This window comes from Escherichia sp. E2661 (assembly GCF_004745185.1).
GTDB lineage: Bacteria > Pseudomonadota > Gammaproteobacteria > Enterobacterales > Enterobacteriaceae > Escherichia.
Genome location: NZ_PDIG01000017.1, coordinates 1 through 57671 on the forward strand (window position 1 = coordinate 1; position 57671 = coordinate 57671).

A 57671-nucleotide genomic window follows, 5' to 3' on the forward strand; every position below is an offset into this window, starting at 1 on the left:
GTATTAGCTACCGTTTCCAGTAGTTATCCCCTCCATTCACGGCAGTTTCCCAGACATTCACTCACCCGTCCGCCACTCGTCAGCAAAGAAGCAAGCTTCTTCCTGTTACCGTTCGACTTGCATGTGTTAGGCCTGCCGCCAGCGTTCAATCTGAGCCATGATCAAACTCTTCAATTTAAAAGTTTGATGCTCAAAGAATTAAACTTCGTAATGAATTACGTGTTCACTCTTGAGACTTGGTATTCATTTTTCGTCTTGCGACGTTAAGAATCCGTATCTTCGAGTGCCCACACAGATTGTCTGATAAATTGTTAAAGAGCAGTGCCGCTTCGCTTTTTCTCAGCGGCGCGGGGTGTGCATAATACGCTTTCCCGCTACAGAGTCAAGCATTTTTTTTGCTTTTCTCTGCCGGAATTCTCAGGAGAATCCCGCTGACCCGGCGGCGTGTTTGCCGTTGTTCCGTGTCAGTGGTGGCGCATTATAGGGAGTTATTCTGAGCTGACAAGAGGAAATTTAAAATAATTTTCCGAATGCGCAACATTCAACCAAATCAGCCTGAAACTGCCAGTTTTTCGAGCGTTTTGAAGCCGTAACGCTGTAAAACGGGTAATAACTGTTCAGCTTCTGGCGTCATGGCCATGCAAAAGGCAATGTTCGCATCGGCAGATTTTGCCTCAGGAGCTTCATGTTCCAGCAGCCAGGCCGTTCGGCGGGCAATCGCTGCGCCAGAATCCACCAGCCGGGTTCCCTCTGGCAGCACCTTTAACAGTTCTTCTTGAAGTAGAGGAAAATGGGTGCAACCCAGAACAACGGTATCTGGCGGCTCTTTCATTCTTAACCACGGGCGCAGGATACGTTTTAGCGCATCCAGAGAGATTTCTTCGCCATGCAGCTTCGCTTCAGCCAGCTCAACCATTTCTGCCGAGCCCAGCATCTCTATCTGACATTCATTAGCGAAACGCGCGATTAGCTCGTGGGTATAAGAACGTTTTACCGTACCACGAGTTGCCAGCAATCCGACAATGCCATTAGCTGTCAGGCGTGCCGCTGGCTTAATTGCCGGAACGACACCGACAACCGGGAACGCAAACTTTTCGCGTAATGCAGGAAGTGAGACGGTACTGGCGGTGTTGCAAGCGACCACAGCCAGCGCAAGGGGATAACGCTCTTGCACTGCGGTGACAATTTCCACCACACGCTCAACAATAAACTCTTCGCTTTTTTCGCCATACGGGAAAGCGACGTTATCGAAAGCATAAATGTAATGGAGATCCGGTAAGAGATGCCGGATCTCGTCATAGACCGACAACCCACCGACGCCGGAGTCAAACACCAGCACGGTGGGACGTGGTTCAGAAGGTGTAGCTGCCAGACAAGGTGTATTCCCGTCCTGCAGTTTGGTAGCCATAGACTGTCTCATAATCTTTGTCGAACAGGTTGGCTATTTTACCACGAACTGTCAGGTGAGAGGTGACCGGATATGCAACCGCAAGATCCCACAAGCTCACACCGCCCATTTTAACGGTTTGATAAGGATAAGATGAGTAATCCTTATCATAGCGAGAGCCTAAATACTGATAAGTAATACCCCAGTCGAAGTCATACAGCTGCCAGTCGAGCTGGTATTTCACCTGCTGTTTAGCACGGCGTAACAACGGTGTGTCGGTAATTGCGTTACGGGCATCAACATAATCGTAACTCACAGTATGCGTCAGCGGTCCGGTATCAAAATTGGCGGTCGCCTCGACACCTTTAATCCGCGCTTTCCCTTCGTTGTAATATTTCAGGATATGGTCGTCATAATCGATTAAGTCACTAACATCGTTACGATATCCGGAAATACGCCAGTTCACTCCTGCTGTTAATCCTTCAAACGCGCCTTCCCACTGTTTGCTTTTCTCAGGGTCCAGATCCGGATTACCGTAGAAGCCGTACAGTTGTCCAAGATTTGGTGCCTTATAAGATGTCCCATAGGAAGCGATAAAACGATAACCTTCGATGAACTCCCATCCGGCGCTGGTTTGCCAGGTTCCATGACGACCAAACTGTGAGTTATCGTCGCTGCGTGCTGCACCTTCAAAGGTAAAATCGCCGACTTGTTGCAGCCCGGTCAGATAGATGCCGGTATTACGTTGATCATATCCATCCTCAACATAACCTGTACCCGGCGTCGTAGTCTGTTTCTGCCAGTCGACACCCGCACCAATACTACCGTGACCAACGATGACATTGTTTGCCCACTGGACGGTGTATTGCTTCATCTCATCGAGCGTCGCCGACGAATCATAACGACCATAATGCGGATCGTAGTTGTAATCTTTGCTATGGCTATAGCCAGTAATGAGTTGTGATTTAATCAGTTCGCCGTTATAGCGCAGCCCGGCGTCCCAACTTTGACTATAGAGTTTACGGGTATCGACCAATGGTGAACCCGGAGAATAATACGCGTCATAATTGGTCCGATTATCATAGCCATAGCCACGTACAAAGCCGCTCCAGGCATCGGTAAAATTATGTTCCAGCGCACCATAAAGCGTTTTACTTAAGAAACCATCGTTATCAGGCTGCGCTTGCATTCCTGTATTGCCGTAAGCGACAACATCATAACCATGGGTATAAGCGTAATCGCCCAACAGAGTTACCCGTGTCTTATCCCCCAGTTGTTGCTGCGTAGAGACATCGTAGTTCTGATAACTATGGCTTCCCCACCCTGCTGAAATTTCCGTTCCGGGTTCATCGCGCGTCGTGATGATATTCACCACCCCACCTATTGCATCGGAACCATAAACGGCGGAGCGTGGCCCACGGATATATTCAACACGCTGGACAAGCGCAATAGGGAACTGGCTAAGGTCGGCAGAACCACTCACCCCCGCCAGATTCAGGCGTACGCCATCAATTAACACCAACACATGACTGGCATTTGTACCGCGAATAAAAATAGATGAGAGCTGACCTGAACCGCCGTTTTGGGTGATATCGACGCCCGGAAGACGGCGCAGCACATCATTAACCGAGGTCGACTGCCAGCGGTCGATATCCTGACGCGTCACAACGGTGGTTGGTGCAAGTACAGTGCTGCGCGGCTGTTCAAAACGGTTAGCAGTAACGACGAGAGTATCCGGGCTGGTATCCTGTGCCCAAGCGGAAAAGGCTGTGACAGAACACGCCGTCAGCAGCGAAGCTTTTTTAATCATTGTAAAGCATCCACAATAGAAGAAGGATGCCGCAGGTTTCATCAATATTACGCGATGATGAGAACCAGATGCGACGTTGGCCGGCAGGTCTTCGGGCTTGGAGGGGTATCTAAGATACTAAGAGATGATGACTTCCCACCGGATGGCAGTGTCCGCATAACGCAATCATCGCACCTTTCCTTACCGCTGCGCGTCAGCTCCAGATTCGCACTGGATTCCCTATTAACTCACAGGACCGGCAAGTGGATGCTACAGGTTGTAACAAGTTACTGTCCAGACGTAGCTCACAAATAGGAATTCATCAAGATCTGGACATCTGATGAGCAATCCCTACAATCGCCGCGTACTTTAATTTTTCAGGATACATCATGACCCCCGAACACCTTCCAACAGAACAGTATGAAGCGCAGTTAGCCGAAAAAAGTGGTACGTTTGCAAAGTATGATGGCACCGTTTTCTGACCTGGTTCCGGAAGTGTTTCGCTCGCCGGTCAGTCATTATCGGATGCGTGCGGAGTTCCGCATCTGGCACGATGGCGATGACCTGTACCACATCATTTTCGATCAACAAACCAAAAGTCGTATCCGTGTGGATAGCTTCCCCGCCGCCAGTGAACTTATCAACCAGTTGATGACGGCGATGATTGCGGGTGTGCGTAATAATCCCATTCTGCGCCACAAGTTGTTCCAGATTGATTACCTCACTACGCTGAGTAATCAGGCAGTGGTTTCCCTGCTGTACCATAAAAAGCTGGATGATGAGTGGCGTCAGCAGGCGGAAGCCCTGCGCGATGCGTTGCGCGCGCAGAATCTGAATGTGCATCTGATTGGTCGGGCAACGAAAACCAAAATCGCGCTGGATCAGGATTACATCGATGAACGTCTGCCGGTCGCCGGGAAAGAGATGATCTACCGTCAGGTAGAAAACAGCTTTACCCAGCCGAACGCGGCGATGAATATTCAGATGCTGGAATGGGCGCTGGACGTAACCAAAGGCTCAAAAGGCGATTTACTGGAGCTGTACTGCGGCAACGGTAACTTTTCATTAGCGCTGGCGCGCAATTTTGATCGGGTATTAGCTACCGAAATCGCCAAGCCGTCGGTTGCTGCTGCGCAATACAACATCGCAGCTAACCATATTGATAACGTACAAATTATTCGTATGGCGGCAGAAGAATTTACTCAGGCGATGAATGGTGTGCGCGAGTTTAACCGCCTGCAAGGGATCGACTTAAAGAGTTATCAGTGCGAAACCATTTTTGTCGACCCGCCGCGCAGCGGTCTGGACAGTGAAACCGAGAAAATGGTGCAGGCGTATCCGCGTATTCTGTATATCTCCTGCAATCCGGAAACATTATGCAAGAATCTGGAAACATTAAGCCAGACGCACAAGGTTGAACGTCTGGCTCTATTTGATCAGTTCCCCTACACGCACCATATGGAGTGCGGCGTATTACTGACCGCGAAGTAAACCCCATGCCGGATGCGCCAGCATCCGGCATGATTCCGATTACTCAGCAACTTCCTGCTTACGGTTACGCATCTTCGCGCCAATCCAGAACACCATAATGACGGACAACACAGCCGGGAAGAAGTTAGAACCGATATCCGGATATTCCGCACGAACCACAGTGCTATACAGCAGAACACCGAGAATAAAACAGGCAGCTGCCAGACCCGGCAAGCCGACCGGCATAGTGCGATTAAGATAACGTTGATGCAGGCAGTAAACCGTCAGCACCAGGGAAATAATCGGGAATACAGAAAATGGCACAATGGAGCTAAACAGCGCTGCGAAAGTACCATTAATCGATAAGCCAGCAACTAACGCCAGCAGCAGCGTACCTCTATCTTGATTTGCTTGTTTCATTACTCGTCCTTCACATTTCCCGGAATAATTGCGGTTTTCTCTTGTTCACGGCGATACCAGTAATAAGCCCCTTTCGAAATCATTCGTAGTTGCAGTACCAGTCGCTCTTCTAATTGCCGACGTTGTTCGACGCCGACGTCCAACGCCTCGGCACCCGCACTGAAGACAATCGTCACCATGGCTTCGGCTTGCGCTTCAGTAAACGCGCGAGGCATATGGTTTTCGAGTTCAAGATAGTCCGCAAGTTCCGCAATGAAGTGCTGAATTTCACGCGCAACGGCGGCACGAAACGCGGCGGAGGTGCCGGAGCGTTCCCGCAATAATAACCGGAAGGCGTTAGGATTATTACCGATGAACTCCATAAATGTGGATACCGAGGTACGGATCACACTCCCGCCTTTAGCGATACGCTGACGCGCCTGGCGCATAAGCTGACGCAGCATCAAACCACTCTCGTCAACCATGGTCAGGCCAAGTTCGTCTACGTCGCGGAAATGCCGATAAAAAGAGGTGGGAGCAATGCCCGCTTCACGCGCCACTTCACGTAAACTCAGGCTGGCGAAGCTGCGTTCAGCACTTAATTGGCTAAATGCGGCTTCTACCAGCGAACGTCGGGTTTTTTCTTTTTGCTGCGCTCTTACGCCCATCACGATGTCTGAATCCTTGCCAAAAGTACTGCTGGCACTATACCAGAGAATGAACATACTGGATTGCTCCAGTGTTGTGAATGAACGGTAGCGCAATAAAACACATTTACTGCAACTCTTTAGCCGGTTCTTTTACAAACAGCAACGCCAGCATAGACAGCAATGTGCCCCCGCCCAGATACCACGCCGGAGCCGTCAGGCTATCCAGTAACACGATGGATTGCGTGGCGAAATATTGCGCAAAACCGCCGAAGATTGCTACGCCAATGCTATAAACCAACGCGAAGCCTAATGCCCGAATCCGTTTCGGCAATAGTTCGGAAATCAGCAACATTACCGGTACCCCACCAAGCGTGGTAAAGCTGACCATCACGAAAACGACCGTCAGCAACATGCCGGGACTGGGGTAATTCACCAACAGCCAGAACGAAGGCCAGCTACAGATCAGCACCATCACACGAGAGATTAAAATCAGTTTTTTACGCCCGACCGAATCACATAGCATCCCCACCAACAGCGCGCCCACAAACGTAATTACCCCCGCCAGTAACATCGCTGCATGAGAATAGTGTTGAGGCATTGCCAGATACTTCGCCGCCCAGGTGCCATAGTAAAAGAGGGAAATATAGGTTGCTACCGTGCTACCAATAGCGAGTAGAACGCCGTTAATGATAGTCGCTTTATGTTGCAGGAGCAGAGAGAACGCGCTTTCGCTGGCAGCAGCTTTTTTATTGTGTACAGGTTCAGGTACGTCATTTTCCAGGCTCAGACGCAACCAGCAACCGATCGGTGCTAATAACACGCCAATAAAAAATGGCACACGCCAGCCCCATTCTGCCATTACGGTTTCTGAACCTGTGGCGAACGGTAGCCAAGTGCTCAGACCTAAAGCGACAACACCACCAAAGGTCGTTGCCAGCCCCTGGGTCGCCAGCGACCAACTGCTGTAAAAACCGCGACGATTTGCCGGAGCTGATTCAACCAGTAAAGACATTGAGGCGCCGACTTCACCACCTGCTGCAACACCCTGAATCAGACGCGCCAGTACCAGCGTCGCCGTTCCCCAATAGCCCGCCGTTGCATAGGTCGGCGCAATGCCAATCATCAGCGTACCGAGGCTCATCAGGGCAATGGTGAACACCATCGCGGGTTTGCGTCCGAAACGATCGGCCCAGGCCCCGACGATAATTCCACCAAGCGGGCGCATAAAAAAACTCACGCCAAACGTTGCAAATGCCAGTAACAGCGCGACATTGTGATCGGCACTGGGCGGGAAGAAAAGCGTACTGATATAGACCACAAAAAAGTTGTAAACGCCAAAATCAAAAAATTCGAGCGCATTGCCAAACGCCGAAGCAAAAATCACCCGCTTACCGCTGGGCTTTTTCTTCACAATCACGCTTCCATTTACGATCGCCGTCATTCCATGTTCCTTGCCAGAAAGTGTTGTTGTGTGTTGTTTTATTTATTGCAGCCAGGCTTCTACCAGTGCGCCCCAGTAGCTGCACGCCGGGACCAGACTTGCATCGTTGAAGTCGTAGCCCGGGTTATGCACCATGCAGGAACCTTCCCCGACATCGCCATTACCGAACAGCAAAAAAGCGCCTTTCGGCTGGGCTTCCAGCATGAAAGAGAAATCCTCACTGCCCATCAGGGGCTTGATGCCAAACTCGGCCCGATCTTCACCAAACGTTTTTACACGCCACCTGCCAGGCGAAGCGCGCCATCTCCTCGTCATTCACTAATACCGGCGTACCGTTAACATGCGTAACCTCAGCCGTAGCGCCAAAGCTGACAGCCTGGGCTTGCGCCAGAGCCGGAATACGGGTCAGAAGAAGTTGTCGGGTATCGCGGCTAAGAGAGCGGACGCTGATTTTCATCTCAGCACTGTCAGGAATGACGTTAGCGGCCTCACCCGCAACAATGCTGCCGACGGTAATTACCGCCGCTTCCAGCGGATCGACATTGCGCGACACAATGCTTTGTAATGCAGTGGTGATATGTGCCGCGACCAGCACCGGATCGATGGCTTTGTGAGGAATTGCACCATGCCCTCCACAGCCACGAACTGTGATGTGGAACTGATCCATTGACGCCATTAGCGCCCCTGGCTGGAAGAAAAACTTGCCAACCGGCAAGCCAGGCATGTTGTGCATCCCGAAAATCACATCGCAGGGGAAGTGGTCAAAAAGACCTTCTTTGACCATAATCTCGCCACCGTTAATCATCTCTTCTGCGGGCTGGAAGATAAGACGTAACGTGCCGTTAAAACGACGAGTTTCGGCAAGATAACGCGCAGCACCTAGTAATATCGTGGTATGGCCGTCATGACCGCATGCGTGCATTAAACCGGGATGTTTACTGGCCCAGGGCTTGCCGCTATTTTCATAAATTGGCAGCGCATCCATATCCGCCCGCAGGCCAATACTTTTCTCTCCGTCGCCCACTTTTAACGTGGCTACCACGCCGGTTGTCGCCAGCCCTTGCTCAACCTCATAGCCCCACTGGCGCAGCTTTTCCGCCACCAAAGCACTGGTTTTAAATTCTTGTAATCCCAGCTCCGGGTTTTCGTGGATCTGATGGCGGATCTCACGCAGTTCTTCCTCAAACCCTCGAATATAGTGTTCGATCATCGGCTATTCCTTTATTCACTTATAAACAGGCTAATTAACGGATTTTATTGATGGTATAAATACAAATAACTCATCAATATAAAATATTTATATGTTTGTTTTATAAGAAGATTTAATAAAGACAATAACAAAAAAGCACGCTTCGGCAAGATAAAACTATCAGCCATAAGAAAAAGCGATTAATAGTGAATAAATGGGTTAAGAAGGAGGCAGACAAAGCAAAGGCCGCTCACGCTATAGCCAGATTAATGACGGGGATCAATTGGCTTACCCGCGATAAAATGTTACCATTCTGTTGCTTTTATGTATAAGAACAGGTAAGCCCTACCATGCCACATTCCTACGATTACGATGCCATAGTAATAGGTTCCGGCCCCGGCGGCGAAGGCGCTGCAATGGGCCTGGTTAAGCAAGGTGCGCGCGTCGCAGTTATCGAGCGTTATCAAAATGTTGGCGGCGGTTGCACCCACTGGGGCACCATCCCGTCGAAAGCTCTCCGTCACGCTGTCAGCCGCATTATAGAATTCAATCAAAACCCACTTTACAGCGACCATTCCCGACTGCTCCGCTCTTCTTTTGCCGATATCCTTAACCATGCCGATAACGTGATTAATCAACAAACGCGCATGCGTCAGGGATTTTACGAACGTAATCACTGTGAAATATTGCAGGGGAACGCTCGCTTTGTTGACGAGCATACGTTGGCGCTGGACTGCCCGGACGGCACGGTCGAAACATTAACCGCAGAAAAATTTGTCATAGCCTGCGGCTCACGCCCTTATCATCCAGCAGACGTCGATTTCACCCATCCACGCATTTACGACAGCGACTCAATTCTTAGCATGCACCACGAACCGCGCCATGTACTTATTTACGGTGCTGGAGTGATCGGCTGTGAATATGCGTCGATCTTCCGCGGTATGGATGTAAAAGTAGATCTGATCAATACCCGCGATCGCCTGTTGGCGTTTCTCGATCAAGAGATGTCAGATTCGCTCTCCTATCACTTCTGGAACAGTGGCGTAGTGATTCGTCACAACGAAGAGTACGAGAAGATCGAAGGCTGTGACGACGGTGTGATCATGCATCTGAAGTCGGGCAAAAAACTGAAAGCCGACTGTCTGCTCTATGCCAACGGTCGCACCGGTAATACCGATTCGCTGGCGTTACAGAACATTGGGCTGGAAACTGACAGTCGCGGACAGCTGAAGGTCAACAGCATGTATCAGACCGCGCAGCCGCACGTTTACGCGGTGGGCGACGTGATTGGTTATCCAAGCCTGGCTTCAGCGGCCTATGACCAGGGGCGCATTGCCGCGCAGGCGCTGGTAAAAGGTGAAGCCACCGCGCACTTGATTGAAGATATCCCTACCGGTATTTACACCATCCCGGAAATCAGCTCCGTGGGCAAAACTGAACAGCAGCTGACCGCGATGAAAGTACCGTATGAAGTAGGCCGCGCCCAGTTTAAACATCTGGCGCGTGCACAAATCGTTGGCATGAACGTGGGTACGCTGAAAATTTTGTTCCATCGGGAAACAAAAGAGATTCTGGGGATCCATTGCTTTGGTGAGCGCGCTGCCGAAATTATTCATATCGGTCAGGCGATTATGGAACAGAAAGGTGGCGGCAACACCATTGAGTACTTCGTCAACACCACCTTTAACTACCCGACCATGGCGGAAGCCTATCGGGTAGCGGCATTAAACGGCTTAAACCGCCTGTTTTAACGCTTTATCGAAATGGCCATCCATTTTTGCGCGGATGGCCTCTGCCAGCTGCTCATAGCGGCTGCGCAGCGGTGAGCCAGGACGATAAACCAGGCCAATGGTACGGCGTGGTTCCGGCTTAATGCACGGCAGATAAACCACGCCATCGCGTTTGCGTTCTGGCGGTACAGCCAGCGCAGGCAATAAAGTGATCCCGCTACCTGCGGCTACCATGTTGCGCAGCGTCTCCAGACTGGTCGCGCGGAAGTGTGTATCTTCATCCGCTCCAGCTTCAAAGCAGAAGCCCATTGCCTGATCGCGCAGACAGTGACCATCTTCCAGCATCAGCAGTTTTTCCCCTGCCAGATCGGCCATCGGCACGCATTCGCGATTAGACCACGGGTGATCTTCATAGACTGCCAACAACATGGGTTCATCAAACAACGGTACTTCAATGAATGCTTCGCTCTCTTTCACCAGCGCGAGGATCACGCAGTCGAGTTTGCCACTGTCCAGTTGCGCCAGTAACTGATGGGTCTGCGCTTCATGCAGATACATTTCCAGCTTCGGAAAGGTCTGGTGCAGCATCGGGATAATATGCGGCAACAGGTAAGGCCCAACCGTGGGAATCAAACCAATATGCAGCGGCCCGGACATCGTCTCCCCCTGCTGGCTTGCCATCTCTTTAAGGACTTTCACCTCGCGCAGCACGGTACGCGCCTGATCCACCAGCAGCATTCCCGCCTGGGTGAACAACACTTTACGGCTGGTCCGCTCCAGCAACATCACGCCCAGCTCATCTTCCAGCTTACGAATTTGCCCGCTAAGCGTCGGCTGGCTAACGTGGCAGGAGTCTGCCGCACGCCGAAAATGGCGGTGTTCAGCCAATGCCACCAGGTACTCAAGATCACGAATATTCATTATCCATCCTCCATCGCCACGATAGTTCATGGCGATAGGTAGCATAGCAACGAACGATTATCCCTATCAAGCATTGTGACTGATAATTGCGCACAGAAACGGAGCGGCACCTCTTTTAACCCTTGAAGTCACTGCCCGTTTCGAGAGTTTCTCAACTCGAATAACTAAAGCCAACGTGAACTTTTGCGGATCTCCAGGATCCGCTTTTTTTTGCCATAAAAAAGCCCGGCGATAAGCCAGGCTCAAATTTGTACATATAAATGTTCTTACCCCAACCGCGCCCTTGCAAAAGCAATCGCTTGGGCCACCTGCTGCGGTGAGACGCCGCCTTTTGCCGCACGCTTGTCGAGACACGATTGCAGCGACAGAATCGGATAGACATCTTCGCCAATCACCGGGCTGAATTTCTGCAACTCACTGAGCGGCAGCTCTTCCAGCGGTTTGCCCTGACGAATGGCTTCCACCACCGCTTCACCAACAATATGGTGCGCCTCGCGGAACGGTACGCCTTTCGCCACCAGGTAATCCGCCAGTTCAGTGGCGTTCGCGTAACCCTGCTGAGCCGCTTCCTGGCAACGCGGGCGTTTCACCTGAATGCCGTCCAGCACCAGCGCCGCCATATGCAGGCAGTCCAGCCAGGTATCGAGCGCGTCGAACAGACCTTCTTTGTCTTCCTGCATATCTTTGTTGTAAGCCAGCGGCAAACCTTTCAGCGTCATCATCATGCCAGTTAACGCACCCTGCACCCGACCGCATTTACCGCGAATCAGCTCCAGCGCATCCGGGTTTTTCTTCTGCGGCATTAATGATGAACCTGAAGTCACGCGGTCAGAAAGCTCCACAAATCCCGCTTCGCCGGTGTTAAAGAAAATCAGATCTTCAGCAAAACGCGACAGATGCACCATGCCGATAGCGGCAGCAGAAAGCAGTTCCAGCACATGATCACGGTCAGAAACGCTGTCGAGACTGTTACGGGTCGCCGAAGCAAAGCCCAGCCAGCCTGCTAACTGTTCACGGTCGATTTCATAGGCCGTTCCCGCCAGTGCGCCACAGCCTAACGGGCTGACATCCAGACGCTTAAGCGCGTCCTGCAAACGGCTTTCATCACGCGCCAGCATCTCAACGTAGGCCAGGCACCAGTGCGCGAAAGTCACCGGTTGAGCGCGTTGCAGGTGAGTGTAACCTGGCATCACCGCGTCCTGATTGTTTTGTGCGGTTTCCACCAGCGCCGATTGCAGCTGACGGTTAGCCGTCAGCAACTCGCTAACGGTATCTTTGCACCACAGTTTCAGGTCTGTCGCTACCTGATCATTACGGCTACGCCCGGTATGCAATTTTTTTGCCTAACTGGCCCACTTTGTCGATCAGTTTGCCTTCCACCCAGCTATGGATATCTTCGGCATCGCTTTCAAGGATTTGTTGTGGCCTGGCGCGAACATCTTCCAGCAGCACGTTCAGCGCCTCTTCCAGTTGCGCCTGCTCTTCTGCGGTTAACACGCCGACCGTTACCAGGGCTTTGGACCAGGCCACAGAGCCAACAATATCCTGCTCCGCCAGACGGTAATCAAAGCGCAGTGAGTCGTTGAATTGTTTGAACCGTTGATCTGCTGCCAGGGTAAAACGCCCGCCCCAAAGTGCCATAACTCTGTTTCCTTATTTTGAAATTCAATGCCGGAAAGCTGCGCCTCCGGCCAACAAAACTTAAGCTAAAATCCGCGTACCCATCGGCATACCGTTAAACAGTGCCGGAAGCTGTTCCGCATGACGCCAGGAGGCGATATCTACCGGACGGCCCAGCGTGCGCGCAGCATCCAGCGCCGCGTTCACTTTCACTATCATGCCGTCGGTAATAATGCCCTGCTCAATCAGTTGTTCTGCTTTCGCGGCGGTCATTTCGGCAATGCGTTGCCCTTTACCGTCGAGAATGCCGCTGACGTCGGAGAGCAAAATCAGATCCGCGCCCAGCGTTGCCGCCAGCGCCGTCGCCGCCTGGTCGGCATTGACGTTCATCAGTTGCCCTTCGTCCGTTACGCCAATGGAGCTGACCACTGGCAGATAACCGTTTTCCAGCAACGTATTGATAAGCTTAGGCGAACCTGGCTGCGCCAGTCCAACATGGCCTAACTCTTCATCAAGCTGGGTCACTTTGACGCTGTCGCCGTCACCGAGAAACAAACCTACGGCCGCAATCTGATGTTTCTTCGCCCATGCCAGCAGGGTTTTATTTGCCGTTCCCGCCAGCGCTCCGGTGATAATGTCTATCTGATCCGCAGGCGTCACCCGCAGGCCGTTTTTCTTTTTCACCGGCAGATTCAGCCCTTTCATCAGCTCATCCACCACGCAGCCGCCGCCGTGGACAATCACTAGCGGACGCTGATGTGACTCACGATATTTCACCAGTGCGCTGAACAGCCGTTCCAGCGCCTCTTCGCTATCCAGCAGTACGCCGCCCAGCTTGATAATTAATGGATTCATCATTGCACCCTTAAATAAGAGACTGCGTTTCCGCATAGCCGAAACGAATATTGGCACACTGGATTGCCTGTGCCGCCGCGCCTTTCAGTAAGTTATCTTCGGTCGCCACAATAATCAGATGCTCGCCCTGAACGGCAAATCCGATATCGCAAAACGGCAGCCCGACGACATTTTTTAGTGCCGGAACGCCTTTGTCATACAACCGCACCAACGGTTTATGGGCATACGCCTGCAGTAACGCTTGCGCGACTTGCACCTGGTTCACGCCAGGCTTCAGGCGGCAAGTAATGGTTTCAAGAATGCCGCGCGGGAAATTGCCCAGATGCGGGGTGAAGATGACGTCAGCACCGAGATGTGTAGCGATCTCCGGCTGGTGGCGATGGGTAAAGATGCCATACGGTTGCAGGCTCACTTCACAAAAGCTGTTTGAAATCGCTGCCTTACGTCCTGCACCGCTCACGCCGCTGGTGGCGTTAATCACCGGCCACTGATTAAGGTCGAGAAGATTGGCATCAATCAACGGTTTCAGCGCCAGCTGTGCCGCCGTCGGATAACAGCCTGGCACCGCAATCAAGTTCGCTTCTTTTAATTTATTACCGCACCACTCCGCCAGACCGTAGGCTGCCTGTTCCAGCAGTTCCGGGTATTGATGGGTAAAGCCGTAATATTTTTCATAGAAGGTGACGTCGTTAACACGAAACGCGCCGGAAAGGTCGAACACCACACAGCCAGCTTCAAGAAACTGCGGCGCTAAATCGTGGCTAACTTCATGGGCGGTGGCGAGAAACACCACATCTACCCCTGGGCTAAACTCGCTGATATCCGACATCGGCTGCAACGGCAGGTCAACGATGCCTTTGAGCTGCGGATGCAAATCGGAGATTAACTTTCCCGCATCATTGCTTTGCGCTGAGACAGTCAAAGCGGTTATGTTCATATGCGGATGGCGATTTACATAGGTCACTAGCTCTGCGCCAGCGTAGCCGCTGGCACCCACAATCAGCGTATTCAACATCGGGGCTATTCACCTTCTTATGTCTGGTTGCCAGGTTAAACGTAAAACATTCACCTTACGGCTGGTGGGTTTTATTACGCTCAACGTTAGTGTATTTTTATTCATAAATACTGCATGAATATTGATACTATCATGACCAGAGGTGTGTCAACAATGAAAAACAAATTACCGCCATTTATCGAGATTTACCGTGCTCTGATTGCCACACCTTCAATAAGCGCCACGGAAGAGGCACTCGATCAAAGCAATGCAGATTTAATCACTCTGCTGGCGGACTGGTTTAAAGATTTAGGCTTCAATGTGGAAGTGCAGCCTGTTCCAGGAACTCGCAACAAATTTAATATGCTGGCCAGTTGCGGACAGGGGGCTGGCGGCTTGTTGCTGGCGGGGCATACCGATACGGTACCATTTGATGACGGTCGCTGGACGCGCGATCCGTTTACACTGACGGAGCATGACGGCAAGCTTTACGGCTTAGGCACTGCCGACATGAAAGGCTTTTTTGCGTTTATCCTTGATGCGCTACGCGATGTCGACGTCACGAAACTGAAAAAACCGCTCTACATTCTGGCGACTGCCGATGAAGAAACCAGCATGGCGGGAGCGCGTTATTTTGCCGAAACTACCGCCCTGCGCCCGGATTGCGCCATCATTGGCGAACCGACGTCGCTGCAACCAGTACGCGCGCATAAAGGCCACATCTCAAATGCCATTCGCATTATGGGTCAGTCGGGCCACTCCAGCGATCCGGCGCGCGGAGTTAACGCTATCGAACTGATGCACGACGCCATCGGCCATATTTTGCAGTTACGCGATAACCTGAAAGAACGTTATCACTACGAAGCGTTTACCGTGCCATACCCCACGCTCAACCTCGGGCATATTCACGGCGGCGACGCCTCTAACCGAATTTGCGCCTGCTGTGAGTTGCATATGGATATTCGCCCGCTACCGGGTATGACACTTAATGAACTTAATGGCCTACTCAACGACGCGCTGGCTCCGGTGAGCGAACGCTGGCCGGGTCGTCTGACGGTCGAAGAGTTGCACCCACCGATCCCAGGCTATGAATGTCCGCCAAATCATCAACTGGTTGAAGTGGTTGAGAAATTGCTCGGTGCAAAGACCGAAGTGGTTAACTACTGTACCGAAGCGCCGTTTATTCAAACGTTATGCCCGACGCTGGTGCTCGGTCCGGGTTCCATCAATCAAGCTCATCAGCCTGATGAATATCTGGAGACGCGGTTTATTAAACCCACCCGTGAGTTGATTACCCAGGTAATTCACCACTTTTGCTGGCATTAAAACGTAGACCGGATAAGGCGCTTGCGCCGCAATAATGTCGGATGCGATGCTTGCGCATCTTATCCGACCTACACCTTTGGTGTTATGCATGGCGATTTTTTAACATTCCCATAAGTTACGCTTATTTAAAACCTTGTGAATTTAATGGCGTAAATTCCTGCTATTTATTCGTTTGCTGAAGCGATTTCGCAGCATTTGACGTCACCGCTTTTACGTGGCTTTATAAAAGACGACGAAAAGCAAAGCCCGAGCATATTCGCGCCAATGCGACGTGAAGGATACAGGGCTATCAAACGATAAGATGGGTGTCTGGGGTCATATGAACGAACAATATTCCGCATTGCGTAGTAATGTCAGTATGCTCGGCAAAGTGCTGGGAGAAACCATCAAGGATGCGTTGGGAGAACACATTCTTGAACGCGTAGAAACTATCCGTAAGTTGTCCAAATCTTCACGCGCTGGCAATGATGCTAACCGCCAGGAGTTACTCACCACTTTACAAAATTTGTCGAACGACGAGCTGCTGCCCGTTGCGCGTGCGTTTAGTCAGTTCCTGAACCTGGCCAACACCGCCGAGCAATACCACAGCATTTCGCCGAAAGGCGAGGCTGCCAGCAATCCGGAAGTGATCGCCCGCACCCTGCGTAAACTGAAAAACCAGCCGGAACTGAGCGAAGACACCATCAAAAAAGCAGTGGAATCTCTGTCGCTGGAACTGGTCCTCACGGCTCATCCAACCGAAATTACCCGTCGTACACTGATCCACAAAATGGTGGAAGTGAACGCCTGCTTAAAGCAGCTCGATAACAAAGATATCGCCGACTACGAACACCACCAGCTGATGCGCCGCCTGCGCCAGTTGATTGCTCAGTCCTGGCATACTGATGAAATCCGTAAGCTGCGTCCAAGCCCGGTAGATGAAGCCAAATGGGGCTTTGCCGTAGTGGAAAACAGCCTGTGGCAAGGCGTACCAAATTACCTGCGCGAACTGAACGAACAACTGGAAGAGAATCTCGGCTACAAACTGCCCGTCGAATTTGTTCCGGTCCGTTTTACTTCGTGGATGGGCGGCGACCGCGACGGCAACCCGAACGTCACTGCCGATATCACCCGCCACGTCCTGCTGCTCAGCCGCTGGAAAGCCACCGATTTGTTCCTGAAAGATATTCAGGTTCTGGTTTCTGAACTGTCGATGGTTGAGGCCACCTCAGAACTGCTGGCGCTGGTCGGCGAAGAAGGCGCCGCAGAACCGTATCGCTATCTGATGAAAAACCTGCGTTCTCGCCTGATGGCGACACAGGCATGGCTGGAGGCGCGCCTGAAAGGCGAAGAACTGCCAAAACCAGAAGGCCTGCTGACGCAGAACGAAGAACTGTGGGAGCCGCTCTACGCTTGCTACCAGTCACTTCAGGCGTGTGGCATGGGTATTATCGCCAACGGCGATCTGCTCGACACCCTGCGCCGCGTGAAATGTTTCGGCGTACCGCTGGTGCGTATTGATATCCGTCAGGAGAGCACCCGCCATACCGAAGCGCTGGGCGAGCTGACCCGCTATCTCGGTATCGGCGATTATGAAAGCTGGTCAGAGGCCGACAAACAGGCATTCCTGATCCGCGAACTGAACTCCAAACGTCCGCTTCTGCCGCGCAACTGGCAACCAAGCGCCGAAACGCGTGAAGTGCTTGATACCTGTCAGGTGATTGCCGAAGCGCCGCAAGGCTCTATTGCCGCCTACGTGATCTCGATGGCGAAAACGCCGTCCGACGTACTGGCCGTCCACCTGCTGCTGAAAGAAGCGGGTATCGGGTTTGCGATGCCAGTCGCACCGCTGTTTGAAACTCTCGATGACCTGAACAACGCCAACGATGTCATGACCCAACTGCTGAATATCGACTGGTATCGCGGTCTGATTCAGGGCAAACAGATGGTGATGATTGGCTATTCCGACTCAGCAAAAGATGCGGGCGTGATGGCGGCCTCCTGGGCGCAATATCAGGCACAGGACGCGTTAATCAAAACCTGCGAAAAAGCAGGTATTGAACTGACGCTGTTCCACGGTCGCGGCGGTTCCATTGGTCGCGGCGGCGCACCTGCCCATGCGGCGCTGCTGTCACAACCGCCAGGAAGCCTGAAAGGCGGCCTGCGCGTGACCGAACAGGGCGAGATGATCCGCTTCAAATACGGTCTGCCAGAAATCACCGTCAGCAGCCTGTCGCTGTACACCGGAGCGATTCTGGAAGCCAACCTGCTGCCACCGCCTGAGCCGAAAGAGAGCTGGCGTCACATTATGGATGAACTGTCGGTCATCTCCTGCGATGTCTACCGCGGATACGTGCGTGAAAACAAAGACTTTGTCCCTTACTTCCGCTCCGCTACGCCGGAACAAGAGCTGGGCAAACTGCCGTTAGGTTCACGCCCGGCGAAACGTCGCCCAACCGGCGGCGTCGAGTCTCTGCGCGCCATTCCGTGGATTTTTGCCTGGACACAAAACCGCCTGATGCTCCCCGCCTGGCTGGGTGCAGGTACGGCGCTGCAAAAAGTGGTGGAAGATGGCAAACAGAGCGAACTGGAAGCCATGTGCCGCGACTGGCCGTTCTTCTCAACGCGTCTGGGTATGCTGGAAATGGTATTCGCCAAAGCAGATCTGTGGCTGGCGGAATACTATGACCAACGCCTGGTCGACAAAGCACTGTGGCCGTTAGGTAAAGAGTTACGCAATCTGCAAGAAGAAGACATCAAAGTGGTTCTGGCGATTGCCAACGACTCCCATCTGATGGCCGATCTACCGTGGATTGCCGAGTCTATTCAGCTACGAAATATATACACTGACCCGCTGAACGTATTGCAGGCCGAGTTGCTGCACCGCTCCCGCCAGGCAGAAAAAGAAGGCCAGGAACCGGATCCTCGCGTCGAACAAGCGTTGATGGTCACTATTGCCGGAATTGCAGCTGGTATGCGTAATACTGGCTAACCCCCTCCTCTATCAACCCTCGTGCAATAGCGCGAGGGTTTTCTGAAATACTTCTGTTCTAACACCTTCGTTTTCAATATATTTCTGTCTGCATTTCACCCAGATTCTGGATATCCCTTCAGATATCCTTAAGGTTTTGTCCTTACATTCGGCGCTATTATCCAAAACGGGTTCTTACTATGCATTCCACTGAAGTCCAGACTAAACCCATTTTTAGCTGGAAAGCCCTGGGTTGGGCACTGCTCTACTTTTGGTTTTTCTCTACCCTGTTACAGGCCATTATTTACATCAGCGGCTACAGCGGCACCAACGGCATTCGCGACTCGCTGCTGTTCAGTTCGCTGTGGTTGATCCCGGTATTCCTCTTTCCGAAGCGGATTAAGATTATCGCAGCGGTAATCGGCGTAATGCTGTGGGCGGCTTCTCTGGCAGCGTTGTGCTACTACGTCATCTACGGTCAGGAGTTCTCGCAGAGCGTTCTGTTTGTGATGTTTGAGACCAACACCAACGAAGCCAGCGAGTATTTAAGCCAGTATTTCAGCCTGAAGATTGTGCTTATCGCGCTGGCCTATACGGCGGTGGCAGTTTTGCTGTGGACGCGCCTGCGCCCGGTCTATATTCCAAAACCGTGGCGTTATGTTGTCTCTTTTGCCCTGCTTTATGGCTTGATTCTGCACCCGATCGCCATGAATACGTTTATCAAGAACAAGCCATTTGAGAAAACGTTGGATAATCTGGCATCTCGCATGGAACCTGCCGCACCGTGGCAATTTCTGACCGGTTATTATCAGTATCGTCAACAACTTAACTCACTGACGAAGCTGCTGAATGAAAATAACGCATTACCGCCACTGGCTAATTTCAAAGACGAATCGGGTAACGAACCGCGCACCTTAGTGCTGGTGATTGGCGAATCGACCCAACGTGGACGCATGAGCCTGTACGGCTATCCGCGTGAAACCACGCCGGAACTGGATGCGCTGCATAAAACCGATCCGAACCTGACGGTGTTCAATAACGTGGTCACATCGCGTCCGTACACCATTGAAATCCTGCAACAGGCGCTGACCTTTGCCAATGAAAAGAACCCGGATCTGTATCTGACGCAGCCGTCGCTGATGAACATGATGAAACAGGCAGGTTATAAAACCTTCTGGATAACCAACCAGCAGACGATGACTGCCCGCAACACCATGCTGACGGTATTTTCGCGCCAGACCGACAAGCAGTACTACATGAACCAGCAACGTACGCAGAGTGCGCGTGAATACGACACCAACGTGCTGAAGCCGTTCCAGGAAGTGCTGAAGGACCCTGCGCCGAAGAAACTGATCATCGTTCATCTGCTGGGTACGCATATCAAATACAAATACCGTTACCCGGAAAATCAGGGCAAGTTTGATGGCAATACCGATCATGTTCCGCCGGGATTAAGCGCAGAAGAGCTGGAGTCATATAACGACTATGACAACGCTAACCTGTACAACGATCATGTGGTTGCCAGCCTGATTAAAGACTTTAAAGCAGCAGATCCGAACGGATTCCTGGTTTACTTCTCTGACCACGGTGAAGAGGTTTACGACACGCCGCCACACAAAACTCAGGGGCGTAACGAAGATAACCCGACGCGCCATATGTACACCATTCCGTTCCTGCTGTGGACGTCGGAAAAATGGCAGGCGACTCATCCGCGTGATTTCTCGCAGGATGTTGATCGTAAATACAGCCTGGCGGAACTGATCCACACCTGGTCAGATTTGGCGGGCTTATCTTACGACGGTTACGATCCAACCCGTTCAGTGGTAAATCCGCAGTTCAAAGAAACCACTCGCTGGATTGGTAATCCGTATAAGAAAAATGCGCTGATCGATTACGACACTCTGCCGTATGGCGATCAGGTGGGTAATCAGTAATTATCAGCCAGATGCTATTTGCCGGATGCGACGCTTGACGCGTCTTATCCGGCCTACAGATCGCGGCGGTAGGCCAGATAAAGCGTTTACGCCGCATCCGGCAATACAACTGCCGCAATGTTTACATCGAACGCCCCTCAGGCCACACTTTTCAGGTGGCCTTTTTTCATAATGCCAGTTACTGTTTTCCCGTCTACATACCTAAGGGAATAACATGTATCACGACGTCAGCTATCTGCTCTCCCGCCTGATCAACGGCCCGCTGTCGCTGCGCCAGATTTACTTTGCCAGCAGCAACGGTCCGGCGCCCGATCTTGCGTATCAGGTGGATTTTCCACGGCTGGAAATAGTGCTGGAAGGTGAGTTTGTTGATACCGGCGCTGGAGCAACGTTAGTTCCCGGCGATGTGCTGTACGTTCCCGCTGGCGGCTGGAATTTCCCACAATGGCAAGCCCCCGCCACCACCTTTAGCGTGCTGTTTGGCAAACAGCAACTCGGCTTCAGCGTCGTGCAATGGGATGGCAAACAGTATCAAAATCTGGCGAAGCAACACGTCGCCCGACGCGGCCCGCGCATTGGTTCTTTTCTGCTACAAACGCTCAATGAAATGCAAATGCAGCCGCAGGAGCAGCAAACGGCAAGGCTTATCGTCGCCAGCCTGCTTAGCCACTGCCGCGATTTGCTTGGCAGCCAAATACAGACCGCCTCACGCAGCCAGGCTCTATTCGAAGCTATTCGTGATTATATCGACGAACGCTATGCCTCCGCGCTTACCCGCGAATCTGTCGCACAGGCGTTCTATATTTCACCAAACTATCTCTCGCACCTGTTTCAAAAAACGGGGGCCATTGGTTTTAACGAATACCTGAATCACACGCGACTGGAGCACGCTAAGACGTTATTGAAAGGCTATGACCTGAAGGTAAAAGAAGTGGCGCACGCCTGCGGCTTTGTCGACAGCAACTACTTCTGCCGTCTGTTTCGTAAAAACACCGAACGCTCGCCGTCGGAATATCGTCGGCAGTACCACAGCCAACTGACAGAAAAACCGACTACTCCAGAATAAGATGGGTTTGCTGCGGCGCAGAAAGCACTTTACGCACCGCGCTCATCACCCGCTGCGGCTCACGCAGGAACGCGTAGATACTGCATTGCACGTAGCGACAATGTTCAAATCGCTCGGCACCAGCAAGCTCGATATCCGTAATCAACAGCGCAACATCCGCCCGGCGGATATCCTCGTCCGCTAAACGATTCTCCGTTCCCAGCGCGCCCTGGGTTTCAATGCTGACGCCCCATTTCTCTATCTGGCACAACTTTTCCAGCCGTTCCGCCGCCATATAAGTATGCGCCACGCCGCTCACGCAGGCGGTTACTGCCACCAGGTATGCCATTTTAACCTCCCACGGTAACCTGAAATCCGGCCCGTTCTGCCATTTCGCGCATTGTTGCCACATCGGCTGACGACGGCGCTGAAACCTCTTTCATCGACCATGTTTTCCCCAGCAAGCGGTATTTCGGCTCGCCGTACTGATGAAACGGTAACAGATGGATCTGCCTGATATTCAGCGGGATCAGCACGTCCAGCGCCTGCTGCATATTCTCCCGGCTGAGTGTGAAACCGGGGATCAGCGGCAAACGCGGGATCACGTTGACACCTTCACTCACCAGCAAACGCAAGTTCTCCAGCACGCGTGGCAGATTCATCTTCACCACATCCCGCGCCTGAGTCGCGTCCATAATTTTTAAATCGAACAACACTTCATCGCACAATTTCGCCAGCGGCAACAGTTTGCTGGCTGGCGCGTCTCCGGCAGTTTCGATAGCGCATGACACACCCCACAACCGCAGTCGCTGTAAAAAACGGGTAGCAAACTCCGCCTGCATTAATACTTCTCCGCCAGAAAGCGTGACGCCGCCGCCGGACGTGCGAAAGAAAACGTCATCTTTCATCACTTCCCGCTCCAGCGCGTCAAGGCTGATATCGCGACCAATCCGTTCAAACGCACCGGAGGGGCATTCATCCGCATCGCGCAAACATTTCGCGCAGTGCAGACATTTCGCCTCTCTGCGCACCGTCTGGATTTTGCCGGAGATCGACTCCGGGTTAGCACACCACGGGCAAAGATGCGGACAGCCTTTAAAAAAAGACCACCGTACGAATGCCCTCGCCGTCATTCAGCGAATAACGCTGAATGTTGAAAATGCGCGCCACATCATCGCGGCGCGTTTCCACAACGTTACAGCTGATGCGCTGTCCGGCGGATGATGTCATCCTGGATCTCCTTCGACAGTTCGACAAAGAAGGCGCTGTATCCGGCAACGCGTACCACCAGCCCCGCATAGTCCTGCGGGCGTAATTGGGCTTCACGTAACGTGTCGGCGTTCACCACGTTAAATTGAACATGCTGCAACTTAAGCTGGGTAAATGCCCGTAAGAAGTCGGCCAGTTTGCGTAATCCCGCTTCACCTTCCAGGGTTGCCGGAGTGAATTTCACGTTCAGCAACGTCCCGTTAGAAAGCAGCGTGTTATCGAGCTTACTGACTGACTTCAGTACCGCCGTTGGCCCTTGCCCGTCCTGACCCAGCATGGGTGACAAGCCGCCGTCTGCCAGCTGTTCCCCGGCAAAACGACCGTCTGGCGTCGCACCAACTACCGATCCCAACGGGACGTGAGCAGAAACGGTATACGATCCCGGCGTGAAGTAGCCGCCGCGCGGGTTCTGGTATTTTTCCACTTCTTTGCAGTAATGGCGTAACAGTTCGGCGCTAATGTTATCCACCTCGTCGATATCGTTACCGTATTTCTCGAAGCGGTTAATTAAGCGAGCGCGAACTTTTTTCGCCTTCTGGCGTTGCGAAGTTAGCTTTTAATACCGACAGCAATTCGTCAAAACTTAAACGCTGCTGATCAAAAATCATCCCTTTCAACGCATGGAGAGAATCGCTCAGGTTGGCGATACCGATCCCCTGTACGCCGGAGAAGTTATAACGCGCGCCGCCGTCGGTAATATCGCGGCCTTTCTCCAGACAATCACTGATAAACGATGAGAGCAGCGGTACAGGTGCCCAGTCACGGTGACCGATATCGCAAATATTGCTGCCTTCAACCATCAGGGTGATGTAGTGGCTGATCTTGGCGCGGATCTGTTCCAGTAAACCTTCATAACTCAGCGCAGCATTGCCTTCATTTTCATGCAGGCAGATTTCCATCACTTTCAGCAGGTTAAACATCGCGATGTCATGCAAGCCGTAGGTTCTGCCGGGAATAGATAATTCCACACAGCCCACCACTGAATAATCGCGCGCATCTTCCAGCGAAACGCCACGGTTGAGGAACGCTGGCACCACCACTTCATCGTTGAAGATTTGCGGAATACCCGTGCCGAGGCGAATGGTTTCTGCGGTTTTCATCAGGAACGGCGTGTCGATCAAGGCGTTAGTGCGCACACCGAGGTTCGGTTGCGGTAATTGCACGCTTTGATAGGCGTCGAGACAGAGGAACGAAAGCACGTTCACCGCGCTACGTCCATTCTCGGTTAACCCGCCGAGCAGTGCGGTATAGCCGGTCGGGAAACCTGCGAAATAACGCGCACTGCTGGTGGAACGCAACAGCACGATGTCGTTGCATTTCACCCATAAAGATTCGAGCAGTTCTTTCAGGAACGCCGGATCTTCGCCCTGGGTTAATGATGCCTGATAGAACGGCAACATATACTGGTCGAAGCGCCCTAAAGACAGCGAACTGGCGTTGGATTCGTATTGCAGAATGATGTTCATGTACCAGAATAACTGGCACGCCTGCCAGAACGTCTGCGGCTTATGTTCGGCGTTATGGCGGGAGATCTCCGCAATAGTCAGCAGTTCTTCGCGACGCTGGGCATCCGGGCAGTTTGCCGCCATCGTTTCCGCCAGTTCGGCGTAACGCAAAATGTGTTTCTGCGAGGCTTCGAGCAGTAACAATGCTGCCTGATAAAAGTGATTCTCCGGCTGTTGCTGGCAATGTTGCTGCATCTGCGCCACCAGCTCACCCAGCCCGTGATTCAGCAGGCGCGGGTAATCAATAATAATGTGTCCCTGGCCTTTATCCGTCTGGTTGATGCTGAAAATCTGCGTGCTGGTCGCGGCTTTTACTTCATCCGTCATCTGCCCGTTGATGAAATCTTTCATCGAACGTTTTTCCCAGTACGGGAACAGCTCTTCACGGTAGATACGTTTGTCTTCTTCGCTAATGGCGAAACGGTCTTGCGGGCGCGTCGGGAATTGATCCAGCTCTTTCAGCAACCAGTAAGGGTCCATTTCCGGCGACATAATCCCGGCGCGCGGTTTTACGGTGCGGTTACCGGCAATCAGTTCTTCATCACGAATCGAAATTTCAACATGTTCAAGGATATACGCTGTTGCTTTCGCCCGGCGCAATATCACCGGTTCGCCTTCGGTTTGCCGATGGCTGGCGGTATAAAGCAGCGCCCGCTCCAGCGAGATTTCACGGGTATTGGCAAACAGTGCAGTTTTGAGGCGAGAGATACGATTCGTCATGAGGAACTCCTGTGGGAAAGCGAACCCGCCCTTACGGGCGGGATAAGAACTTAAGCGGTTTGTGTCAGATGAGCTTCAATTTTGCTCATAATGGCGTCAGCGCGTTTAACCGCGTCGCTGATATTGACGCGCACGATGGTCTTGCCTGCAAAACGCTCTTCAAATTTGATGCCGATATCTTTGGTCAGAATCACCATATCGGCGCTCGCCACGTCTTCCGCAGTCAGTTCATTTTCCAGACCAATCGAACCCTGAGTTTCTACTTTTACTTCCCAGCCTTTCGCTTTCGCGGCACTTTCCAGCGCCTCTGCCGCCATATAGGTATGGGCAACACCTGAAGGACATGCGGTTACTGCAATAATTTTCGTCATGGCTCGTTCCTCAATTAATTAATTTCAAAATCCAGATCCAGGTCGTCTTCCTTCTCAGCAGTCGAAGACCCATTTTTACGCGCCAGACTTTTCAGCACGTTAACGCAGATAGCCGTTGCTACAGCCCCAACAGCCACTGCCGCGATGTAACCCAACTTGCCTTCAACCACCGGCAGCACAATCAGACCACCCCAGCCTGCATAGCACTGCGCACCTACCATTGCTGCGGTCACCGTGCCACAGACAGTCCCCACCATAATGGAAGGAATGACACGCAACGGATCGGCGGCAGCGAAAGGAATCGCCCCTTCAGTGACGCCAACACAGCCCATTACCAGCGCCGCTTTACCGGTTTCGCGCTCTTCTGCGGAGAAATTTTTACGACCAATCAGCGTTGCCAGCCCCATGCCCAGCGGCGGAACACAGATCCCCACGGCAGCAATGGCCACCACGGTATAAACACCCTGAGCAACGCAAATCAGCATGAACGCATAGGCCACTTTGTTAACCGGGCCGCCCATATCGAACGCCAGCATCAGCCCCATGATCACCGCCAGCATCACCACGCTGCCTTGCTGCATCCCCTGAAGCCACTGAGTCAGGCTGTTGGTTAACGCACCTACAGGTTCCCCCAGCCCCCACATCATGACGCCAGCGGTAATTAAGGTGCCGGCAATGGGAATAATGAAGATGGGCATCACCGAGCGCAGAACTTTATGCACCGGAATTTTCTTCAGGTAATGCACCACGATGCCGCCGATAATCCCGGCGATCAGCGCACCAAAGAAGCCTGCACCAAAGCTGTTGCCAACCCAGGCACCGATAGCGCACGGAGCCAGCGCAGAGCGTTCTGCAATGGAATAACCGATGTAAGCGGCGAGGAAAGGCACCATCAGCGTTAAACCTGCAACACCGATATCAAACAGTTTTTTCAGATTCGGATCGGCTACGGCATCCGGCACTGCGCCTTTGCCATACAACATGACGGAAACCGCCAGCAAAATACCGCCCGATACCACGAAGGGAATCATGTGTGAAACGCCCGTCATTAAGTGCTGACGAGTGTTTTTCAGGATCTGTACCAACTCATTCATAAGTCGCTCCCAGGCTTACCCAAGCCTATGTCCATATTTTTTGATGGGAGAAACAATAGGCAATCGCAAGCAGGTCAAACAGTGGATAAAAAGGCCATTTACTGGACTTTTGTAATGTCAGTACAAAAATGCGATCCGCCTCATAACTTGCGTTAACTCGGAATCATGCCGGAATGGCGCGTCTTGTGAGACGCGTCGCAAATTGGCGGTTACATTACATTTGTCCAGCTTTTGGCAGATTTGTCACATGGCAGGTCGTTGCCATGCGCTCTTATCCTGTAAACAGAAAACCGTACCGGGAGAGAGGCAATGGCCCTGATTGTGGAATTTATTTGTGAGCTGCCTAACGGCGTACATGCGCGTCCGGCAAGCCACGTTGAAACGCTGTGTAATACTTTTTCATCTCAAATTGAGTGGCATAACCTGCGTACTGACCGTAAAGGCAACGCCAAAAGCGCCCTGGCGCTGATTGGCACCGATACACTGGTGGGCGATAACTGCCAGTTACTGATTTCCGGGGCTGACGAACAAGCAGCACACCAGCGCTTGAGCCAGTGGTTACGTGATGAATTCCCCCACTGCGACGCGCCGCTGGCAGAAGTTAAATCTGACGAGCTGGAGCCGCTGCCGGTTTCACTCACTAATTTGAATCCGCACATTATTCGCGCCCGCACCGTATGTAGCGGTAGCGCAGGCGGCACGCTGACGCCAATTTCATCGTTAGATCTCAACGCACTGGGTAATCTTCCCGCCGCCAAAGGTGTGGACGCTGAGCAATCCGCGCTGGAAAACGGCCTGACGCTGGTGATGAAAAACATTGAGTTTCGTCTGCTGGATAGCGACGGTGCCACCAGCGCGATTCTGGAAGCGCACCGATCACTGGCTGGCGATACTTCCCTGCGCGAACATTTACTGGCAGGCGTCAGTGCCGGATTAAGCTGCGCCGAAGCGATTGTCGCCAGTGCGAATCACTTTTGCGAAGAGTTCGCCCGTTCCAGCAGTAGCTACCTGCAAGAACGTGCGCTGGACGTACGCGACGTCTGCTTCCAGCTGCTTCAGCAAATCTACGGTGAACAACGCTTCCCGGCACCGGGCAAGCTGACGCAGTCATCTATTTGTATGGCGGATGAGCTGACCCCCAGCCAGTTTCTCGAACTGGATAAAAATCACCTCAAAGGTCTGTTACTGAAAAGCGGCGGCACTACGTCACATACGGTAATTCTTGCTCGTTCGTTCAACATTCCGACGCTGGTTGGTGTGGATATCGATGCCCTTACCCCGTGGCAGCAACAAACGATTTATATCGACGGCAACGCCGGGGCAATTGTGGTTGAGCCAGGGGAAGCCGTGGCCCGTTATTATCAGCAAGAAGCCCGCGTACAGGACGCTCTGCGTGAGCAACAGCGTGTCTGGCTGACCCAGCAAGCGCGTACCGCTGACGGTATTCGTATCGAAGTCGCGGCGAACATCGCCCACTCAGTGGAAGCGCAGGCCGCATTTGGCAATGGCGCGGAAGGCGTTGGTTTGTTCCGTACTGAAATGCTCTATATGGATCGCACCAGCGCACCGGGCGAAAGCGAGCTGTACAACATTTTTTGTCAGGCGCTGGAGTCCGCCAACGGGCGCAGCATTATTGTGCGCACTATGGATATTGGCGGTGACAAACCCGTTGATTATCTGAACATTCCGGCAGAAGCTAACCCGTTCCTCGGTTATCGCGCGGTGCGTATTTATGAAGAATACGCCTCGCTGTTCACCACACAACTACGCTCGATCCTGCGCGCCTCTGCTCACGGCAGCCTGAAAATCATGATCCCGATGATCTCCTCAATGGAAGAGATCTTATGGGTGAAAGAAAAACTGGCAGAAGCCAAACAGCAACTACGTAACGAACACATTCCGTTTGATGAGAAGATCCAGCTCGGCATTATGCTGGAAGTGCCGTCGGTGATGTTCATCATCGATCAATGCTGCGAAGAGATTGATTTCTTTAGTATCGGCAGTAATGACCTGACGCAATATCTGCTGGCGGTGGATCGCGATAACGCTAAGGTTACTCGTCACTACAACAGCCTGAATCCGGCATTCTTGCGGGCGCTCGATTACGCCGTGCAGGCGGTGCATCGCCAGGGAAAATGGATTGGTCTGTGCGGTGAACTGGGGGCGAAAGGTTCCGTGCTGCCGTTGCTGATCGGTTTAGGGCTGGATGAGCTGAGCATGAGCGCACCGTCAATTCCGGCGGCGAAAGCGCGGATGGCGCAACTTGATAGCGTGAGTGTCGCCAGTTGCTCAACCAGGCAATGGCCTGCCGGACTTCGCTGGAAGTGGAACATCTGCTGGCGCAATTCCGCATGACCCAACAGGACGCACCGCTGGTCACTGCCGAGTGCATCACGCTGGAAAGCGACTGGCGCAGCAAAGAAGAAGTGCTCAAAGGCATGACCGATAACCTGCTGCTGGCTGGCCGCTGCCGCTATCCGCGTAAACTGGAAGCCGACTTGTGGGCGCGCGAGGCCGTTTTCTCTACCGGTCTGGGCTTTAGTTTTGCCATTCCACACAGCAAATCAGAACACATTGAGCAATCCACCATCAGCGTGGCGCGTCTGCAAGCACCGGTGCGCTGGGGCGATGATGAAGCGCAATTCATCATTATGTTAACCCTGAACAAACACGCTGCGGGCGATCAGCATATGCGCATTTTCTCGCGCCTCGCTCGTCGCATCATGCACGAAGAATTCCGTAACGCGCTGGTTAACGCCGCCTCTGCCGACGCTATCGCCAGCCTGCTGCAACATGAACTGGAACTGTAAAAGGAAACATCATGGAACTGTATCTGGACACCGCTAACGTCGCAGAAGTCGAACGTCTGGCACGCATATTCCCGATTGCTGGGGTAACAACTAACCCGAGCATTATCGCTGCCAGCAAGGAGTCCATCTGGGAAGTGCTGCCGCGTCTGCAAAAAGCGATTGGTGATGAAGGCATTCTGTTTGCTCAGACCATGAGCCGCGACGCGCAGGGGATGGTGGAGGAAGCGAAGCGCCTGCGCGACGCCATTCCGGGCATTGTGGTGAAAATCCCGGTGACTTCCGAAGGTCTGGCCGCCATTAAGATGCTGAAAAAAGAGGGTATTACTACACTTGGCACCGCTGTATATAGCGCCGCACAAGGGTTACTGGCCGCACTGGCAGGGGCAAAATACGTTGCTCCGTATGTTAACCGCGTAGACGCCCAGGGCGGAGACGGCATTCGTACCGTACAGGAGCTGCAAGCGTTACTGGAAATGCACGCGCCAGAAAGCATGGTGCTGGCAGCCAGCTTTAAAACGCCGCGTCAGGCGCTGGACTGTTTACTGGCAGGATGTGAATCCATCACACTGCCCTTAGATGTAGCGCAACAAATGCTCAACACCCCTGCGGTAGAGTCAGCTATAGAGAAGTTCGAACACGACTGGAATGCCGCATTTGGCACTACTCATCTCTAAAGGAGCAATTATGGACCGCATTATTCAATCACCGGGTAAATACATCCAGGGCGCTGATGTCATTAATCGCCTGGGCGAATACCTGAAGCCGCTGGCAGAACGTTGGTTGGTTGTTGGCGATAAATTTGTATTAGGTTTTGCTCAGGCAACCGTCGAGCAAAGCTTTAAAGATGCCGGGCTGGTAGTAGAAATTGCGCCGTTTGGCGGTGAATGTTCGCAAAATGAGATCGACCGTCTGCGTGGCATCGCGGAGACTGCGCAGTGTGGCGCAATTCTCGGTATCGGTGGCGGAAAAACCCTCGATACTGCCAAAGCGCTGGCACATTTCATGGGTGTTCCGGTAGCGATCGCACCGACTATCGCCTCTACCGACGCACCGTGCAGCGCATTGTCTGTTATCTACACCGATGATGGTGAGTTTGACCGCTATCTGCTGCTGCCAAATAACCCGAATATGGTCATTGTCGATACTAAAATCGTCGCGGGCGCACCTGCGCGTCTGTTAGCAGCGGGTATCGGTGATGCGCTGGCGACCTGGTTTGAAGCGCGTGCCTGCTCTCGTAGCGGCGCAACCACGATGGCGGGCGGTAAGTGTACTCAGGCGGCGCTGGCGCTGGCTGAACTGTGCTACAACACCCTGCTGGAAGAAAGCGAAAAAGCGATGCTTGCCGCCGAACAGCATGTAGTGACTCCGGCGCTGGAGCGCGTGATTGAAGCGAACACCTATTTGAGCGGCGTTGGTTTTGAAAGCGGTGGTCTGGCGGCGGCTCATGCGGTGCATAACGGCCTGACCGCTATCCCGGATGCGCATCACTATTATCACGGTGAAAAAGTGGCATTCGGTACGCTGACGCAGCTGGTTCTGGAAAACGCGCCGGTTGAGGAAATCGAAACCGTAGCTGCACTTAGCCATGCGGTAGGTTTGCCAATAACTCTCGCTCAACTGGATATTAAAGAAGATGTCCCGGCGAAAATGCGAATTGTGGCAGAAGCGGCATGTGCAGAAGGTGAAACCATTCACAACATGCCTGGCGGCGCGACGCCAGATCAGGTTTACGCCGCACTGCTGGTAGCCGACCAGTACGGTCAGCGTTTCCTGCAAGAGTGGGAATAACCTACTCCAAACTCCCGGCTTGTCCGGGAGTTTGAACGCAAAATTGCCTGATGCGCTACGCTTATCAGGCCTACGTAATCTCTACAATATATTGAATTTGCGTGCTTTTGTAGGCCGAATAAGGCGTTCACGCCGCATCCGGCACTCTGTGCCAGTAAACTAAAACTCCCACGTTGATTGGGAGTTTTTTTATCCGCTTCTGGACATTTTCTCCACAGAACAATCGTTAGCCCGGAAGGTCGAATCTGTGACTCTTATTTTCACGGATGAAACAGATGAAAGCTTCACTGGCGCTGGTCAGCCTGCTAACAGCATTTACCAGCCACTCCTTAAAATCTCCCGCCGTTCCACCAACCGTGGTACAAATCCAGGCCAACACCAACCTTGCCATCGCAGACAGTGCCAGACAGCAAATCGGCAGCACGCTATTTTACGATCCGGCGTATGTGCAGCTTACCTATCCTGGCGGTGATGTCCCGCAAGAACGCGGCGTATGTTCCGATGTGGTGATCCGCGCCTTGCGCAGCCAGAAGGTCGATTTGCAGAAACTGGTGCACGAAGATATGGCGAAGAATTTTGCCGAGTACCCACAAAATGGAAGTTAAAGCGCCCGGACAGCAACATCGATCACCGTCGGGTGCCTAATCTGGAAACCTGGTTTACCCGCCACGATAAAACACGCCCCACCAGCAAAAACGCCGGTGACTATCAAGCGGGTGATATTGTCTCCTGGCAACTGGACAACGGGCTGGCACATATTGGGGTGGTGTCAGATGGCTTCGCCCGCGACAGTACGCCGCTGGTGATACATAACATTGGCGCAGGCGCGCAGGAAGAAGATGTACTGTTTAGCTGGCGGATGGTGGGGCATTATCGGTATTTTGTTAAATAAGCGATCGCCCCACATGAAGAAAAAATTCAGATCCTTTTTACACTGACGGCTTCTTTTTTCTTACGGCTCACCAGCGCCAGTGCCAGTACAATCAGCACAATACCGCTACCTTCAACCGCACCAGGATTTTCACCGAGCAGCCACCAGGAAAAGAGTACGCCGCAAACGGGAACGGCCAGTGTGCTTAAGCTGGCAATACTGGCAGGCAAGTTTTTCAATACAAACAACCATAAGCTCCACGCCAGCGCCGTCGCCAGAATCGCACTGTAGGCCAGCGCCCAGAACACGGTGGGCTGCAAGTCAATTTCACGTTGCGGTACCAGTAAAGCGACCACACTCATCACCAGCGCCGCATACAGCATCTGCCAGGATGTTAACGACAATAAATCCACGCGCGGATGACGGGCATACAGACGTTTAGCAACAATGGCGCTCGCCCCCCAACTGACGCCGGAGAGGATCGCCAGCATGGCGCTTTTCATCGAAGAGAAATCGAGTTGCCACGGCTGCAACACCAAAAATAAACCGAAAGCGGCAATCAGAATCGCGAAATATTGCCCACGTCGCAGGCGTTCACCGAGAAACAACGCGGCGAAAATCACCACCCAGAACGGCATGGTATAGCTCAGGATCGCCACTTTCCCCGCTCCGCCGCTGACCAGCGCCCACTGTGCCAGGCCAACCATCCCGCAGGTTTGTAACAGGGCAATGGCTAAGGTGTATTTAAACGGCGTCGGGCGCATTCCGCGACCACGTAACAAAAGAACGATGAATAAAACGAGAGCGCCGAAAATGCAGCGTAAGGCGGTGAAGTCGAAGGCACCGATGTAGCTGGTGACTTGCTTCATGAAAATCCAGCTATAACTCCAGATAAGTGTGAGCACAACCAGGCCACTGATTGCCAGTGGGTTGCTCTTTCCTGCGGCAGACATGAGAGATCCAGTGTGTAGTTTTCCTGTGGACACTATACGCCGGTAAAGAAACTTCAGCGACTGCCTGAAAGGCAGTCGCTGAAGAAGGTCAGATTACAGCAGGTCGAAACGGTCGAGGTTCATCACTTTCACCCATGCCGCCACGAAGTCTTTTACAAATTTCTCGTGGGCATCGCTGCTGGCGTAAACTTCTGCCAGCGCACGCAGGACGGAGTTAGAACCAAATACCAGATCCGCACGGCTGGCAGTGTATTTCACTTCACCCGTTTCACGGTCACGGCCTTCGAACAGTTCTTTCGATTCGTCGGTCGCTTTCCACTCGTAACGCATATCCAGCAAGTTCACGAAGAAGTCATTGCTCAATACGCCCACACGGTCAGTGAAGACACCGTTTTTGCTGCCATCGAAGTTGGCGCCCAGCACACGCATCCCGCCCACCAGCACAGTCATTTCTGGTGCAGTCAGCGTCAGTTGCTGCGCTTTATCGATCAGCAGTGATTCAGTGGTAGCCTCGCCCGACGCAGCGCGATAGTTACGGAAACCATCAGCAACAGGTTTGAGCAGCTCGAACATCTCGATATCCGTCTGATCCTGACGTGCATCTACGCGGCCTGGTGTGAACGGAACACTGATGCTGATACCCGCAGCACTCGCCGCTTTTTCGACACCAACAACACCGGCGAGAACAATAATGTCAGCGAGTGAAGCCGTGTGTGAGGATTTATAGATCCCCTCCAGCACCGGCAATGCGCGTGCTGCTGCGGCATTAACCTCCCAGTCGCGCTGCGGAGCTAATGCCAGACGCGCACCGTTGGCACCGCCACGTTTATCCCCACCGCGGAAGGTGGAGGCAGAAGCCCAGGCAACAGAAACCAGCTCGCTCACAGAGAGACCAGACTCAGCAATCGCCGTCTTCAGGTTAAGGATATCTTCCTCGCTCGGGTTGAAGAACGCATGTGGCAGCGGATCTTGCCAGATCAGATCTTCTTTCGGCACTTCCGGTCCGATGTAACGAGATTTCGGCCCCATATCCCTGTGCGTCAGTTTGAACCACGCACGGGCAAAGGCTTCGTTGAACGCTTGCGGATCGTCAAGGAAGCGACGTGAAATCTTCTCAAACTCTGGATCAAAACGCAGCGTCAGGTCAGTGACCAGCATCGTCGGCTTACGTTTCTTCGACGGATCGAACGGATCCGGGATAATTTCCGGTGCATCTACGGCTTCAAACTGGATGGCGCCTGCCGGGCTACGAGTCTGTACCCACTCATACTTGAACAGGTTTTCGAAGAAATAGTTGCTCCACTGGGTCGGCGTCTGGGTCCAGACCACTTCCAGACCTGACGTAATGGCATCGGCACCGACACCGGAACCAAAATCACTTTTCCAGCCTAAGCCCTGGTTTTCGATCGGGGCCGCTTCTGGATCAGGACCTACGTGCGTTGCCGGGCCTGCGCCGTGAGTTTTACCTAACGTATGACCACCCGCGATCAGCGCAACGGTTTCTTCGTCGTTCATCCCCATATTGCCAAATGTCGCGCGAATAGCTGCAGCCGCAGAAAGCGGTTCGCCGCTGGCATTTGGTCCTTCCGGGTTAACGTAAATCAGCCCCATTTCGGTTGCTGCTAATGGGCGTTTTGCCAGTTCTTCCGGGTTACGGTGGGCAAGCCAGGTTTTTTCATCACCCCAGTTTACGTCGAGATCCGGTTCCCAGACGTCTTCACGACCGGCACCAAAACCGAAGGTACGGAAACCGGAGTTTTCCAGCGCCACGTTACCCGCGAGGATAAACAGGTCGGCCCAGGAGATTTTCTGACCATATTTTTGTTTGATTGGCCACAACAGACGACGCGCTTTATCCAGGCTGACGTTATCCGGCCAGGAGTTGAGCGGTGCAAAACGTTGCTGACCACGACCCGCGCCGCCGCGACCATCGATTGAACGGTAAGTCCCCGCGCCGTGCCAGGCCATACGAATAAACAGACCAGCGTAGCTGCCCCAGTCTGCTGGCCACCACGGTTGAGACTCTGTCAGCAGATCTTTCAGATCTTTTTTCAGGCCGTAGTAATCTAGCTTGCTAAATTCTTTGCGGTAGTCGAAGTCCTCACCCAGTGGGTTAGAACGGTTAGAATGTTGGTTTAACAGGTCAACACGGAGTTGTTTTGGCCACCAGTCATGAGTGGTTGTTCCCGCACCGGCGCTCTGGTCATGACCGCCATGATGGAACGGGCATTTTCCGGCTGCTGTTGTGTTATGGATATCGTCTGACGTGCTCATCAATATACTCCCTCTACAGTGTTACCCTTACGATACACAGCGTTAGAGAGAAGTTATAATTGAATTAATCCACGGATGCGATAGTTGGGATCTTACATATCATTAGTTAAAGAGATGTAGATCAAATTGATCTTAAATAAGCCTTTTTGATTATGTCCGATTACGGACAAATACCTTATAAAAAAGGGTTTTATCCCTGTTTTCTCTCTGTTCTTTTAAGGAATGAAGGAGAAAAAGCGAGTCAATAGTTTTACTTGTCTGCCCCCTCGCTTCGAGGAGGCATTTTGTGCTTTGTTTTAATTTTGTGATCACCGTGTGATTTTTACAGAAACCAAAGCACTTATAAACCAGGTCGAACACCCAGCGTATGGCAAATCGCGTAACTCATTTCAGCGCGGTTAAGCGTATAGAAGTGGAAATCTTTCACCCCTTCACGGCTTAAAATCTTCACCATATCCATCGCAATATTCGCACCCACCAGCTTGCGGGTTTCGGCGTCATCATCCAGACCATCAAACATTTGCGCCATCCACGCCGGAATACGCACGTTGGTCATGTCAGCAAATTTCTTCGCCTGTTTAAAGTTAGAGACGGGCAAAATGCCCGGAATGATTTCCACATCAATACCCGCCGAAACACAACGATCGCGAAAACGCAGGTAGCTTTCGACATCGAAGAAGAACTGAGTAATCGCGCGATTGGCTCCGGCGTCCACTTTGCGTTTCAGGTTAAGCAAATCCGCCTGGGCGCTTTTCGCTTCCGGATGCACTTCCGGATACGCCGCCACGGAGATATCGAAATCCGCGACCTCTTTTAACAGCGTCACCAGGTCAGAGGCATACATTTCCGGCTTACCGCTTCCCGGCGGCAGGTCGCCACGCAGCGCCACGATATGGCGAATACCGTTATTCCAGTAGTCGCGGGCGATGGTCCGCAGCTCGGCAGGCGTCGCATCAATGCAGGTAAGATGCGGCGCCGCTTCCAGACCGGTGCGATCTTTAATGCCTTTAATAATGCTGTGCGTGCGGTCGCGCTCACCGGAGTTTGCGCCATAGGTCACCGATACAAACTTCGGTTTCAGACTGCTGAGGCGATCGATGGAGTTCCACAGGGTCTGCTCCATTTCACTGGTACGCGGCGGGAAAAATTCGAACGAAACATTAATCTGCCCCTGGACTTCGGCCAGGCTCTGATTCAGGGCATCCCGCTGGCTGGCGTGAAAAAAGCTCATACCTTACCTCATCAATCGCTTGTAGTTATATGTTGTGTTGTGAATATCTATCCATTTAGACGTCCAGATGTAAAGATGAAGGAAAAGCCGAGGGGCGTCAACCGAAAAATGCCCCATGATGGTGAGGAATAATCAGTGAAGATGAATTTTCTTCATTTGAATGTGGGAGTAAATGGGTTCTCTCGCATTATCGCGCGCGAAGTAATGAATAAACGGATAAGCCATCGGCTTCAAATTTATTTAAATAAGAGTTAATTAATATGCTCGTCAGTGTTAGCTGGACACTTATTTAAATAAAACAAATAGATACCATAATTTGCATTCAATACTGCATGTTTATTATTTGAACTACTTCAAACTATTAACAATTCCTCCAAAATTATGTTGCAGAGCAATTATGCATCCCCCACGATAAGTAGAACGTTCTACTAGAACGTTCTACTTATACAAAAAAAGACTAATTCGCGCAGATTTATGCGCTATTCGGGGGAAATCAGCATGAATCTGATGTCGAGTTTCGTGAAGTCACTTTCTAAATTGTCGATGATTGGTCGCGCCCTAATGCTGCCAATTTCGCTTCTGCCTGCCGCTGGGTTGTTACTGGCGTTCGGCGATAAATTCCATTTGCCGTTGATGATGAATGCAGGCGGCATTATTTTTGATAACTTGCCGATGCTTTTTGCTATCGGTTCCGCCGTAGGGCTGGCTTCTGAATCAGGAATTGCGGCGTTATCCGCAGCCGTTTCCGTTTTTGTCACCAATATCACCATCAGCACCGTACTTAGCATCACGCCAGAAATGGCCGGGCAAGGCGGCAAATACGCGATGGTGGTGGGGATCCCCACACTGCAAATGGGCGTTTTTTGGCGGCCTGATATGCGGGATTCTGGCAGCGTGGTGTTACAACCGTTTTCATACCATGCAATTGCCAGAATTCCTTGGTTTTTTCTCCGGAAAACGCTTTGTCGCTATCGCGACGGCTTTTCTTTCCTTCATCCTTGGCTTGTTACTGCCCTATGTCTGGCAACATATTCAGTCGGGAATCGATGCACTATCAGTTATCGTCAATGGTGATAACCAAGCGGCATCGACCTTTATTTTTGGTGTGACAGAACGTGCGCTCATTCCGCTTGGGCTGCACCACATCTGGTATCCGTCGTTCTGGTACTCTTTTGGTGATTACACCACCCAGGCAGGGCAAACAATCCACGGTGACCAAACAATTTGGTTCAAAATGCTGGAAGAAGGTGTGAAATCGTTCAGTAGCGACAGCTACCATAACGCAGGTAAGTTTTTACAGGGCGAGTTCCCGCTCATGCTGTTCGCGCTGCCTGCGGCGTGTCTGGCGATGTACCATGAAGCACACACCAAAAATAAGAAAATTGCCGCCGGAATTCTGTTCTCTGCCGCATTAACCTGTTTCCTGACAGGTATTACAGAACCCGTTGAATTTACCTTTATTTTCGTGGCACCGGTACTGTACGTATTCAACGCGATAATGGCTGGCCTCTCCTATATGGCGATGTATCTGCTCCATGCCCACATTGCAAAATCCTTCTCGGCAGGGCTTATCGATTATATTTCGTTTGGCATCCTGCCATCATTTAACGGCTACGAAACCAACTTCCTGAGCGCCATTATCGTCGGCGTGCCAATGGCGGTGATCTACTACTTCACCTTCCGCTTTGTTATTCGTCGTTTTGATGTAAAAACGCCTGGTCGTACCGAAACTACGGTTAGCGCTAATGATAAAACCGATGACGAGCTGGCAACAGAAATCATTACGCTGCTTGGCGGTCAACAAAACATTAAATCGGTAGGCTCCTGCATCACGCGTTTACGTCTGGAAGTCTCTGATAAAGAAGCGGTGGATCAGGATGGTCTGAATAATATTGGTGCCCGTGGCGTGGTTTTTGTCGGCAATAACGGCATTCAGGTCATTTTTGGCGCGCGAGCGCAATTTATCGCGCAAACCATGTCGACGATGATCGGTAAATAGCCTTAAGATTACTCGATGTCAGAGGTTCTGGTCCCTGACCAGAACCCTCTTGCTATTTAAAAAATCAACGTTGTTCAGGGAGTGAGTTTGAAGAAAGTCAGCATAATTGATGTTGCCAAAAGAGCCGGAGTTTCCGTCTCTACTGTGTCGCTAGTGTTGCGCCAGAAAGGGAAAATCTCGGAGGCGACCATCGGGAAAGTTCATGCTGCTATTGACGAACTGGGCTACGTGCATAATGTTGCCGCCGCCAATTTACGTTCCCACACTTCAAATCTTATCGGACTGATTTTACGTGATTTTAGCGATAGCTTTTCCATCAAAGTGATGGCCAGCATTGTTCAGGAACTGGAAGCCAGGGGCTATATGGTATTCCTTGGGCAACCACAGAACGAACATGAACATCTTGAACGTTGTTTACTTTCCTTCAAGCAACAAGGTGTTGCCGGAGTGATTTATCTGGCTTCCGATGCGCATCGTGAAACCCTCCCCACACTAATCCGCCAGTGTTCGCTTCCCCTTGTTGTCGCGTCACAAACGCCTATCAAAGATGAGTGCAACCTGGTGTTGCGTGACAACCAGCAGGCAGCAAGTCTTGCCACACGTTATTTAATTGAGCGCGGCCATCGTTACATTGCCTATCTCGGTGGCAGAGAAAGTGATCTTATTCGTCAGCAGCGACTGGTTGGTTTTCGCCAGACCCTGGCAAAATTTGGCATTGCTGGTCGTGACGAGTTCACGCCAGCCTGTGACGGTGACACCTGGGCTGCCAGCATGGCAACGCGCCAGCTGCTGGAAAATAACAACGCCATTACCGCCCTGCTCTGCCATTCGCCCGACGCTATGATTGGCGGCATCAACGGCATACATCAGGTGGGGCGCACCGTCGGGAAAGACGTCTTTCTGACCCAGCAGGTAGCGCTAATTGGTTTTGAAGATATGCTGCATATCAACCTGACCTCTCCTGTTTTCACCTATGTATCTTCCGCCAGTGAAGAAACCGGACGCCAGGCAGCGACCCTGATGATTCGCAAATTAAAAGACCCGGATTTGCAAACCCAAAGAATTGCGCTTTCCGGGCAACTGGTGGTGCGGGAATCGGCGTAATACAAATGCCGAATGAGATATACGTCGATATCATCATCCGGCAATAAGGTGTAAACCAACTCAATGCGTATGTTTACTTGATATCTTTCACACGCATACCATTGAGCTGTTCATCCGTGATGGTGTTACCCGCTTTGAAGTAATCAACCACGGCGTGATAAACGTAATAACCGCCCGTTGTGTTACGCGCTTTCCCTTCGGTAAAGGCGGTGAAACCATCCCCACCATCAGCAAGGAAACTTTGAGTAGCAATAGGGTAAACCGTCGCATCTTCAATAGGTTTGCCATTCAGAGTCAGTGAGATAACCCGCTGACCAACCGGCTTACTGCTGTCGTACTTCATTTCCAGGCCTTTCGATACCTGTAAAACGCCATTACTTAAACTTGCGCCGTGTTCCATCAAACTGCGTAATTGTTTACCCGTGAGATCCATCGTCACCAGTTCGTTGGGGAACGGGAAGGTACTGATGACGCCGCCCATCGTAATCGCCCCTGCGGGGATCTCATTGCGGATACCACCAGAGTTGGTTAAAGCCAATTGGGTGTTTTTACCCGCCGCTACCAGTAAAGCGTCAGCCGCCAGGTTCCCGAGGGATGCCGATTCACCATAGGCACGTTTTAATTCAACCGGCGATTGCGCCACCGTTTGTTGCACCACTTCATCAAGCTTTTTATTCCAGCCGTCAATCACCTGTTTCGTTTGTGGATCGGGCTTCCACTCGTCGGCGTAAATGGTTTTAAGCTCGAAGCTTTTCACCGTAAATTTATGCGGCTTCTCTTTGTAGTCCAGCACCAGTTTACCCACATCAATCCCGCCGCTGTCCGTCGAGAGGATGAGCGTATTGCCGACTTTAATCGGTTCCGGTGTACCCACATGCGCATGTCCGGTGATCAAAATATCCAGCCCTTTCACCTGACTTGCCGTCTGAATATCTTTATCCAACGCGCGACGCACATCCGTGCCTCCCATACTGGACTGGCGGGCCGGAACACCTTCGTGGATCAGGGCGACGGTCAAATCAACCTTGCCTTTGAGTTCATCGATATAACGTTGTAGCCATTTAATTTCATCGCGCGCCTCAATACCCACTCGCGTGGCAGCGGATACCGTGTCATTAAAGGCAAATACTCCGTGCAAACCTATAACGCCAATTTTCACGCCGTCTTTTTCGATGATGGTATAGGGCTTATCCCAGAAGGATTTACTGCTGTTCTGATAAAAAATATTGCCCTGCACAATAGGGAATTTTGCCTGACTCAACTGTAATAATGTGTTGTCCCAGCCGTGGTCAAATTCATGGTTGCCTATTGTGGCGACATCAAACGGCATGGTATTCATAATATCGATAATAGCTTTGCCTTTGGTCAGGCTGCTGATATAGGGCCCGGTAAAATAGTCACCCGCATCAAAAAACCATGTCGCTTTATTTTTTGCTTTTTCTTGTTTAACCAGCGTAGTGATATTTGCCCAGCCGCCAATATCTCGTTTACCGTCAGCAATCCACGGCACTTTATAAGGCTCTACATGTGCATGGAGATCGTTGGTATAAATGATAGTGACATCTTTGGCGCAAGCCCAGAACGGCAGTGTTAATGCGATACCCGCAGCAAGTATTTTAATTTTCATAAATAGTCCCTTTCAGTGATTTAAAGGATTGCTACATTACGTTCTGAAAGAGTTATTTATGTGAGAGTAATCACATCCACAAGGGAGCGTTGCCGGACAAAATCAACGACCTTGTGAAATCGTTGGTGATATATGTCGACTCTGTTTACGATTAATGCCTGCAAGTCGTTTGGTTGCCGTAATTTAGGACGGTCAACATCGACAGATTACAGCTGGCCTGACTATCGACTGGGTTATGCAGCATTGCACTGCCGGGCATGTGGAAGCTACCCACCGTTGTTTGACGAACAACAATTTCGTGACTGGTTGTCAGTTCACTTATCTACGTGGGCCTCTGAAAAGGGCCATTTCTGCCCGGTATGTTATGGCACAGAGACGATTTGTTATGGTCACAATCCACAGGGTTCGCAACGCATTCAATGCCGTAACTGCAAAAAGGTCTGGACGCCCAAACAATATCAGAAAGAAATAACGCCTCCCGAAATAATCGAAACGGTTGCTCTTCTGGTGCCATTTCAGGGAGCCAGCGGCGGGCAGAAACTGTATGTTTTAATGAGTTTCGATGCTATTCACGGAAATATTCTTCATCTCTCTACTAATTACACGCAGCATCAAGCGGGAGAAAGCCTGCATTACCGATTTAAAGGAAAAGCAGAATCAGAGCTATACGATAGCAATATCGTACACCGCGTTGATATGCGCGAAGCACAATTTCTACGCCGCAGTCAGTTTGATGAAATTCAGTATGGCAGCGCAGCGCTCAAGCGCAATGCCAAAGGCGTTATTCTGCGTCCGGTTATCACTGCACACGGGCATTTCAGAGTACTGAATATTTTATTCCCGACAGTTAAAACTCATGTTATTTCACACGAGTGTTTTTTAAGAGGCGCAATTATTACGGTCTGGGCTGATCTGTTTCGCCAACAGCAAGGTGAAATTTGGTTCATTGAAGAGGAAATAACTGACTGTACCGATAATACGTCCTGGAGTTTTCAGGGAACAACTTATCACGGCTGGTGGAAAAATCAGTGGCAACTCTGGGAGCAGGGAAAAAATCGTAAAATGGTATGTGCATTAACGGGCGGAAAGAGTAGCAAAGCTGAAATGCTCTCTTTGGCAACCAGCAGACATTTTATCCACTGGCTACATAAACAGGCAGAATTTACTCACAGCGCCCCGCTTTCCGCAGGGCGCGTTACGCAAATACTGCTTTCTCTGGCTCAGGATTACAACAACTGCGCCAGACGGTTGATATCCGACTGAATCGCCCCGGCGGTGACATCACGCCCTGCGCCTGGCCCGCGGATCACCAGCGGATTATCGCGATACCAGCGGCTTTCGATGGCAAAGACGTTATCGCACGGCAGCAGTGATGCCAGCGGATGATCTTCACGCACCGCTTCCACGCCCACACGCGCTTTGCCATTGGCATCGAAACGCGCCACGTAGCGCAGCACCAGCCCCATTTCGCGGGCCGCTTCCAGCCGTTGCACCATCTGCTCGTTAAGTTCATCGCCATTTTCAAAGAAATGGTCGATGCTGCCGCCTTCGCAATGGGCAGGCACCAGCGACTCCACGCGTACCTGGTCCGGTTCAATGTTGTAACCCGCTTCACGCGCCAGAATCACCAGCTTGCGCATCACGTCTTTGCCAGAGAGATCGTCACGCGGGTCAGGTTCGGTTAAGCCCTGCTGCCAGGCCTGATCCACCAGCTCGGTAAACGGCACGCTACCGTCGAATTGCAGGAACAGCCAGGAGAGCGTGCCGGAGAAGATCCCGCTGATCGACAAAATGGTATCGCCGCTGTCGATCAGATCGCGCACGGTATGGTTGATCGGCAAGCCCGCACCAACGGTGGCGTTGTATAGCCAGTGACGCCCGGTTTTTTCGAAGGCGTCGTGGATCTGGCGATATTTGTTGCTATCGCTTGCTCCCGCCAGTTTGTTGGCACTGATGACGTGGAAACCGTGGCTGGCGAAATCGAGATACTGATCAGCAAGCTGCTGGCTGGCGGTAACGTCCAGCACCACTAAATCATCATACGGATGGGCGCGCATCCACAGGAACAGCGACTCTTCATCCTGCTCGACGGCTTCGTCGTTGAAGAAGGCTAACGCGCGGCTGGCGTCCAGGCCTTCGTAGCTCAACAGGCTGCGGCGGCTGTCCACCACACCTGCCAGCACAAATTCAAAGCCGGTGCGTGCCGAGAGCGTACTCTGCTCACGGGCGAACAGTTCCAGCCAGCGGGAACCGATATTGCCCTTACCGAACAAGACCAGGCCGATGCGTTTTTCTGCGCGGAAGACGGACTGATGCAGGCCCTGAATCAGGCTTTCGGTCGGTCCGGTGCGCAGTACTGCCACCAGGCTGATGCCGTCATCAGACTGCCAGGTAAATTCGACCGGCTGGCCTTTCAGTTGCTGCCAGAAGCGGTGGCAATGCAGCGGGTTACGGGTGACGCCTGCCCCGACCATCGCCACCAGCGCCAGCCCCTGACGCAGGCGCAGTTCACCAGGTAATCCCGCTTCGTCGAGGATTTTCAGCGCACTGTCAGCGACTTCTGAGGTGTAGCAAAATTGCAGCAACTGGCGATCGTTATGCACGCCAACCGCCAGTGGACGCACTTGCGCGCGTTTCAGGATTTGGTCGATCTCTTTATGCGCCAGTTTGAAATCCTGACTGGTAGGCACCTGAAACTCAATTAAACAGACATCATCGTGGCTGGTGACAATACGCGCACCAGTACCGGAGGCCAGCACGCGTTCAATGCGCGTGGAGCCTTGATCCGGCGTGTAGCTACAGCGCAGTTGCAGGTCGATTTCGCTGCCAGAAACTGGCTGTAAAGTACGGGCATGAAGAACGGGAGCCGCCAGACGCGCCAGTTCGCTGGCTTCATCCAGACGCAGCAACGGCAGCAGGCAGGCATCTTTCACTTTACGCGGGTCGGCACTGTATACCCCGGCGACGTCGCTCCAGATGGTTACGCGAGAAACACCCGCCAGCGCACCGATTTGTGTCGCGGAATAGTCGGAACCGTTACGCCCCAGCAGCACCGTTTCACCGGCGTTGTTACGGCTGATAAACCCGGTCACTACCAGGCGTTTGCCCGGATGTTGCACCAGCAGTTGTTGCAGCAGCGGGTAAGAAAGTCCTTCATCAACCTGCGGTTGCGCAGCGCGTTCAGCGCGTAAAAACTCGCGGGCATCAAGCCAGGCTGCTGGCAATCCTTGTTGATTAAGTACCGCAGACATCAGGCGCGCCGACCACACTTCACCGTGGCCCACCACTTCCGCATACACCGCATCGGTGATACCGCTGTCGAGCAACGCCGCCAGGCGCTCAAGATCGCTGACAAAAGCGCTAATGAGGCTATCGGCTTCTTCGGCGGGTAACAAGCCGCTAATCAGATCGCACTGATAGCGACGCAGCGTTTGTTGAACCTGATGCGCAGAGAGACGATCGGTCTGGCTTAGTTTCAACCAGTTAATCAACTGGTTAGTGGTGCTACCGGCGGCGGAAACCACCATCATATCGTCAGGCTGAGAGTACTCCGCCATAATGCCCGCGACACGCAAATAACACTTCACATCAGCCAGACTACTGCCACCAAATTTATGCAGTTGACGACCTTTCGCCCCTGCCTGCGCAATCACACTCATTTTTACCCCTTGTTTGCAGCCCGGAAGCCATTTTCCAGGTCGGCAATTAAATCTTCGCCATCTTCAATACCAGTGGAGATACGCAGCAGCGTCTCGGAGATCCCGGCGGCAGCACGCGCTTCTGGCGCCATGCCTGCATGTGTCATGGTTGCGGCGTGAGAGATTAAACTTTCCACTCCCCCTAATGATTCCGCCAGCGTAAACAACGACAGCCCGCCCAGGAAACGACGCAGCGTCTGCTCATCGCCATCCAGTTCAAAACTCAACATTGCGCCAAAGCCTTTTTGCTGGCGCGCGGCAATTTCATGCCCCTGATTTTCCGGCAGCGACGGGTGATACAGTTTTTTCACCAATGGCTGGGTTTGCAGATATTTCACAATCGCCTGCGCGTTGCGCTGGGCCAGCTCCATACGCGGCACCAGAGTACGCAAACCGCGCAGCAGCAGATAGCTGTCAAACGCGCCGCCCGTCACGCCAATATTGTTTGCCCACCAGGCAAGTTCGGTGACAACGTCCGGGTCTTTAGCAATCACCACGCCGGCCACCACGTCTGAGTGACCGTTCAGATATTTCGTACATGAATGCAACACCAGATCGGCACCCAATGCCAGCGGATTTTGCAATGCCGGGCTTAAGAAGGTGTTATCCACCACGCTCACCGCCCCGACTTCCCTTGCCAGATGGCAGATTTTCGCAATATCCACGACGCGTAACAATGGATTACTTGGGCTTTCTACCAGCACCAGTTTAGGTTTTTCTGCCAGTGCCGCCTGCAATGCCTGCTCATCACCTTGATCAACAAACAACACGCGATAGCAACCGCGTTTCGCCAGGCTGTCGAACAGGCGATAGCTGCCGCCGTAGCAGTCGTGCGGCGCAACCAGCAGATCGCCGGGTTTCAAAAAGACGGTAGTCACCAGGTGGATCGCGGACATGCCGGTATTAGTAAGCACTGCACCAGCACCACCTTCCAGTTCTGCCAGTGCCCGCTGAACCACATCGCGCGTTGGGTTGCCGCGACGCGAGTAATCATGCGCGCGCGGCTCGTTAAATCCGGTAAAGTTATAGGTGCTGGAAAGATGGATCGGAGGGACAACGCAACCATACTGTTCGTCGTCATTTAACCCGCTACGCACTGCGATGGTGGCCTGTTTACGCGTCATGTGATGAAGTTCCCTGGGCTTTGTCGGTGAAAAGTCAGGCACCAGAGTAAACATTGTGTTAATGGACGTCAATACATCTGGACATCTAAACTTCTTTGCGTATAGATTGAGCAATTCCCCAATAACCGTTAAAATTACATGCATTATCACGCCGACAGGTGCATTACACGATGTCACGGTAGCGCCTGTACGGTAAACTATGCGGGTTTATGGCCATTACCCACATTAATTGTGTGGTCTGGTTTCAATTTATTGACGAAGAGGATTAAGTATCTCATGGCTGAATGGAGCGGCGAATATATCAGCCCATACGCTGAGCACGGCAAGAAGAGTGAACAAGTCAAAAAGATTACGGTTTCCATTCCTCTTAAGGTGTTAAAAATCCTCACCGATGAACGCACGCGTCGTCAGGTGAACAACCTGCGTCACGCTACCAACAGCGAACTGCTGTGCGAAGCGTTTCTGCATGCCTTTACCGGGCAACCTCTGCCGGATGATGCCGACCTGCGTAAAGAGCGCAGCGACGAAATTCCGGAAGCGGCAAAAGAGATCATGCGTGAGATGGGGATTAACCCGGAGACGTGGGAATACTAATGCGGAAAAGAGCGGCGCGGAGTGGAATCGCCTGATGCGCTACGCTTATCAGGCCTACGTCATATTGCAATTTATTGAATTTGCACGAACTTGTAGGCCGGATAAGGCGTTCACGCCGCATCCGGCATAAACAACGAGCACGTTGTCTGCGACCCACCGCTTTTTATACATGGACGTTTAACTATGAAAAACAGGCTGCTGATCCTCAGCCTGCTGGTTTCTGTACCTGCCTTTGCCTGGCAGCCACAAACCGGCGACATCATCTTTCAGATCTCTCGCTCATCGCAAAGTAAAGCGATCCAACTGGCAACTCATTCCGATTACAGCCACACCGGTATGCTGGTGATACGCAACAAAAAGCCCTACGTTTTTGAAGCGGTCGGCCCGGTGAAATACACCCCACTCAAACAATGGATAGCCCACGGTGAAGATGGCAAATACATTGTTCGCCGCGTTGAAGGCGGACTGAATACCGAACAACAGCAAAAACTGGTGCAAACGGCAAAACGTTATCTCGGCAAACCGTATGACTTTAGTTTCTCGTGGAGCGATGATCGTCAGTACTGCTCGGAAGTCGTTTGGAAGGTTTATCAGAACGCGCTGGGAATGCGCATGGGTGAACAGCAAAAGCTGAAAGAATTCGATCTTAGCAACCCGCTGGTCCAGGGAAAGCTTAAAGAACGGTACGGTAAAAATATCCCGCTTGAGGAAACGGTGGTTTCGCCACAAGCCCTTTTCGATGCGCCACAACTCACTACCGTCGCCAAAGAGTGGCCGCTGTTTTCATGGTAATGGATTACTTGTCGTTCCCGCCGCAAACGTTAATCGCGTTTTGCCATAACTCGAAATGCGCTTTACGCAACCAAACTGGTACAAAATCGGTGATGAAAGTAAGCGAGTAGGCCAATCACATCGTGACTGGCCCTAAAACCTAGCTTTTTTGGGTCTGAAGCTCTGGTTGATACGTCTCAGCATCATTTTGACGTTGTTTTTCCATAGCGATCGCACCAAAGTGCGTTAACGTACAGAAAATGATGCAACAGATAACACCAGCAAGCAGAAGATAAAAACCACCATCCCAACCAACCTCATCGACCATAATACCAAACAGGCTTGTACCAAGCGTCGCGCCAAGAATATAGCTCATGAAACCACGCAAACCGACAGCGGAGCCCACGGCAAAACTGGGAACAATTTCCATGGTCTGAACAGAGGCCAGGAACTGCGGAACATAGATAAGGCAGCCCACGCAAGCAGCGAAAATAGTAATAGAGAGTAGAGAATCGCTTTTCCAGTAGCCCAACAGGCAGAAGAAAATCAATACCATACTGATAATCGCTGGCGGCATACGGCGACCATGAAATAATTTATCACTCAACCAGCCAGCAAATAATGTCGTTGGAATAGCCGCCCATTCGAAGATTAAAAATGCCGTACTCATTTCGGTCTTCGTAAAATGCTTCACGCTTAACAGATAAATAGGTAACCAGCTGATAATTCCGAAACGCACCATATAGACAAAAACATCAACGAAAGAGACAAACCAGGCATTCTTATTTTTAAGCACATAGGTACAAAAAAATTTGCCAGGCAGTCATATCTTCCGGCGCACGATCATCTTTTGCTTTAATGCTGACGTCGTCCGGAACGATTTCGTTTAATGGCGGCAAACCTTCACTTACCGGTGAACCTTTACCTGACATCAGTACCACGATAGCAATGACAACAGAGACAATCGCTGGAATAACATATGTTGCTATTTTCCAGTGTTCAGTCCCCAGCACAGCAAATGCACCGCCAACAATCGGAGCAACAATACCGCCACCCACGTTGTGCGAAATATTCCAGACCGCACCGACGATGCCCCGTTCTTTACGAGGAAACCAGTTGGCGATCGTAATAAATGACGGGCCAACACCCATTCCCTGAAAGAAACCATTCAGAATGACAAGTCCTGCAAACATCCAGAATGCAAAACTAAAACCAAGCGCCACGTTAACGAGAGCACAAAGTATTAAACCCACTGCCATATATACTTTGGGATTAGCTTTATCCGCCAGACTACTCATTATCCCTTTACTAATACCGTAGGCGATCAGCATACAACTGCTTAACAGCCCTATTTGCGTCGCAGAAAGATTAAGCTCTTGTTTTAAATACGGTGTAGAGAGAACAAAGTTATTCCTGACAATGTAATACGAAAGATAACCGATAAATACGCTGAATAACGCCTGCATACGGTAACGATTATAGATACTTTTCACTTCACTTTCAGGAACCTTATGTGTTGCCACTTTAGGTTTCAATAAAGAAAGCATATATCACCTTCCAGTTCATAGTGTTGTTTAAACAAATAATAATATTCATAGCAATGCTCATTACTACTCTCTGAAGAGTATTTAAAAAGCCTTTGCTTAGTGAGTTTTGAAGATAGTGAAGCAAGAGAGTTTAAGTTACAATACAGGGCAAGTGAGTCAAAACTGACTCAAAAAAACAAATTCAATGTTCCATTTCTTTCCCATATTTGATTTTGGAAAATGCAACATGGTTATTATTTAAACCTTAACGTGTTACAACAGGCCCAATTTAAAAAAAAATTAGTTTTATTAAAATTTTCATTTTTTGAGTTCAATCACATATTTTGCTTCTATAATCGGGATCATTGAAGATACTTGTTCTTGTTATGCCAGAGAACCATGCTGCACAACATGAAAACCTTCATCACCGCACAACAAAAAGCAGAGTCTGAACACCTTCAGGATATCCGTCGTAACACGCTGATTTGCGCTCAAATTTAGGGCCTTTTTTATGGTTTCTGAAGACTGGAACTCCGTCATGATTACTGAGGCGCTAAGTCTGCATCAGGCCACCGCAGATGACCCTATTCACGATAGTGCTTGTTATAACCATCCTCAACGGGTAAAAAAATGGGCTGAAGCCGCCAATAACAAATTTCATTTTTTACTGCTATACAGTCAGAACCTGAATCTGAGAGCGAAAATGTGGAAATTAATTAATGAGCATTTCCGTAGCAGTCACTTGCGGATATAGTAATGCTGGTTGCTTGCCAAATTAATGATAATTTACAAATACAAAAACACATGGCTTGAAGTTCGTTGCTTATGTTAACTAATGGATAACAACATGGATTACAGCCCAGGAATTTATCTCTTATTAATGGGATTTTTGACATGATTCGCATTATACAAAGAGCGCTAATCTGTTGGATTTTATATATCAGCGTTGCCTCAGCGCATGAATTAGTGATTGCTACAACGCTTTCTTCGGAAGCGACAGAGCACATTATCAGTCAATGGCAAAAGCAACCACAGGCAACCAAAATCCGTACGCTCAACCGAACCAGTGCATCTATTGAGCGCCTGCTGGAAAATCCATTGGGTGAAAATATTGATCTGGTACTGAGTTCATCCCCTATGTTGCTACAGCGGTTACAAAGTAAAAATCTGCTCCAGCCATTTAATAATCAAATAGAAACAAGTAGAAAGTTAGTACCGGAATCCATTCGTTCAACCACCGTTGCTGTTGCCATATCGGGCTATGGCATTCTTATCAATGTGGCGCATCTGGAAGACAAAAAAGAGCCTGTGCCAACGTCATGGCAGGAATTAAGTAAGTCGCGTTATCAAGGAACGCTATTAATGAGCAGTCCTTCTCGTTCGGATACTACTCATCTGATGATTGAAGATCTTCTGCAACAACAAGGATGGAGTAGCGGTTGGAGTACACTACTGAAAATAGGCGGTAATCTCGCCACCATTTCATCACGTAGCTTCGGCGTAGCAAATAAGATCAGCACAGGATTGGGGGACGCTGGTCCGGTAATCGACAATTACGCTAACGTACTGCTTAATAATTCAACTTTACGTTTCAGCTATTTCCCCAACTCGCGCGCAGCGCCTATGTTTATTGCCATTACAGAAGGCAGTAATCATCCACAAGAGGCAGGACGTTTTATTGATTTTTTGTTGAGTCCGGAAGGCCAGCAAGCACTGAGCGATTCTGATTCAGGGAAGTATCCGGTATATCCTCTGCCCTCCGGCACTCCACTCGCTGATCAACAAATGCGGTTATTTGCATCTCCTTCGCTTGATTACCCGTTGATAATGCAACGCCAAAAGCTCGTGCAATTGTTATTTGATTATGCGATTACTTTTCGCCTTACCGAGCTTCAGAAAAGTTGGAAAGCATTATATGCCGCAGAACATCGGCTTAAGCGGACATTGCCAGAGGTGCGCGCACTATTAACCGCGGTTCCCATTACCCCGCAACAGTCTGTTAATCCTACATATCTACAGCAATTCGAGCTGCAATCAGGTTTTCGTGAAGCCCAGATTATGGCATGGCAGCAGTTTTTCCTGCAGCAGCAGCAATTAGTGAATTCACAACTTGAGTCATTAAAGTGAAACAACTACATACTATCGGGACGAGCTTGCGTCTCGCCTTTGTTTTTTAGTGCCGTTCTTACACTATTCGTTAGTGTAGTTAGCCTTTATTCCTGGCATGAACAAAATTCCCAGGTTCGCTACGCACTTGACGATTATTTCCCACGAATTCAGGCGTCATTTCTTTTTGAAGAAAACCTTACGGCATTGGTAAATGAATTCAATGAGCTACAACAGACAACCAACACAGATAGCCGCCTTCAGGTAAGAGAGCAAATTGAACAACGGCTACAAAAAAATTCAGTCAATTAATCCCCATCTTGATTCAGTACATCAAAGTGCGCTTAACCAACAGGTCGCCAGTAGTCGCAAATTGCTTGGCAATCTCGATAAGGCATTGAATGAACACAATAAGGAAAACGGAAAACTCGACGTTATATCGTCAAGAGTTAACTGGTTGCATGACGATTTCAATAATGAACTCAACTCCCTGACTCAGGATTTAAGTTGGCAACAATCATCATTGCTCAATCAACTCAGCCAACGGAAAGATCTTCACGAAAACCAGGGGTTGCAAAATGCACTGCAATCTATTCAAAACGAGTTACAGCTTGTTTTCGAACTCTCACATATAGAAACTGAAATCGTCAGTACCTTAAAGGAGATGCTTAACAATGATACTGAGTCGTTAAGACAACATATTCAATACCTGGATTTTTTGAAGCATAGCATTGACGAAAATGTGCGGTCGTTAGCTTCTTATTCCAGCACTATTACATTACACCAGACAGTTTATTCCCTGTGGGAACTGGGTACACAGCAAAATTATCTACCCGGAACTCTGTCCGCCTGGCAGCAAGCTCAACAGACCCTTATGAATACCATCAGGGATAAAGAGCGTGTATTTATGCAAATACGCGGCCAATTAGAAACGCAACTGGGTAATAGCCATCAACAGCTACAAACATTCAATCTGCGATTAGAAAAAATAATGCAAATCAGTGGACTACTGATTTTTGCCGCTATGGTGACGGCCTTACTGTTCGTTATTCTGGTGAATTATTTCTACATTCGACCAAGGATGATCCGCCGTTTTCGCTTACTGAATGATGCCGTCGTCAAATTAAGTAACGGTGAACTCGATGCAGATATTCCAGTCTCCGGCAATGATGAGCTTGGTAGAATTGCCAACCTACTCCGCCAGACGATAGAGAAAATTAATCAGCAGCAACGTCAACTGGGGCAGGAAATCTGTGATCGAATCGCGACAGAAAAAAAATCTGCGAACCGCACAAAGTGAATTGATCCAAACCGCCAAACTGGCCGTAGTTGGGCAGACAATGACAACACTGGCGCATGAAATCAATCAACCACTTAATGCATTATCTATGTACCTGTTCAGCGCCAATCGCGCTATAGAGCAACAAGACACTGGTTTGGCGAAAAACTATATCGTTACGATGCGATCGCTGGTTGAGCGCATGGATAATATCGTTAAACGACTGCGAAACTTCGCCCGCCGCCGCGATAGTGAACTCGTGGGTGGAGCAATTAATTTACAGCAGGTAATTTATTCATCCTGGGAGCTTCTGGCATTAAAACATCGACCACTGAAAGCATCTCTTCACTACCCGGATAATTTTCCTGCCGTTTATGGCGACGATGTTTTGATTCAACAAGTTTTAGTTAATTTATTTACGAATGCCCTGGAAGCCAGTCAGGAAAAACCGCCCACAATAACCATTAACTTTGAAGAAGAAGACACCACGTTAACGCTCTATATTGCTGATAATGGAAAAGGCTGGCCAGTGCTTCTGGCTGATCGACTATTAACACCGTTTACGACTGACAAAGCTGTAGGTTTAGGTATTGGTCTTTCGATTAGTCATTCTATTATGCGTCAGTGCCAGGGAGAGCTATATATTGCGTCTACCCTCGACCGCCATGCGTTGGTTATTCTATGTTTCAGGAAACTTTAAGCATGACAGATACAACTCCAACAATACTGCTCATTGATGACGACAATGATGTTCTGCAAGCCTACAGTTCTCTCTTACAGCAAGAGGGTTATGCCGTATGTACCTGTAGCAATCCTTCAGAAGCGCTGCAATTGCTGCAAGATACCTGGGAAGGAATCGTGGTATGCGACGTTTGTATGCCGGATATTTCAGGCATTATGCTGCTGGAAAAAATAATGCTGATTGATCCTAATCTTCCCATTCTGATGATCACCGGCCACGGCGATGTCCCAATGGCCGTTGAAGCGGTAAAAAAAGGAGCGTGGGATTTCCTGCAAAAACCGATTAATCCGGAACAATTTTTATCGCTTATCGAAAAAGCGCTGGCAGAGCGTGAAGATTATCTGGAACAAAAAAAATGGCGACGAGCGCAATTTAATCGGCACTTAATCGGCAACAGTGGCTGGGTTCGTCAGACGCGTCAGCAGCTTGAAACTCTGGCAGAAACCGATCTTCCCGTCTGTTTTTACGGCGAACCTGGAACCGGCAGAACATTAGCCGCCCATTATCTTCACCAATTTAGTTCTCGCAAGGAAAGGCCTTTAATTGAACGCACACTCAGCGCTAATAGTCAGCAACCGCTGGAAGAATGGGTGGAAGAAGCAAAAGGTGGCACGCTGTTATTAAAAGAACTTGAATATTTAACGCAAGAAAATCAGCGTCTCTTGATTCAACTCCAGGAACGCCCACAGGATCGATCGTTTCGTCTGATTGTTGTTAATCAAAGCCCTCTGGCTGCACTTGCCGCCACACAAAAAATTATTCCCGCATTGTATTTTCTTTTTTCACTTACCCACATCGAATGCCCACCGCTAAGTCAACGCCCGGGGGATATTGAGCCTATTTTTCACCATTATCTGACTCTCACCTGTAAACGATTAAATCGCCAACAACCGCTGCTGGGAAAAACGTTTTATAAACGACTGATGGCGCGAACCTGGCCCGGTAATATCATTGAATTAATAAATGCAGCAGAATTGGTGGCTGTGGGTGTTTTAATGCTGGACGATTCAGTCAGTTTGCAGATGATGGATGCTGATCCAACACCACTTGATGAACGTGTAGAAAGCTATGAAAGACAAATAATTATTGATGCACTCAACTTCTACCAGGGACGTATCAACGACGTTGCCGATTACTTTCAGATCCCCAGAAAAAAGCTGTATTTGCGCATGAAAAAATACGGTATTGATAAAATGGATTTTCGCGATGTAAAGGAAAGATAACAATCCAATACGTTATCCTGCTAATAAAAGTTTTCAGGCACAAAAAAAGCGCCGTTCGGCGCTTTTTTCGGAAATCCGGTCTTATTTGCTGCCCGGGATGTTGAAACGCTTGTTGAAGCGGTCAACACGGCCACCGGTAGCAACATCACGCTGTTTGCCAGTGAAGAACGGGTGGCACTTGCTGCACACGTCGAGGTTCAGGTCATGACCAACGGTGGAGCGGATTTTCATTACGTTACCGCAAGAGCAGCTAGCAGTAATTTCTTCGTATTTCGGGTGAATATCTTTTTTCATGGGAAAACCTCGGTTTAAGGCCGCGTCGCTCTTCCAGCCCTAACGCCAGACACCACGCGATGTTTAAAGTATAGTTTCAATACGATCATTTCGTATCAAAGGCGCCGAATCATACAGAAATTAACCAGCGTATGCAAACTGATCCGCACTCCTCTACCGCAATGTGTATACTGTTCCACCGAATTTCAAGTCAGGATGATGCTATGCCCGTTGCCCACGTTGCCTTGCCCGTTCCGCTTCCCCGCACCTTTGACTATCTCCTGCCAGAAGGCATGACGGTTAAAGCCGGGTGTCGCGTGCGCGTGCCGTTTGGCAAACAGCAGGAGCGCATCGGGATTGTCGTGTCAGTTAGCGACGTCAGCGAGTTGCCGCTCAACGAACTGAAAACCGTAGTAGAAGTGCTGGACAGTGAACCCGTTTTTTCCAGTTCCGTCTGGCGCTTACTGCTTTGGGCGGCGGATTACTATCATCATCCAATTGGCGATGTATTGTTTCATGCCTTGCCGATTTTATTGCGCCAGGGGCGGCCTGCGGCGAACGCGCCCATGTGGTACTGGTTTGCTACCGAACAAGGCCAGGCGGTGGATATCAACAGCCTGAAACGTTCGCCTAAGCAACAACAGGCGCTGGCGGCGTTGCGACAAGGGAAAATCTGGCGTGACCAGGTAGCGGAACTTGAATTCAACGATGCCGCACTACAGGCGCTGCGCAAAAAAGGTCTTTGCGAGCTGGCAAGCGAAACGCCGGAATTTAGCGACTGGCGAACGAACTATGCTGTTACTGGCGAACGTCTACGGCTGAATACCGAACAAGCCACCGCCGTTGGCGCAATTCATAGCGCGGCGGATACTTTTTCTGCCTGGCTGCTGGCGGGCGTTACCGGTTCCGGTAAAACAGAGGTTTATTTGAGCGTGCTGGAAAACGTGCTCGCTCAGGGCAAGCAGGCGCTGGTGATGGTGCCGGAAATCGGCCTGACACCCCAGACGATCGCCCGTTTTCGTGAACGGTTTAATGCGCCAGTGGAAGTTCTGCATTCCGGCCTGAATGACAGTGAGCGCCTTTCGGCCTGGCTGAAAGCGAAAAATGGCGAGGCGGCGATTGTAATTGGCACCCGTTCCGCACTGTTTACACCGTTTAAAAATCTCGGTGTGATTGTTATCGATGAAGAGCACGACAGTTCCTACAAGCAGCAGGAAGGCTGGCGCTATCATGCCCGCGACCTGGCGGTATATCGCGCGCACAGCGAGCAAATACCGATAATTCTCGGCTCGGCAACGCCCGCACTCGAAACGCTATGCAACGTGCAGCAGAAAAAATACCGCCTGCTGCGCCTGACACGTCGGGCGGGTAATGCGCGTCCGGCAATTCAACATGTACTGGATTTAAAAGGTCAGAAGGTGCAGGCGGGGCTGGCTCCGGCGTTAATCACCCGTATGCGCCAGCATTTGCAGGCCGATAACCAGGTCATTCTCTTTCTTAACCGCCGTGGTTTTGCGCCTGCACTGCTGTGCCACGACTGCGGCTGGATTGCCGAATGTCCACGTTGCGATCACTACTACACGTTGCATCAGGCGCAGCAGCATTTGCGCTGCCATCATTGCGACAGTCAGCGTCCAGTACCGCGCCAGTGTCCGTCCTGCGGCTCTACCCATCTGGTGCCGGTGGGTCTGGGAACAGAACAACTTGAACAGACGTTAGCGCCGCTTTTCCCTGGTGTAGCCATTTCACGTATCGACCGCGATACCACCAGCCGTAAAGGCGCGCTGGAGCAGCAACTGGCAGAAGTGCATCGCGGCGGCGCGCGAATTTTGATTGGCACGCAAATGCTGGCGAAAGGCCACCACTTTCCGGATGTCACACTTGTGGCGTTACTGGACGTGGACGGCGCGCTGTTTTCTGCCGATTTTCGCTCGGCGGAGCGTTTTGCCCAGCTATACACCCAGGTGGCAGGCCGTGCCGGACGCGCAGGTAAACAAGGCGAAGTGGTGCTGCAAACGCACCATCCGGAACATCCTCTCTTACAAACCTTGCTGTATAAAGGTTATGACGCTTTTGCGGAACAGGCGTTGGCCGAGCGGCGAATGATGCAACTACCACCGTGGACCAGCCACGTGATTGTGCGCGCGGAAGATCATAACAATCAGCACGCGCCGCTGTTCCTGCAACAGTTGCGTAATCTGCTTCTCTCCAGCCCACTGGCGGATGACAAATTGTGGGTTCTCGGCCCGGTTCCGGCTCTGGCGCCTAAACGCGGCGGTCGCTGGCGCTGGCAAATCTTGTTGCAGCACCCTTCCCGCGTGCGTTTACAACACATCATCAATGGCACACTGGCGCTTATCAATACCATACCGGATTCACGCAAAGTGAAATGGGTGCTGGATGTCGATCCTATTGAGGGTTAAACCGCTAACGATGCGAGGCGGATCGAAAAATTAAATATTCATCACACTTTTCATGAAAATTCTGTAACCGTTTTCACGCGCTATCTGCTAAAAATGTTGCCGATATGAAGTAAACACGGATGTAGTACGCCTGACGTGCCAGGCGAGGAGTGAGTGTGAAAGTGAAGAAGCAGGAAACTGCCGCAACCATGAAAGACGTTGCCCTGAAGGCAAAAGTCTCTACAGCGACCGTCTCCCGAGCATTAATGAATCCAGATAAAGTCTCCCAGGCCACCCGTAATCGGGTTGAAAAAGCGGCCCGGGAAGTGGGTTATTTTCCGCAGCCACTGGGGCGTAACGCTAAGCGTAATGAATCCCGAACGATTCTGGTGATTGTCCCGGATATCTGCGACCCCTTCTTTAGCGAAATTATTCGCGGTATCGAAGTCACGGCGGCAAGTCATGGATATCTGGTACTGATTGGCGACTGCGCACACCAAAATCAGCAGGAAAAGACCTTTATCGACTTGATCATCACCAAGCAAATTGATGGCATGTTGCTGCTGGGTTCAAGGCTGCCGTTTGATGCAAGCATAGAGGAACAACGTAATCTGCCG

Annotated in this window: 35 protein-coding genes, 1 rRNA gene, 9 pseudogenes and 1 riboswitch (1 of these 46 running past the window's edge); of the genes and pseudogenes, 21 read left to right on the top strand and 24 right to left on the bottom strand. The window is 51.1% G+C overall.

Features of this window, described 5'->3' with window-relative positions; genetic code table 11:
• The 3 genes from CRI63_RS08390 to btuB all read right to left on the bottom strand — a co-directional run.
• Positions 1–177: ribosomal RNA gene (locus CRI63_RS08390) — 16S ribosomal RNA — on the bottom strand; the annotation flags it as partial.
• Between the two features lie 373 nt (positions 178–550).
• Entirely contained in the window at positions 551–1408 is an 858-nt protein-coding gene (gene murI, locus CRI63_RS08395) for a glutamate racemase (RefSeq protein ID WP_130206536.1), read from the bottom strand.
• Positions 1353–3197, bottom strand: a complete 1845-nt coding sequence (btuB, locus tag CRI63_RS08400; RefSeq protein ID WP_135519218.1) for a TonB-dependent vitamin B12 receptor BtuB — start codon at positions 3195–3197, stop codon at positions 1353–1355. The genes murI and btuB overlap by 56 nt, the downstream gene beginning before the upstream one ends.
• A gap of 64 nt (positions 3198–3261) precedes the next feature.
• Positions 3262–3452, bottom strand: a riboswitch (cobalamin riboswitch).
• Positions 3453–3565: 113 nt separating this feature from the next.
• Here btuB and trmA point away from each other — a divergent pair.
• A pseudogene (gene trmA, locus CRI63_RS08405) lies at positions 3566–4667 on the top strand (tRNA (uridine(54)-C5)-methyltransferase TrmA).
• A 39-nt stretch (positions 4668–4706) separates the two neighbouring features.
• Here the strand turns inward: trmA and CRI63_RS08410 are convergent.
• The 4 genes and pseudogenes from CRI63_RS08410 to CRI63_RS08425 form a co-directional block, all read right to left on the bottom strand.
• Positions 4707–5066, bottom strand: a complete 360-nt coding sequence (locus tag CRI63_RS08410) for a YijD family membrane protein (RefSeq protein WP_000806411.1) — start codon at positions 5064–5066, stop codon at positions 4707–4709.
• Positions 5066–5716 (bottom strand): HTH-type transcriptional repressor FabR, encoded by a 651-nt coding sequence (gene fabR, locus CRI63_RS08415; protein WP_001309117.1) that lies wholly within the window; start codon positions 5714–5716, stop codon positions 5066–5068. The genes CRI63_RS08410 and fabR overlap by 1 nt, the downstream gene beginning before the upstream one ends.
• Before the next feature lie 103 nt (positions 5717–5819).
• On the bottom strand, positions 5820–7136 hold the full coding sequence (locus CRI63_RS08420) for a citrate-proton symporter (RefSeq protein ID WP_130206540.1): 1317 nt from the start codon (positions 7134–7136) through the stop codon (positions 5820–5822).
• Positions 7137–7178: 42 nt separating this feature from the next.
• Positions 7179–8346: pseudogene (locus CRI63_RS08425) on the bottom strand (M20 aminoacylase family protein).
• Between the two features lie 329 nt (positions 8347–8675).
• Here CRI63_RS08425 and sthA point away from each other — a divergent pair.
• The gene (sthA, locus tag CRI63_RS08430; protein ID WP_001120822.1) at positions 8676–10076 is read left to right on the top strand and encodes a Si-specific NAD(P)(+) transhydrogenase; all 1401 of its coding nucleotides are present in this window, start codon (positions 8676–8678) and stop codon (positions 10074–10076) included.
• Here sthA and oxyR read toward each other — a convergent pair.
• The 4 genes and pseudogenes from oxyR to argC form a co-directional block, all read right to left on the bottom strand.
• Positions 10059–10976, bottom strand: coding sequence for a DNA-binding transcriptional regulator OxyR (gene oxyR, locus CRI63_RS08435; protein ID WP_130206544.1), 918 nt, complete (start codon positions 10974–10976; stop codon positions 10059–10061). The two genes, sthA and oxyR, sit on opposite strands and share 18 nt — an antisense overlap.
• 266 nt (positions 10977–11242) lie before the next feature.
• Positions 11243–12617 (bottom strand): annotated as a pseudogene (argH, locus tag CRI63_RS08440) (argininosuccinate lyase).
• A gap of 60 nt (positions 12618–12677) precedes the next feature.
• A complete protein-coding gene (gene argB / locus CRI63_RS08445; RefSeq protein ID WP_130206548.1) occupies positions 12678–13454 on the bottom strand; it encodes an acetylglutamate kinase in 777 nt (258 codons plus the stop codon).
• A 7-nt stretch (positions 13455–13461) separates the two neighbouring features.
• Positions 13462–14466, bottom strand: a complete 1005-nt coding sequence (argC, locus tag CRI63_RS08450; RefSeq protein WP_135519221.1) for an N-acetyl-gamma-glutamyl-phosphate reductase — start codon at positions 14464–14466, stop codon at positions 13462–13464.
• A 153-nt stretch (positions 14467–14619) separates the two neighbouring features.
• On the opposite strand from argC, the gene argE reads away from it, so the two are divergent.
• The 4 genes from argE (at position 14620) to CRI63_RS08470 (ending at position 21721) form a co-directional block, all read left to right on the top strand.
• Positions 14620–15771 carry an acetylornithine deacetylase gene (argE, locus tag CRI63_RS08455; RefSeq protein WP_135519223.1) on the top strand — a complete coding sequence of 384 codons (1152 nt, stop codon included), beginning with the start codon at positions 14620–14622 and terminating at the stop codon, positions 15769–15771.
• A 319-nt stretch (positions 15772–16090) separates the two neighbouring features.
• Complete coding sequence (gene ppc, locus CRI63_RS08460; RefSeq protein ID WP_135519226.1) at positions 16091–18742, top strand: phosphoenolpyruvate carboxylase; 2652 nt, start codon at positions 16091–16093, stop codon at positions 18740–18742.
• Positions 18743–18921: 179 nt separating this feature from the next.
• Positions 18922–20655, top strand: a complete 1734-nt coding sequence (locus tag CRI63_RS08465; protein ID WP_135487063.1) for a phosphoethanolamine transferase CptA — start codon at positions 18922–18924, stop codon at positions 20653–20655.
• Between the two features lie 214 nt (positions 20656–20869).
• Complete coding sequence (locus CRI63_RS08470; protein ID WP_000274608.1) at positions 20870–21721, top strand: AraC family transcriptional regulator; 852 nt, start codon at positions 20870–20872, stop codon at positions 21719–21721.
• On the opposite strand, the gene CRI63_RS08475 is transcribed toward CRI63_RS08470, so the two are convergent.
• The 5 genes and pseudogenes from CRI63_RS08475 to CRI63_RS08495 form a co-directional block, all read right to left on the bottom strand.
• The gene (locus tag CRI63_RS08475; RefSeq protein ID WP_032304250.1) at positions 21708–22049 is read right to left on the bottom strand and encodes a PTS fructose-like transporter subunit IIB; all 342 of its coding nucleotides are present in this window, start codon (positions 22047–22049) and stop codon (positions 21708–21710) included. The two genes, CRI63_RS08470 and CRI63_RS08475, sit on opposite strands and share 14 nt — an antisense overlap.
• Position 22050: 1 nt before the next feature.
• Positions 22051–22930 (bottom strand): annotated as a pseudogene (locus CRI63_RS08480) ([formate-C-acetyltransferase]-activating enzyme).
• Positions 22896–25194, bottom strand: a pseudogene (locus CRI63_RS08485) (formate C-acetyltransferase). Before CRI63_RS08485 ends, CRI63_RS08480 begins: the two co-directional pseudogenes overlap by 35 nt.
• 50 nt (positions 25195–25244) lie before the next feature.
• On the bottom strand, positions 25245–25565 hold the full coding sequence (locus CRI63_RS08490) for a PTS fructose-like transporter subunit IIB (RefSeq protein WP_130215305.1): 321 nt from the start codon (positions 25563–25565) through the stop codon (positions 25245–25247).
• Between the two features lie 14 nt (positions 25566–25579).
• Positions 25580–26659, bottom strand: a complete 1080-nt coding sequence (locus CRI63_RS08495; RefSeq protein WP_135519229.1) for a PTS fructose transporter subunit EIIC — start codon at positions 26657–26659, stop codon at positions 25580–25582.
• A 309-nt stretch (positions 26660–26968) separates the two neighbouring features.
• Here CRI63_RS08495 and ptsP point away from each other — a divergent pair.
• The 4 genes and pseudogenes from ptsP (at position 26969) to CRI63_RS08515 (ending at position 32149) form a co-directional block, all read left to right on the top strand.
• Positions 26969–29469 (top strand): annotated as a pseudogene (ptsP, locus tag CRI63_RS08500) (phosphoenolpyruvate--protein phosphotransferase).
• A gap of 11 nt (positions 29470–29480) precedes the next feature.
• Positions 29481–30143 (top strand): fructose-6-phosphate aldolase, encoded by a 663-nt coding sequence (fsa, locus tag CRI63_RS08505; protein WP_000424845.1) that lies wholly within the window; start codon positions 29481–29483, stop codon positions 30141–30143.
• 10 nt (positions 30144–30153) lie between these two features.
• The gene (gene gldA / locus CRI63_RS08510) at positions 30154–31257 is read left to right on the top strand and encodes a bifunctional L-1,2-propanediol dehydrogenase/glycerol dehydrogenase (RefSeq protein WP_130222336.1); all 1104 of its coding nucleotides are present in this window, start codon (positions 30154–30156) and stop codon (positions 31255–31257) included.
• Positions 31258–31532: 275 nt separating this feature from the next.
• A pseudogene (locus CRI63_RS08515) lies at positions 31533–32149 on the top strand (DUF1287 domain-containing protein).
• A 26-nt stretch (positions 32150–32175) separates the two neighbouring features.
• Here CRI63_RS08515 and yijE read toward each other — a convergent pair.
• The 3 genes from yijE to metF form a co-directional block, all read right to left on the bottom strand.
• On the bottom strand, positions 32176–33081 hold the full coding sequence (gene yijE / locus CRI63_RS08520) for a cystine transporter YijE (RefSeq protein WP_135519231.1): 906 nt from the start codon (positions 33079–33081) through the stop codon (positions 32176–32178).
• Positions 33082–33174: 93 nt separating this feature from the next.
• On the bottom strand, positions 33175–35355 hold the full coding sequence (gene katG, locus CRI63_RS08525) for a catalase/peroxidase HPI (protein WP_130222342.1): 2181 nt from the start codon (positions 35353–35355) through the stop codon (positions 33175–33177).
• A gap of 340 nt (positions 35356–35695) precedes the next feature.
• On the bottom strand, positions 35696–36586 hold the full coding sequence (metF, locus tag CRI63_RS08530) for a methylenetetrahydrofolate reductase (protein WP_130222344.1): 891 nt from the start codon (positions 36584–36586) through the stop codon (positions 35696–35698).
• Between the two features lie 498 nt (positions 36587–37084).
• Between metF and CRI63_RS08535 the strand changes: the two are divergent.
• Positions 37085–38585: pseudogene (locus CRI63_RS08535) on the top strand (PTS transporter subunit EIIC).
• 87 nt (positions 38586–38672) lie between these two features.
• Positions 38673–39689 (top strand): Mal regulon transcriptional regulator MalI, encoded by a 1017-nt coding sequence (malI, locus tag CRI63_RS08540; RefSeq protein WP_130258333.1) that lies wholly within the window; start codon positions 38673–38675, stop codon positions 39687–39689.
• Positions 39690–39762: 73 nt separating this feature from the next.
• Here the strand turns inward: malI and CRI63_RS08545 are convergent, their stop codons facing one another.
• Complete coding sequence (locus tag CRI63_RS08545; RefSeq protein ID WP_130215284.1) at positions 39763–41316, bottom strand: bifunctional UDP-sugar hydrolase/5'-nucleotidase; 1554 nt, start codon at positions 41314–41316, stop codon at positions 39763–39765.
• Positions 41317–41448: 132 nt separating this feature from the next.
• On the opposite strand from CRI63_RS08545, the gene CRI63_RS08550 reads away from it, so the two are divergent.
• On the top strand, positions 41449–42579 hold the full coding sequence (locus tag CRI63_RS08550) for a cytoplasmic protein (protein WP_135519234.1): 1131 nt from the start codon (positions 41449–41451) through the stop codon (positions 42577–42579).
• Here the strand turns inward: CRI63_RS08550 and metL are convergent.
• Together metL and metB are read right to left on the bottom strand one after the other, a co-directional pair.
• On the bottom strand, positions 42543–44975 hold the full coding sequence (metL, locus tag CRI63_RS08555; protein ID WP_130222354.1) for a bifunctional aspartate kinase/homoserine dehydrogenase II: 2433 nt from the start codon (positions 44973–44975) through the stop codon (positions 42543–42545). The genes CRI63_RS08550 and metL overlap by 37 nt on opposite strands.
• A gap of 2 nt (positions 44976–44977) precedes the next feature.
• Positions 44978–46138 (bottom strand): cystathionine gamma-synthase, encoded by a 1161-nt coding sequence (metB, locus tag CRI63_RS08560; protein WP_001353720.1) that lies wholly within the window; start codon positions 46136–46138, stop codon positions 44978–44980.
• A gap of 276 nt (positions 46139–46414) precedes the next feature.
• Between metB and metJ the strand changes: the two genes are divergently transcribed.
• Entirely contained in the window at positions 46415–46732 is a 318-nt protein-coding gene (metJ, locus tag CRI63_RS08565) for a met regulon transcriptional regulator MetJ (RefSeq protein ID WP_000852812.1), read from the top strand.
• 183 nt (positions 46733–46915) lie between these two features.
• The gene (locus tag CRI63_RS08570; protein ID WP_130222358.1) at positions 46916–47524 is read left to right on the top strand and encodes a YiiX family permuted papain-like enzyme; all 609 of its coding nucleotides are present in this window, start codon (positions 46916–46918) and stop codon (positions 47522–47524) included.
• A 139-nt stretch (positions 47525–47663) separates the two neighbouring features.
• Here the strand turns inward: CRI63_RS08570 and CRI63_RS08575 are convergent.
• A pseudogene (locus tag CRI63_RS08575) lies at positions 47664–49050 on the bottom strand (MFS transporter).
• An 873-nt stretch (positions 49051–49923) separates the two neighbouring features.
• Between CRI63_RS08575 and CRI63_RS08580 the strand changes: the two are divergent.
• The 4 genes from CRI63_RS08580 (at position 49924) to CRI63_RS08590 (ending at position 54379) form a co-directional block, all read left to right on the top strand.
• Complete coding sequence (locus CRI63_RS08580; RefSeq protein WP_130258339.1) at positions 49924–51156, top strand: ABC transporter substrate-binding protein; 1233 nt, start codon at positions 49924–49926, stop codon at positions 51154–51156.
• Positions 51157–51412: 256 nt separating this feature from the next.
• The gene (locus CRI63_RS24315; protein ID WP_240782735.1) at positions 51413–52435 is read left to right on the top strand and encodes a HAMP domain-containing protein; all 1023 of its coding nucleotides are present in this window, start codon (positions 51413–51415) and stop codon (positions 52433–52435) included.
• Positions 52389–53114 (top strand): ATP-binding protein, encoded by a 726-nt coding sequence (locus CRI63_RS24320; RefSeq protein WP_240725998.1) that lies wholly within the window; start codon positions 52389–52391, stop codon positions 53112–53114. Before CRI63_RS24315 ends, CRI63_RS24320 begins: the two co-directional genes overlap by 47 nt.
• A gap of 2 nt (positions 53115–53116) precedes the next feature.
• A complete protein-coding gene (locus CRI63_RS08590; RefSeq protein ID WP_135519237.1) occupies positions 53117–54379 on the top strand; it encodes a sigma-54 dependent transcriptional regulator in 1263 nt (420 codons plus the stop codon).
• An 81-nt stretch (positions 54380–54460) separates the two neighbouring features.
• On the opposite strand, the gene rpmE is transcribed toward CRI63_RS08590, so the two are convergent.
• Positions 54461–54673: a 50S ribosomal protein L31 gene (gene rpmE / locus CRI63_RS08595; protein ID WP_000710769.1), complete on the bottom strand. Its 213-nt coding sequence runs from the start codon at positions 54671–54673 to the stop codon at positions 54461–54463.
• Positions 54674–54876: 203 nt separating this feature from the next.
• On the opposite strand from rpmE, the gene priA reads away from it, so the two are divergent.
• Both priA and cytR read left to right on the top strand, forming a co-directional pair.
• Positions 54877–57075 (top strand): primosomal protein N', encoded by a 2199-nt coding sequence (gene priA, locus CRI63_RS08600; protein ID WP_130206602.1) that lies wholly within the window; start codon positions 54877–54879, stop codon positions 57073–57075.
• Between the two features lie 155 nt (positions 57076–57230).
• Positions 57231–57671 carry the start of a DNA-binding transcriptional regulator CytR gene (gene cytR, locus CRI63_RS08605; protein WP_130215268.1) on the top strand. Its footprint extends 585 nt past the window's final position, so 441 of the gene's 1026 nt are visible here — the first part of the coding sequence; the start codon lies at positions 57231–57233; its stop codon lies beyond the right edge, outside the window.

Excerpts from the sequence above, each read along its gene's own strand:
- murI (WP_130206536.1), bottom strand. The coding sequence starts at position 1,408 with ATGGCTACCAAACTGCAGGACGGGAATACACCTTGTCTGGCAGCTACA.
- btuB (WP_135519218.1), bottom strand. The coding sequence starts at position 3,197 with ATGATTAAAAAAGCTTCGCTGCTGACGGCGTGTTCTGTCACAGCCTTT.
- CRI63_RS08410 (WP_000806411.1), bottom strand. The coding sequence starts at position 5,066 with ATGAAACAAGCAAATCAAGATAGAGGTACGCTGCTGCTGGCGTTAGTT.
- CRI63_RS08420 (WP_130206540.1), bottom strand. The coding sequence starts at position 7,136 with ATGACGGCGATCGTAAATGGAAGCGTGATTGTGAAGAAAAAGCCCAGC.
- sthA (WP_001120822.1), top strand. The coding sequence starts at position 8,676 with ATGCCACATTCCTACGATTACGATGCCATAGTAATAGGTTCCGGCCCC.
- oxyR (WP_130206544.1), bottom strand. The coding sequence starts at position 10,976 with ATGAATATTCGTGATCTTGAGTACCTGGTGGCATTGGCTGAACACCGC.
- argB (WP_130206548.1), bottom strand. The coding sequence starts at position 13,454 with ATGATGAATCCATTAATTATCAAGCTGGGCGGCGTACTGCTGGATAGC.
- argC (WP_135519221.1), bottom strand. The coding sequence starts at position 14,466 with ATGTTGAATACGCTGATTGTGGGTGCCAGCGGCTACGCTGGCGCAGAG.
- argE (WP_135519223.1), top strand. The coding sequence starts at position 14,620 with ATGAAAAACAAATTACCGCCATTTATCGAGATTTACCGTGCTCTGATT.
- ppc (WP_135519226.1), top strand. The coding sequence starts at position 16,091 with ATGAACGAACAATATTCCGCATTGCGTAGTAATGTCAGTATGCTCGGC.
- CRI63_RS08465 (WP_135487063.1), top strand. The coding sequence starts at position 18,922 with ATGCATTCCACTGAAGTCCAGACTAAACCCATTTTTAGCTGGAAAGCC.
- CRI63_RS08470 (WP_000274608.1), top strand. The coding sequence starts at position 20,870 with ATGTATCACGACGTCAGCTATCTGCTCTCCCGCCTGATCAACGGCCCG.
- CRI63_RS08475 (WP_032304250.1), bottom strand. The coding sequence starts at position 22,049 with ATGGCATACCTGGTGGCAGTAACCGCCTGCGTGAGCGGCGTGGCGCAT.
- CRI63_RS08490 (WP_130215305.1), bottom strand. The coding sequence starts at position 25,565 with ATGACGAAAATTATTGCAGTAACCGCATGTCCTTCAGGTGTTGCCCAT.
- CRI63_RS08495 (WP_135519229.1), bottom strand. The coding sequence starts at position 26,659 with ATGAATGAGTTGGTACAGATCCTGAAAAACACTCGTCAGCACTTAATG.
- fsa (WP_000424845.1), top strand. The coding sequence starts at position 29,481 with ATGGAACTGTATCTGGACACCGCTAACGTCGCAGAAGTCGAACGTCTG.
- gldA (WP_130222336.1), top strand. The coding sequence starts at position 30,154 with ATGGACCGCATTATTCAATCACCGGGTAAATACATCCAGGGCGCTGAT.
- yijE (WP_135519231.1), bottom strand. The coding sequence starts at position 33,081 with ATGTCTGCCGCAGGAAAGAGCAACCCACTGGCAATCAGTGGCCTGGTT.
- katG (WP_130222342.1), bottom strand. The coding sequence starts at position 35,355 with ATGAGCACGTCAGACGATATCCATAACACAACAGCAGCCGGAAAATGC.
- metF (WP_130222344.1), bottom strand. The coding sequence starts at position 36,586 with ATGAGCTTTTTTCACGCCAGCCAGCGGGATGCCCTGAATCAGAGCCTG.
- CRI63_RS08545 (WP_130215284.1), bottom strand. The coding sequence starts at position 41,316 with ATGAAAATTAAAATACTTGCTGCGGGTATCGCATTAACACTGCCGTTC.
- CRI63_RS08550 (WP_135519234.1), top strand. The coding sequence starts at position 41,449 with ATGTCGACTCTGTTTACGATTAATGCCTGCAAGTCGTTTGGTTGCCGT.
- metL (WP_130222354.1), bottom strand. The coding sequence starts at position 44,975 with ATGAGTGTGATTGCGCAGGCAGGGGCGAAAGGTCGTCAACTGCATAAA.
- metB (WP_001353720.1), bottom strand. The coding sequence starts at position 46,138 with ATGACGCGTAAACAGGCCACCATCGCAGTGCGTAGCGGGTTAAATGAC.
- metJ (WP_000852812.1), top strand. The coding sequence starts at position 46,415 with ATGGCTGAATGGAGCGGCGAATATATCAGCCCATACGCTGAGCACGGC.
- CRI63_RS08570 (WP_130222358.1), top strand. The coding sequence starts at position 46,916 with ATGAAAAACAGGCTGCTGATCCTCAGCCTGCTGGTTTCTGTACCTGCC.
- CRI63_RS08580 (WP_130258339.1), top strand. The coding sequence starts at position 49,924 with ATGATTCGCATTATACAAAGAGCGCTAATCTGTTGGATTTTATATATC.
- CRI63_RS08590 (WP_135519237.1), top strand. The coding sequence starts at position 53,117 with ATGACAGATACAACTCCAACAATACTGCTCATTGATGACGACAATGAT.
- rpmE (WP_000710769.1), bottom strand. The coding sequence starts at position 54,673 with ATGAAAAAAGATATTCACCCGAAATACGAAGAAATTACTGCTAGCTGC.
- priA (WP_130206602.1), top strand. The coding sequence starts at position 54,877 with ATGCCCGTTGCCCACGTTGCCTTGCCCGTTCCGCTTCCCCGCACCTTT.